Raw genomic sequence first — 41,541 nt, forward strand, 5'->3', positions numbered from 1 at the left:
CCTGTCCGTGCCGATGACCTTGGTGCTGTGCCGATTAAAGCGCTCATGCAGCGTAACCCGAATGTAGATTGGGAACAGGTCGATGATGTGATTTATGGCTGTGCCAACCAAGCCGGTGAAGATAACCGTAATGTCGGCCGTATGTCAGCTCTACTTGCAGGTTTACCGTATCAGGTGCCAGCAACCACCATTAACCGTTTGTGTGGTTCATCACTCGATGCCATTGCCATTGCTGCCCGTGCCATTAAGGCTGGTGAAGCGAACTTGGTGATTGCAGGTGGTGTAGAAAGTATGAGCCGTGCACCTTATGTGATGGGTAAGTCAGACAGTGCCTTTGGCCGTAGCCAGAAGATTGAAGACACTACCATGGGGTGGCGCTTCATTAACCCAAAACTTAAAGAATTGTATGGTGTAGACACCATGCCCCAGACTGCCGAAAACGTGGCTGAACAGTTCAACGTTAATCGTGCAGATCAGGACCAGTTTGCCTTGGTGAGCCAACAACGCACCGCAAGCGCGCAAGCCAAAGGCTTTTTTTCTAAAGAAATCGTGGCAGTTGAAATCCCTCAGCGTAAGGGTGATGCTGTTGTGATTGATACCGATGAACATCCTCGTGCATCGACCACACTTGAAGGCTTAAGCAAACTTAAACCTGTAGTTAAAGCAGATGGCACAGTCACTGCGGGTAATGCTTCAGGCATTAACGATGGTGCAGCAGCTCTACTGATTGCATCTGACGAAGCAGTTCAGGCTTATAACCTCAAACCACGTGCCAAGATCATTGCTTCAACAGCAGTGGGTGTAGAACCACGCATTATGGGCTTTGCTCCAGCACCAGCCATTAAAAAATTACTTAAACAAGCCAACCTGACTTTAGAGCAAATGGATGTAATTGAGCTCAATGAAGCCTTTGCTGCACAAGCTTTGGCTGTGACCCGTGATTTAGGTTTGCCAGATGATTCTCACAAGGTGAATCCAAATGGTGGTGCCATTGCTTTGGGCCATCCACTTGGTGCATCAGGTGCACGCCTCGTGACTACAGCCTTGAACCAGCTTGAACAGACAGGTGGTCGTTATGCCTTGTGTTCAATGTGTATTGGTGTGGGTCAAGGCATCGCATTGATTATTGAACGTGTTGAAGCACTTTAAGGAGAAACAAATGCCATCTTTTCAATCTGCCGATGCACAAATTAACTATCAAACTTTTGGTGAGCCATCTTCCCCTGCTCTGGTGTTTTCCAATTCTTTAGGCACTAACTACGGTATGTGGCAAAAACAGTTTAATGAATTAAAAGATCAATTTTTTGTGATCTGTTATGACACACGTGGCCACGGTTCATCGTCTACGCCTGACGGCCCATATACTGTAGAGCAATTAGGTGAAGATGTTGTCCGTTTACTGGATCATCTGAATATTAGTAAAGCTGCTTTTTGTGGAATTTCTATGGGTGGTTTAACCGGTCAATGGCTGGCGATTCACTACCCTGACCGTTTTAGTCATGTGGTTGTGGCAAATACTGCCGCTAAAATTGGACAAGAACAAGCATGGCTTGACCGTGCAAAACTAGTACGTGAGCAAGGTTTACAACCAATCGCCGCTACAGCAGCTTCGCGATGGTTTACAGATCCCTTTATCCAAAGTCATCCTTCTATTGTCAACAACCTATGTAACGACTTAAATGCTGGCAGCGCAATGGGTTATGCCAATTGTTGTGAGGCTTTGGCTAAAGCGGATGTCCGTGAGCAATTAAAAGATATCAAAATTTCTGTATTGGTGGTTGCTGGAACTCAAGACCCTGTAACGACAGTTGCAGATGGCGAGTTTATGCAGCAACGTATTCCGCAATCACAACTTGCAGAAATAGATGCCTCTCATATTTCTAATGTCGAGCAACCAGAAGCTTTTAATAAAATCCTAAAGGATTTTTTATTAGGTTAATTTAATGATTCAAAAAAATGGCCTATAGGGGCCATTTTTTATATCTGCATTTAGTTTTTAAAATTAATACCGAATCATGACTGATTTTAATTCAGTGTAATCTTCGATAAATGCATCTGAAAACTCTCTGCCAATTCCCGAAGCTTTTACCCCACCAAATGGAACAGATGGATCTAAGAACGTATGCATATTGACCCATAAGGTCCCTGCTTCAATCTTAGGAATTAAACGTAAGGCTTTAGATAAATCATTTGTCCAAATACTTGCAGTTAGACCAAAACGCGACTGATTCATAAGTTGAATAAGTTCTTCATCAGTTTCGAATGGCATTACTCCGACCACTGGTCCAAAAGTTTCTTCCGAAAATAAAGGATCATCCGTATTTTTGAAGGAAATTAAAGTCGGCTGTACAAAATATCCTGATCGATCTAGAGCCTCACCACCCGCAATAATCTGGTTGTTGGCTTTAGCCATATCTAAATAATGTTTTACTTTATGAAAGTGTGGCTGATTCGAGAGTGGACCAAACATACTTCCCTCATCCATAGCCGATCCAATTTTGAAACCAGAGAGTGCTTTCGAGAGCTTCTCGACTAGTTCATCATGTTTTGTATGGTGTACAAAAAAACGCTCTGGGGATGCGCAAACTTGACCTTGATGTACAAAAGTTGCTTGTAATAAAGTCGGTAAAATCTCATCAATATTTGCATCAGCCAAAACAGCTATGGCATTTTTACCGCCTAACTCTAGACTTACACGGGTTAAATCGCTGCTCATCGCGAGCTTACCAATCGCAATGCCTGTTGGTACTGAACCTGTAAATGAGACTTTCTTAACGAGTGGTGACTCAATTAAATATTGTCCTGTATCGCCCTTACCCGTAACCACATTAATCACACCTGCCGGAATACCTGCCTCGATGGCAAGTTCGGCTAAACGTAATAAAGATAAGCTGGCAAACTCACTTGGTTTAAGCACAATGGTACAGCCAGTTGTTAAAGCTGAACCGATTTTCCAAACACCAATCATCAGTGAAAAATTCCAAGGCACAATCCCTGCAACCACGCCAATAGGCTGTCTTAAAGTAAAGGCCGTATATTTTTCACCTTGCATAGAAGGAATAGAAGGTTGCATGGTTTGACCATTAATTTTGGTTGCCCAGCCTGCAAAATATCTTAAGAAAATAACAGATTGTGCGACTTCAAGATGCCTTGAAATATTGATAAGTTTTCCTGTAGACAACGTCTCGAGCTGAGCAAGTTCTTCACCATTTTGCTCAATTAAATCTGCTAACTTATTTAGTCTAACGCCACGTTCATACGGCGTAGTTTCAGCCCAAGCATTCTGAAAAGCATGTTCAGCGCTTTTCACGGCGCTTTCGACATCTTGTTGACTACCCATACTAATTTGAGCAACCACTTGTTCAGTCGATGGATTCAAAATATCCACTTTATCTAAATGCTCGGCAGCAACTAGTTTTCCATCAATAAAATGTCCATGTTGACGTGCCATAAATTGCTGCACGCTTTGTAAAATCTTAACTTCACTCATTTTTTATTTCTCTCAATTCATTTAAAAGGATCTATTAATAGATGTATTGCAAAATTAACTGCGCATAGACATTGGTTTTGTAATCATAGTTTTGTGTACCACCACTATGAATATCGTGTTTCGGTTTATAGAGCCCAACTAAAGGAATAACATTGAATTTTTTATTGACCGACCAGACTGAAAAGACATCCAGCTCATGTCCATCTACATTAGTTAAAGACTTATTTACTGTTTTGAACTTATAGGCCAAAGCACCCAACATAAAATTTTCTTTTAGATTCATACTGTAAGAAATTTGATGAATATCGGCATTTTTATTGAATGGACCAGCATAGTTTCCGGCAACTTCACCTTGAAACCACGTGCCGAACCCGACCGTATTTCCATAAAACATCGGATCGTATTGGTCTGAAAAATGGCTAAAACGATAACCTAATGAGGGCGTATATTTTGAAGATAAAAAGTTATAGTTCAGCGCTAAGTAGCCAGCATTTTCGTGGCTATCTTTTTTATCTTGAACTACAAACTCAGTCTTAACTTGCAGCTCTGGCAAAGGTTGATAATTCAAGCGTAAAGCATAATTTTTAAGGTCTTGTCGTCCTGAAACCTGTTCAGCATCTTTAAGGTCTAATACGTTTAAATAGGTAAACCCAACGCCCTTATCTTTAAGCTGATACATCAGATCAGTCACAAAGAGTTCTGGGGAAAATTGTGCTTTATTGTCGGACTTTAAATAAGCCAGCTTTAACGTTGTATTCTCTTGCGGTTTATATTGAAGCAAACTTGTAAAATCAAAGCTTCGACGAGCTGCCAGATAATATGCGCCGCCCCGATCGAGTGCACCATCCGCAGGCGTTTTACCAAGATTTAACGCATCACCCGCAATAAAGAACCCATCACCAATCATGATATTTTGTCGACCGATACTTAAATCATAAGTCGTCAACTCATCTTTATTGGTGCCATCTTTAAAGCCAATGACCCATTCATTTATATCTGTTTTACGTTCTTTGCCATTACTATTTTGGCCTGCGTCGCCATCACCAAATGTTGCCGAGCTAATACCGCTCAAGCTTGCATAGAGTTGATTGTTTTTAAAGGTATATTGCCCTTTAGCACCATATTTAAGATGGCCTTCTTGCCAATTGATTCTTTCATCATCTAAGTTTTCGCCGTTATAGCTTTTACCACTACTAAAAGCCCCAAAAGTTGCTTCAAAAGTTGGGTTAATTTCAAGCTCACCAGCATGCACAGTTGAAAAAAATGAGACAAAGAAAGTCCCTCTCATAACCTGAGAAAATAAATTTTTCATTGAGAAATTCCTTTTTGCGAACGGCCTAACCGTGCTCAGATATGGGTAATTTATTCGTTACCCATCCTCGTCATGTTGGTCTTTAGTGATGGTCGTGCTGTGTGCTTTGCTCTTCTTCACCCAAATTTAAAGTCGGGGTGTTGTCAAAGAAGTTCCAAGGTTTGATTAGGGTATAAACCCATTCTGTTGGCATGATTGGCCACTCTTCAGCACGTGCCACATGGGTTGTACCTGTTGTCATCCAGACCACAAGGTCTTTATTTTCAATATTTTCATTGTTGCCAATGAACTGCCCTAAGCCTGTGTCATGAGTTGAACGGTTTGAATATTTCCCTTCAGGATAGCGTTCGTCTGGATTGTACTGAGTCACCCAAATTTGCTTATCCATAAAGTTCAAACGTTTAAATAACCATTCATCTTTAGAGAAATTGGCTCCTTTTGCCACAGGGTGTGTTCCACCTGCAAACGGAATTAATTGGTAAGAAACCGGATTGCCTAATTTATTTTCCTTATTGAAATTCGTAAGTAAGCGAATGGTAGACGGATCAAATTTTTCAGCCGCATTTTGCTCATTCGTAATGACTTTACTATCAATTTGCATTGAGCTTGTACGAACACCACCTTTGTCATTGGCTTTCACCACAGGGTCCATATGCATAAAGCTGTTGTTTTCCCCATCTACATCCATGTCTAAGCGGAAGTTATAGATATGTTGGTGCGTTGTACCGACAATATTATGGTCAATTAAAGTTCCATATTTGGTGTCTTCTTTTGCGGTACTGTCATGCATGGTGCGTGATTTAACGCCTTTAACAGCTTCAATACCCGTTGCACCCGCATTAATCCCAATTACACCATTTTGGGCAAATACCCAGTCAAACATGTAATCGTAGTTTCCAACCGTACTAATCCAGCGCACAACAAGTTCACGGCGGGCTTCACTGGCATCTTGATTACCAAAAATTTCGTGATGTTTATATTCAGGCCCAGCATAACGTTCAAACACAGCAATGGCATTTGGAATCACTTGTGGCTGGCCTTTATAATCTGCAATCACAGCATCAAGTAAAACAGCGTTGTCGGGTGCATCAGTTCCCGGAAGAATAGATGAGGTAAGTGTTCCCATACCATATTCGCCAGAGTCCAAATAAGATTTGAAGTACCAACCAATATCAGGGTCACCATATGGAACTACCATTCCACCCAAGTTCCCTTCATACATGACTTTACGCTTAACGCCTTTATCTTTATAGGTCACGGTTGAAAGCTGTAAGCCAACACGAGAATCTAACGCCACATGCAAACACCAGTTGCCCCAATGTATGGTTTGACCTGTAATGCTAAAGTTCTTACCGTCAGGTTCAGAAATATTGAGTGGTTTTAGCTTACTTGCTACGGGCTTATTCGACATATAAGGTCGATTTGCCATCGGCACAGGAATGATCGCACCTTCTTCAATCTTAATAATTTTTTCTTTATCTAAATCGACTACAGCAACTAAATTTTCAATTGGATGCGCCCAATAATTACCATCGCCTACATCGAGGTAAGCGACGACTTTTAATATATTGAGTTGTTTATCCAAACCATCTTTACCGCCAAAATATCCAACAGTTAGCGGTGTAGCAATCACTTTCTTCACATCGGTAATACCGCGTTTCCGTAAAGCTTCCTGATATTCTTTACTTGTCTCAATTACACGTTGTACAGCTTCAAAATTATCGAGTAACACCATTCCATGAGTGTCTTTCAGTACATTCCATTTTGTGACTTGTTGAGTGTTAAGATTAACTTCACCTTCAATCGCTTGACTCCCCTTTAACAAAATAAATGAGGCAATACGATCTTCTTTAAATTCTTTGTGATTAATAAAGTAATCCCAAACTTTTGCTTTTTCAGGCTCTTTAAGCTTTAACTCGGCAAAACGCATATTTTTATAGGCGTATTTCGAGCGGTTAATCACATCAAAGGTCTTTTTAATTTCATCAGAATTTAAGCTATTGAGCGGGTGAAACGTATTTTCAATTTTAAAAGTTTGGTCTAAACCAGACTGGAATACTTCATTAAAAAAATCTTTTCCAATAACAGGTTTACCATCTTTAATTAATAAAGGCACACTGAGTTTGAAAGGTTTGCCGTTCACCAAAACCTGATCTGAATTAGGTTTAGCTCGAACCACCATAGAGCCTTTGGTAATCATATAAGTATTAGTAAAATCGTCTTTGACAACTTTAGCGCCTTGCTCACTCATGTTTTGATAAAGTGAGACCATGTCGGCCTTTCCACCATGTGCAAACGCTTGAGTATTGAGTCCCCAAAAGCTTGCAGCGATTGATAAGTTAAGTGCCAGTATTTTTTGTATGTCATTCAATAATCGTTGTTTACGCATTGGTTTCATCCTTTACATCTATCCCTGAACTATCTGAATCAGATAGTTAAAATGCACTTCCTGTGAGTGAAATTCATTAGACCAACTTAATAGTTTTATGGTTATTAAGCTTATCTAACCTGCTCTAATGAATTTAATTTCAACACAGTTACATAGGGCTAGCTTGTTCAAGAATGACGTCGAATTTGTCTAAAAATGACATTGAGAGATGAAAGAATTAAACCGACATACCCTCTCTAAATTCTTTAGGAGAAATACCATAAGTCTTTTTAAAGATTTTTGAAAAATGAGCACCGTCCCAAAAACCCCATTTCAAGGCAACTTGGGTAATTGAGCTTTGTTTATTTCTTTTATCGAGCAAATCTGCTTTGACTTTTTCTAGGCGTTTGAGCTGTATGTATTTGTTAATAGATAAATTTTCTTGAAGGAACAAACGGTAGAGATGTCGTAGTGATACCCCAATATGCTCTGCAATTAATTTAGGTGTTAAATCTGGTTTTGCTAAGTTTTCTATAATATATCGCTCGGCTTTTTCCATCAGATTATTGGAGCTATGAACATTTTTATAATTGATTGTGGGTTTGATTAAAGCAATCAGCGCATCTTCAAAAGCATTACCGTCTTCGGTTGCGTACCAAAGCTTAATGTTTTCAGCAGACATATTTTTCAAAATATTCTTGAGTAAAAAACCACTCATATTTTGAGTAATCAGTTTTCCAAAATATTCAGTACTAATATTTTCTTTCAGTAATTTTTCACGCGACAGGTGCACTGAAATCTGGCTTACCAAACCTTGCGGGTACATCGAAATTGTTTCGACTGGGTCGACCAACACAATATCGCCTTCATTTAGGCTTAAGGTTTCATTTTTATATTCGAGCAGCATTTTTCCCGAATACTGCAAAATCAAAAAACAAAAACGATTATTCACTCGATCGATTTCATCGGCTTTTCGGACAATTTTATTGGCATTGTTTTTAATAAAAGCAATTTCAGTATCGCCCAATAAAAAGCACTGAACTTCACCAATGAATAAATTACGGGTTCCGTCAAAATCGGTTTCAAAATTGCCGCACACACTTTTAATATGGTGCGTCCATGTGAGTAATGCATCGCTTACATATTGGTTCATCCCTTACCTCTCTATACATGTGCCACCGCTCAAAATTTTGCGTTTGTGGTGGTGCACTGTCTTGGCGTATTTGCAATCTTGTTTTATTGATAAACAAATTGTGTGCCAAAAATTCCTTATCCTTGGAATTGTTTTGCTGATAGTCAGCTAGATGTAAAGAAGCTGATAAATCCATTCAATTTATCAGCTTAATGGGACTTATGCTACTCCTGCAAAATCTCGCAGCATGGTAATAAAAATATCCTTTTGTTCCTCAGAATACTTTTTAAATACCTCATTTTGATGGCTATCGGCAATATCAAACAAATACTGCGCCGTTTGTTTACATTTCTCGGTTAGTGCATACAAATTATCGTGATCAACCAATAAGCCTTCAAATTTTAGAATTTCAGCTGATCTTTCAACTTCTTGCATTGGCATAGCAATATCACGCGGTAAATCTTCCTTACTTGAAGCAGTACCACTGGCCAAAACGAGCAACAGCCGTGATTCACTGGTCCGGAAACCAGAAGCCATTTGCTTAGGAATATAGTCGGTTTGATAAGCTTTAAAAGCACGGCTCATCAAATAGCAGACATTGTTATATAAGTGCCCATAATGTGTTTGGTCTACGCCGTTCTCTTCAGTTTGCTTAACTTGAAGGCTTGGATGCGGCATGACACAAGAATATGCACCTTGATGGTAAACCAGCGGGCTTCGACCTTGGTCATGGAAACGAACCACTTTACCAACAATAATCCAGTGGTCACCACCTTCAATCACTTGATAGCGTTCGCACTCAAACACCGCAGAACAATTTTCTAAAATGGGTGCACGTCCTGCGCCAAGTTGAAAATTTGTGTCGGCAAATTTATCAATATTGCGTCTCGAAAACTTATTAGATAGCTCAATTTGCGTACCCGATAAAATATTGACTGCAAAATGTGTCGCTTCTTCAAACACTGAAAAGCTTGAAGACTTTTTATCAATGCTCCACAAAATAAGTGGTGGATCGAGTGACACCGAGTTAAAACTATTTGCGGTTACACCAACTTTCTCACCTTGTGCATTTTGTGCAGTAACAATGGTAACGCCTGTTGCAAAATTTCCTAATGCTCGTCGGAACTGTAGTGGATCGACCGTAAACTCATCTATTTGTTGTAATACATTCATCATCTTTCTCCTAAACCTTCTCTTACATCCATATAAATCGCGAGAGCATTAGATATCTAAAACTAGTCTCGGTGTTTTAGAGCGTGAACAGCACACTAATATTTGCTCATTGCTGGATTTTTCTTCATCAGTAAAATAAACATCTCGATGATCAGGTTCGCCTTCAATTACATCGCACATACAGGTTCCGCATACGCCTTGCTCACAAGACATTTCAATGTCGATGCCTTCTTTAGCCAAAGCCTGCAAAATGGTTTCACCAGCTTCAACCATAATGATTTTTCCGCTCCGCTCAGCCACCACCTCAAATGAATCTCCCGAGGTGTCAGTTTCAACTTGGAAATATTCTTTGTGGATTTGCTGCTCAGGAAAATCGTGAGTCGTGGCAAGGTTAATCACCCAGTCCATGAAACCGACTGGACCACAGGTGTAAATATGGCTCTCTAGGTCAATATCTTTAATAGCAGATTCAAAAAATGCTCGGTGGCTTGCACCTTCCGATTTAAAATGAAAAGTTGTGTGTTTTGCTAACTCACCATTTTTAATTTCATCAACGAAAGCACAGTTTTCTGGGCTAGCGCCGCAGTAGTGAAGCTCAAATGATTCACCTTCATGTGCAAGTTGATATGCCATCGTGATTAATGGCGTAATCCCGATTCCACCGCCAATCAAAACACTGTGTTTGGCTTTTAAAAGTGGAAATAAATTTTTTGGCTCACTGACCTGAATTTGCATGCCATCTTTAATTTCATCAAAAGCGGATATTGAACCACCACGTGATTCAGGGTCACGTAAAATTCCAAGGCGAAACTTTCCTTCGTCATTTGGATTTTGGCAAAGCGAATATTGGCGCACCATGCCATTTGGTAAATGCACATCAATATGTGCACCGGGTTCAACCTTTGGTAATGCAGCAGAAGTTGCAGATTCAAACTCCATAACTGCAATATTTCCACCTTCCACATGGCGATTTTTAACGACAACATCATAAAGTGTAGTCATGATTCAACTCCCTTTTCATGCGTAAGCTCGTGGCTTAGCGCATGAATAAACCACCGTTAATATCCCATGTCGCACCAGTCACAAACCCTGCATTTGGACTCGCAAGCAACCCACAAGTTTCAGCAATAAAGTGCATACTTCCTAAGGATTTAACCGGAATATTCTGGATGAACTGTTCCATTTTTTCGTCTGGCACCACACTATGAACAATTGGTGATTCCATTGGTCCCGGAGCAACTGCATTGACCGTAACGCCTTTTGCCGCAAACTCTTTAGCAAAGATTTTGGTTAACGTCACAATCGCACCTTTGGTTGCCGCATAGTGTGCACCTGTTGCAGTACCGCCATTTTGTCCTGCTAGAGACGCCATATTTATGATGCGTCCATAACCCTTTTTAGCCATATATTGACCAATAATTTGGCAAGCTTGGAAGGTACCGCGTTGGTTGACTTGGGTCACCCAATCAAAATCGGCTGCGGTAATTTCTAATACTGGCGTTGCTTTGGTGACGGTGGCATTGTTAATTAACACATCAAGTTTAGAAAATTTCTCTTCAATCCATTGCACGGCAGCATGAAAATCTGCTTCGACAGAAATATCTAATTTCAAGGGAAACATATTTTGTGCATATTGACTTTGTGCCTTGGCATTTTCGGCTTTTTCAAGCGTACTTGCCGACAAAATCACTTGATGGCCTTGGCTCGCAAAATATTCAGCAATCACATTACCGAGTCCAGAAGCAGCACCTGTCACTAAAACAACCTGTTTCATGTTACCGCTCCTAAAGAATGTAGCTAATACCAGCTAAGGTATCGGTTGAGTTAACCAAGTTAATGATTTTACGGTTAATCTTGAAACCAGTATCAGCATCACGAGTTAGATGGTAGGTAATATCAGCTGTGTAATGCTTGAGGTTTTCTTTACGGAATTCACGTAAGTTTTGAGCACAGCGTAAAACGATTTCATCATCTTGGTCTTGAATGACTCGTACTCGCGAAATACTGCGTACCGTATTCGCCTTTGGTGCCGTAGAAATTGCCTCACCATTTTCAAGACGCTGTACACGTAAAGTACGCATATGATTATCGTCATAGGCATAATTTAAGTTGTTTTCGTAGTCTGTGAGGTTCGGGTCAATTGGAATGATATAAACCCCTTTTTCATTCCATAAATTAAGCCATTCACGGTACTCGCTGTGGTCTAACATATCTGCTTCAGCCCAGATGAAAGCAGTGACTTCATTTAATAATTGCAGATTCATATTCATTGCTCTCTCCTTAAGCCGTCATCATCTTTTTCCACTGCTGGTATGCTGCGCGCATACCTGTTTCAGCACTGACATCACTTTTTAAGCCGTCTTCAGTTTTGACTTCGCCCGGCAAACCGCGGTTCAACATGATCCATAAATCATTACCCGCATTGGCACCGTGTTGTACGCGCTCCCAAGCTTCTGAGTCATCTGGCGTACCAAAACCAAATGGACCTTGGAAATGTTCATGCAAACGTAAGCGATATTGGTTGGCAATTTGTGGGCCACCATCCATCGTAATTACCGAGTGATGAATTTCTGTTTCAGCAACTGAAATTGGCTGTAACACACGGAAGAACGCCATCGAACATGCAATATTCGGGAATAAGTTTAAGTTAAAGCCAGAACCACCGACTGCACGAACAATACGGCGTACTTCTAACTCTTCATGGCCTTCGTCACGCAAAGCTTGAGCCAAGTCTTCAAAGCGCTCTTGAATTGGTCGCTCCATAAGCTCTTCGTCTAGATCAACCAGTTCAGGAATCATCACCATAACACTGTGACCATTACCTAAGTCTTCAACAAAACCCGGTTGGTTTTCGAAGTTAAAGAGTTCTTCTGTTTTTTCATCGACAGAACTTAAGAATGACTTATGTACCAACGGGAAGTGATATGCATCGGTGGTATTTTCAAGCTGGATTTTCCAGTTACCCGGGAAACGGAAACGGTGTTCACCCAACACTTTAATTGGATAACCCGCGCCCTGTTTCATAAATAGGTCAATCCATTTTTTTGCAGGCCCAAGGAACTCTTCAAGCGGTTGAATGTCTTCTTTAAATGAAGCGAAGATCATCCCGTTATATTCTTCTACCCGTAGACTCACCAGTGGCAATTCTGATTTATCTAAACAATCGCCGTAGCTTTCCGGAGATGGTACACCACGTAAACTACCGTCAAGTGCATAACTCCAACCGTGGTACGGACATACAAAACTATTAGTTTTTCCTTTTTTATGTTCGCATACGGTTGCTGCACGGTGACGACAACGGTTTAAAAGTACATGGACTTTCTTTTTACGGTCACGTACCGCCACAACAGGCTGTTTACCGATGTTAATCGTTTTATAGCTTCCGCCTTCTGGAATTTCGCTGGCATGTGCAACCCAGACCCAAGTGCTATAAAAGATTTTTTCCATTTCTTCATCAAAGATACGTTCATCTTTATAAAGAGAAGTATGAGCACGGTCACTTTGAACCAAAGCATCGTAATCAATGCCAATGTTATGCGTTGGGATAATACTGTTCATATCAATAGTCCTTTTAAATATGTCCTGGGTCATTCCTGGGAAGGTACCGGCAATTCAGCTTCACTGTGCCAATGCGATACCGGACGACTGAAAATATTCTGTGTTTGGAAATGTTTAATTTTCCATGTTCCATCTGCTTGCTTTTGAAACTTCACATTGAGCTTTGCTGCATTCAGATGACTACGGCCATCTTTAAAGGTTGAAGTTTGCAACATGAGCCAAGAAGCATTTGCATCATTCTGATTTACATAAATTTGTTCTGAATTTACAAAGTGTGCATTCATAACAAAGTGAGATTCTTTTTGGGTATAGCTTTTAAACATGTCGTAAATCGACTGCCAAGAATCATAACGGCCAAAGGATTTGGCATATTTCTCACCAATACCTTCCCAAATACAGTCTTGATCAAAAAGATTCATTAGCTCATCAAGGTCTGTATTTGCATTAAGCTCGTCGCAGATTTCCATATAACGGTTCAGGCAGTTACGAATCGCGTTGTGCGCTTCTAACTGTTCTAGTCGCTCTAAGATTTCTGCAATATTCACTTTGTCAGTCATTGCGTTCGCCTTAACGTTGGATAATCAATTCACGCCCAACACGAGCTTCAACTTTGCAATATTTCCAAAGTTTGTATGGCCCTTCACCCACCACGGTCGTTCTAAACAAGTTACAAGCGGCATGTACGGTTTCAATATCCGGAACATCTGCAAGCAAGTATGTTGTCCATGGCCAGCCAGCACTTGGGCCAACCATGCTTTGGTCATCATCAAGATTTCCAAAAACATGTACGCCCGGTAAATCATGAATGCCATTCCACATTTCACCAAATGCTGCCCAAACTGCTTTTGCTTCAGCTGGCTCTGCGTCAAAAAAGTTTTGGTTAATACCCATGCAGAACAAAACGCGTAATGATTTTTTAGCTTCCATTTCAATATCCTTTTTAAAAAATTAAAACTTATAAATAACCTGGGGTTGGTTTTAACCCGAAACTGATTGAGCCTGCATTTTGTAAAGTTGCATCACCCATAAAGGCATGCTGAGTCACCACGTTGGTGTCATTCACAAAACGGCTAAATGGATTGTTGGTATAAATCGCTGTCATGCCCGCAAGCATTTGCATTTTTCGGGTGACTTTGGCGGAAACTCGCGCTGCATGGGTACATGCCAGACGAATATCGCTAATTTGTTCAGCAGTTGCTTCACGACCAGCAATAATTTCATTCCAGACAATATCCATGGTTTGATAAAACCAAGATTTTGCAGCCTGAAATTCTGCATCTGCCTGAGCAAACTCATATTGAGTCACTGGGCGGTTGGCAATTTCTGAACCGCCTGTAATGGATGCTTTACCCGGCGCCAGTTTTTCAAATTCTTCTAATGCGGCAGCTGCAACCCCAATACCCACCACGGTTAATACTTGAGTCGCTAAAGAAAGCGACGGATATTTAAAAAATGGTTCGCTTAGTTTTGAAGGTTCACCACGTACAAAGGTCCATTTCTTTTCAACTAATACGTCTTCAACGACTAAATCATGGCTTCCCGTACCTTTTAGGCCAACGGTGTCCCAAGTCATTTCGATTTTGGCTTTTTTCGCAGGCATCACTGCCATGCGAGGTAAGCCTTGCATTTCATTGTTTTTAAGCGGTGAAATCCCCACACCAACAATGTCAGCTCCCATGCAACCGCTGGAAAATTTCCAACGTCCACGAACTACTACACCTTCATCGGTAATTTCAGCAGGTTGTGGCGGGAAAATACCTCCGGCAAACACCACATCTGGTCCGTTTTGGTATAATTCTTTCAGTGTATCTTCAGGCAAACTTCCTAAATACGCAGGGCTCATACCGAAACTTGCCACCCAACCGACTGAACCATCAGCTTTAGATAATGTCTCGATCAATTCACAAAACTGCCGTGGAGACCATTCTTCACCACCAAAACGCTTAGGAACTAATGCACGGTAAACGCCAATCTGTTTAAGTTTTTCGATAATGTCTTGGCTCACATATGCCTGATTATCAAATTCACCTGTACAGGCACGCTCACGAATTTCTTGACACAAAGCGTCTAAGTCAACTGCTTTGTCTTGAGAAGCAAACTCCATTTTAGACAACTTATTCATCATCTAACTCCTTGTAATTTATTGCATTGCATCAACACAAAATTTAGCTATAGCGCATAATTGCTCATCTTTTTGATGCTTTGATACGATCTGTAAGCCCACTGGTAAACCTTCACTGGTTTCAAGTGGCACTGAAATGGCTGGATGACCTGATAAATTAAATGGTCGAACTAAAGCTGTAAGATTCAAAAAAGCGACAGTGTTTTCAGCTTCAGAAACTTTCGGTGGAATTTGCGGAAGTGTCGGTAGAACCAATGCATCATATTTTTCTAATAAAGCATCGAGTTCTTGGGTCAGCTGCGCTCTCACAACTTCTGCTTGTTTCACTTGCTCTAGAGTTGTTGCGGCAGCTTTTAATAAACGACCATTTACATCAGAACCAATTAAGCCCGTTTGAGTTAATTCACCAAAAGCTTGCCAATTTTCATAATTAATAATCTGCATGCCTGCATCATAAGCCGCTTCAAAATGTTCAACTTTTTCTAAAACGGTCTCTAAATTCGCTTTTTGAAATGCTTGATAAATACAATTCCAAATAATCTCATCTGCTTTTACATCTAAAACAGCAATTTTTGGTGCACTAGTAAATTCAGTAGATTTAAAAGTTGGATCAATAATTTGCATGGCCTTTTCAATCATCTCGACTGAATTTGCAAAAGGACCAACGCAATCCAGAGAACTTGACGGCGGATATACGCCTTTTCTGCTAACACGGCCAAAAGTCGGTTTTAAACCAAAAACTCCGCAGCACGCAGCGGGCATACGAATAGAGCCGCCAGTGTCTGTGCCTAGAGTAAAGTCAGCTTGTTTAGCAGCAACTGCCGCAGCCGAACCACTCGAAGAGCCACCTGGAATAAGTTCAGGATATTTAGGGTTAATAGGTGTACCAAAAGCATGGTTAATGCCTGTAATACCGAAAGCCAATTCCTGCAAATTTGTCTTGCCAATAATTTCGCAGTCAGCTTTCAAGATGTTTTTAACAACCTCAGCATCATCTTGAGCAGGTTCAACATTTAATAAAGCTCGACTGCCAGCAATGGTTTTTAGGCCTTGAATATCAATTGTGTCCTTGACCATGACCTTGAGCTTGCCACGTCCTTTGTGCACGCTTTGGCTAACAATATTCATTCACTTTTCCATGTATTTTTATTCATTAATTAAAATATCGGAAAATTTAATGGAATTGTCAAGTATTTTTTATAATTTGTTCTCAAGGAAATATGCAAAATTTTGTTTATAATAGGATTACCCTTTTTTCACTAAGTTATTGCTTAGCTATGCTTGATCATTTAGAACAATTTCTTCCTAATAAAGAACCGTCGAGTATTCAAAATTTCCCTTTTTTTTGGGTTTCCCAAGTGAATGGAAAGTATTCACAACTGATTGAAAAATCAATAAAAAAGCTAGGTATTGATAATACACGCCGTAAAATTATTTTAAGCACTAATGCCCTTGGGGAAGCCAGTATTACCGACATTGCCAATCTTTCTACTTTAAAATTAACGACGGCAACAAAAGCTGTATATCGCTTGGTAGAAGATGGAATTGTCGAGGTCTACTCTTCTACTTCTGATGAACGGATCTCGATGGTGAAATTAACGGCCAAAGGTATTGAACTGGTTGAACAGATTAATCAAATTAGTGTGGTCACCTTGGCAGGCATCCTGAATGCTTTTTCAGAAGACGAGCTGCATACTTTAAATAACCAGTTAAAGAAATTATTTGACCTGATGCCATCCAGCTAAATATTTCTCATCATGATAAATTAGCTCTTTTAGAGCAGTTAAAATTTCTTTTTCTTTAGCTGCTCTTTTGTTAAAACAATAAAAATTAATAAAATCAAATTTTTATATAACAAATTTATCTATATATAATTACTTAACATACTTTTTAGGTATTCTAACATACTCAATAAGTAATGGAATTTTACATATAAAAAGAAAATAATAATTCCATGATCTTAAAAATCCCATTAACTCCTAATTGGGTTTAGACGCACTCTTCCGGTCTGTACGAGACCAAATTACTCATTTCTAGCCTATTTATTATTCTTATCTAAAAGGGGGAAATATCGAAAACTTTAGAGGAATAATAAAAGTTAGATATCAATTTCTTTAAGCGTTTTATACATAAGGATTAAGTGTATGAACCAAAGTAATATCGCTGTTGAAAGGACACAGAAGAAAAGCAATGCATATGCATGGTATGTGGTCATACTTTGTATGTTGGCATATATATTTTCATTTATTGACCGCCAAATTCTGGCGCTGATGATTGAACCCATCAAAGCAGATCTCCAACTTTCAGATACTCAATTTAGCTTATTACATGGCCTCGCCTTCTCACTGTTTTATGCGGTTATGGGTTTACCCTTAGCCTATATTGCCGATCGTTTTTCACGACCAAAATTAATTTCAATCGGGATTATTGTTTGGAGTCTGGCAACAGCAACTTGCGGTTTAAGTAAAAACTTTATTCAACTGTTCTTAAGCCGTATGGCGGTAGGTGTCGGTGAAGCGGCTTTATCTCCAGCGGCTTATTCAATGTTTAGCGACATGTTTAGTAAGGACAAACTGGGGCGTGCTGTCGGGATCTATTCAATTGGTGCTTTTTTAGGTGGAGGTATTGCCTTCTTAGTTGGCGGTTATGTCATTAACCTGCTTAAAGGAGTGACACTCATTGGGGTTCCTTTATTGGGTGCGCTTAAAGCATGGCAAATTGCCTTTTTAGTAGTGGGTTTACCCGGCATCATTATTGGTTTGCTGTTTATTTTGACCGTTAAAGACCCTGCACGTAAAGGCCAACAGCTCAACCAAAATGGACAAGTTGACCAAGTTAAATTCACTCAATGTCTTCAGTTTATTAAAAAACATTCGAAAACATTTGCTTGTCATTATTTAGGTTTTACCTTTTATGCAATGGCACTCTATAGCCTAACTAGCTGGACACCTGCATTTTATATTCGTAAGTTTCAACTGGCGCCGACTGAAACAGGCTATATGCTTGGTACCATTCTGTTAGTCGCAAATACATTAGGCGTATTTTGTGCAGGCTGGCTAAATGACTGGTTTATTAAAAAAGGTCGCCAAGATGCGCCGATGTTCACGGGTGTAATTGGTATTGTTGGCCTGATTATTCCAATCGCATTTTTTACCCAAACAGATCAGCTTTGGCTTTCAGTTAGCTTACTGATTCCTGCAATGTTCTTTGCATCTTTCCCTCTAGTGATTTCAGCAACTGCTTTGCAAATGTTAGCCCCAAACCAGTTTAGAGCACGCCTTTCTGCCCTCTTCCTTTTGGTGAGTAACTTAATTGGACTCGGTATTGGCACAACACTGGTAGCCATTATTACAGATAAAGTTTTTGGTAGCCCATTAATGGTGGGTTCTTCTTTATCTATTGTGGGTGGTTTGTCTTGTGTACTGGCTTTAATTCTACTTTTTAAAGGCTGCAAATTCTTTAGTGAAAGCATGAAGCTTGAAAAATTAAATTAATAGGTCTCACCAATTGCAAAAATGTACTCTCTAACTAAACGCTTAGAGAGTACCGAAATATTCAAAATTACGTAGTGCCGAGGACTGGCTTACACTTGGGAAATGGATTATGGAATTATTTCACCGCTTTAAACCACACACTTTAGCTGTTGCCACTTTATTACTGATGTACAGCAACTCATGGGCTGCAAATCCAAATCAGCAAACTGAAGATGAATGGAAATTCACTTTAAAAAATGCCTACATTAACCGTGATTTTGATAATGATGCACTCAAAGACACTGGTAGTTGGTCTCAGGCAGCGTCATTATTTTATAAATCGAAAATGCATGACACTCCGTTAGTTATAGCAAACAAACCAATTACGATTGGGGCTGATGCTTCCGTTCAATACGCCGTGCGCTTAAGTTCAGACAAACATGTTGCGGATACAGTTTTGCCTTTTAATAAAGAAACGCAATCTCAAGCTTCAGATTATTTAAAATATGGTGCAACTTTAAAACTGGGTTATGACAAAACTCTTTTGAGTGTCGGTGAACTTTGGCTAGATTTACCTGTAACTGCCGTAGATGCTAGTCGTCAGTTACTCACTTCGTATTGGGGAACCAACTTAAAGTCACAACTTTCAGATCAGCTTTATGCCGAAATTGGCCGAGTTGAAAAAGTATCTCCCCGAAATGAAGAAGACTTTAAAAAGTTTTCTTTCACATCAAATGGGGTTACTAAAGAATCTGATGGGTTAAATTATATTGACCTGCGCTATCAATTTACACCGTCTTTAAAAGGCGAATACTACTTTGGTAATTTAGAAGATCTGTATAACAAACACTATATAGGACTTGAACATACGTGGAAACAGCCAACTTTTGCCCTCACCTCTAAGTTTAAATACTTCAATGCAAAAGATGATGGCAATACCTTTGATATTGATGCGCAGAACATTGGATTACTTGAAACGATTAAAGTAAAAAACCATACCTTTGGTTTAGGTTACCAACAGATTATTGGTGAATCGGCTTACCCATTACCAGATGGTTTTTTACCAGAGACGTATTTCATTAACTGGAACGCTACAGGCTTTTTTAAAGAGGATGAAAAGTCTTACCACGTCATGTATGGCTACGATTTTAAAGATTATGTACCGGGCCTAAATGCGATGGTGAAATATGTTTACGGACATGACTTTAAAGCTGCCAATGGCAAGAAAAACCATGAAACCGAGTCTAATGTGATTTTAAACTATGCATTTCAGCAGCCTTTCTTAAAAGGCGTTGCTCTGCAATACATTCGTATTGATTACAACGTAAAACACGGCAATGACTTTGGCGAAGACCGTTTATTCGTCAATTACACTAAAAAATTCTAAATAAAAAATACCCCCTAAACTTTAGGGGGTATTTTTTATCCTAATTTATTGACCAACTTTAATGGTAAAACCTTCATAGCAATACTCATTGGTAACCACGGCCACTGTGGCACATAAGCTTTTACAGGTTGTTTTTCGATAGCTTTTACTAAAGCTTTACATCCTGTTTTGGCATCTACTTCAAAAGGTAAATGTTTAGCACCTTCATTCATTTCGGTACGGATATAACCCGGGAAAATGGTAGAGACTTTAATTGGGGTATCCAGTAATTCAGCACGAATACCCTCGGCCAAGTGAGCAACTGCAGCTTTACTTGCTGCATAAGTCGATAAATGTTTTGGTAATCCACGCATCGCACTCATGGATGACATCACCACCAAATGACCGGCATTTTGCTCTCTAAAAATTTCAGTTGCTGCTTCACACTGCGCTAAAGCAGAAATAAAGTTTGTTTCAGCTGTGGCTCTGTTAATTTCAAAATTACCTTTACCAATACGACGACCATTTCCGACTCCCGCATTTACAATAATTCGATCTAAATAGCCAAATTCTTGTTTAAAGGCGCGAAATACTTCAAAAACCTGATCGTAATGAGTTACATCCAGACTTTTTGCAATGACTTTAATACCGTACTGATTTTCAAGTTCCGTTTTTAAATCTTCCAATCTGTCTAAACGGCGTGCACAAATCGCTAAGTTATAGCTTTTGGCTGCAAATTCATGCGCCATACCCGCGCCCAATCCAGAACTTGCACCTGTAATTAAAATTGTCTTTGCCATGCTTTTATCCTTATTTTTAAATCCATGTCAGTAAATCTGGACGTTCAGCTTTTATAAAATGATGTTCATTTAAACTTAACACCTGAGCTTCATTTCCAACCAAACGCAAAGTGGTGAGGCTTGTATTCGCAATTGCCCAATTCAACGCAAAAGTTCGATTAGGGCTAAGTTCAAGCAATTTTCCGATTGCTACAGAAATCACACCACCAGAGGTAAAAACCACTGCATAGCGAGGTTTAGTTTTTGCTAACTCATCACAAAGTTGCTGCAATGCTGTTTCGACTCTTTCTTTAAAGTGTGGCCAAGACTCATCATATTCATGATGAAAATCGCCATCGGTCCATCGTCCAATAGCGCCTTCAAATATTTTGGCGAGATAAGCGCGAGGATTCTGTTCTTGCGCGACGTCAGCTTTTAATAGTTCAGGCTGTTCAAAACGTGGTTCATAGCGTGCAAAAACTTGTTGATGGTTAAACTCATTCCATAAATTATTATGATGAATCACCGCATCTGGAAAGCATTCATTAAGTGCGAGCTTTGCAGTTTGCTCGTGGCGCTGCATGGTTCCTGCAACCACATAAGGTTGTTCTTTCAATATTTGCTTAAAATATTGGCCTAATAAAGTCGCTTGAGCCTCACCATTTTCAGACAGTTCATCATAATTACTTTTACCAAACGATGCCTGTCCGTGTCTTACCAGATAAATTGTGGTCATTTTCTTAAAATACCCTGTATTTTCTGTAGCGATTGCTGAGCAAATTCAGATTCTTGCAATTTTTGTTGCGCGATAAGTTTTAAAGCTCGAATATGTAGCGCATGAATGACAATCCAGAAATCTTTAAAAGCAGGATTTCGGGTTTGCTTGTGGTAATAACGATAATAGATTTGCTGGGCAATCACGGCTAAACGGAATACACCGAAGACTTCATAAAAAGCCCAGTTTTGAGGCTCCAGACCTGTTTTTTGCAAATAATAGTCAACGACTTCTTTGCGAGAGAACATTCCCTTTAGATGAGTAGGCTGACGTCGTGTTGATCTAAAAATCATATTATCCGTAGGCTCGACCCAATAGGCCAAAGCGCTACCCAAATCCATTAATGGATCACCCAAAGTCGCCATTTCCCAATCCAATACACCAATCACTTCTGTTGGATGCTCTGGATCTAAAATCACATTATCAAAACGCCAATCATTGTGAATAATACAAGTCGTAGAGTCTTGAGGGATATTATCGTTTAGCCATTTTCGGACATATTTAAATGAAGGAACATTGAGTGTGCGGACTTTTTCATAGCGCTTATCCCAACCTTCAACTTGTCTACGGCAATATCCCGCACCTTTGCCTAGTTCAGCTAAAGGCGTGTTTTCATAAGGAACTTGATGTAGCTCAATCAGCTTATCAATAACATTTACACAAAGCTCATGAACATCTTCTTCATTAAAGCCAAGTTCAGGCGGTAATTTTGCACGAGGAATAATGCCTTCAATGCGTTCCATGACATAAAAATCACAGCCAATGACCGATTCATCCTGACAAAGTGCCACCATTTTAGGAAGCACCGGATAATAAGGTGCAAGATTTTTCTGCACCATATATTCACGGGCCATATCATGGGCCGATTTCGCTTTTGTTCCTTTTGGAGGACGGCGCAAAATTAAATCGGTATTTTCATACTTTAAACTATAAGTCCAATTCGACGCCCCGCCCGTATATTGAGTAACGACTGCTGGGCCAACCAACTCAACACCTTGTTTTTTTAACCAGTTTTCAACTGCCCCAATATCAAGCTCTTCACCTTCACGTACTTCACCGCCTACATCAATTACCGACATCTTCACTTCCTTTAAACTTATACTTTCTTATGACGACCATAACCACGTTTGGCCAACTCTAATTTGGCAATCATGCCTTTATGTACTTCATCTGGACCATCAGCTAAACGTAAACTGCGTGCTTGGGCAAAGAAACCTGTTAATGGCGTATCTCTTGAAACACCTGCACCGCCATGTAGCTGAATCGCCATGTCGACTACTTTTTCTAAAACACTCGGAGCGACCACTTTAATTGCAGATATTTCTGTTAAAGCGGCCATATTTCCTAAAGTATCCATTTTATAAGCAGCATACAAGGTTAAAAGTCTGGCTTGATCTATGGCTACTCGCGCATCGGCTACGCGTTCGAGGTTTCCACCAAGTTTTAAAATTTCTTTGCCAAACGCCGTTCTAGACATGCCTCTATCAATCATGAGTTCTAGCGCTTTTTCAGCAGCGCCAATACAACGCATGCAATGGTGAATACGTCCTGGCCCTAAACGCCCTTGTGCAATTTCAAAACCTTGCCCCGCTCCACCAATAAAGTTTTCGAGAGGCACTCGAACATTATTAAAATGAACCTCACCGTGTCCATGCGGTGCATCATAGTCGCCAAACACAGGTAACATCCGTTGAATTTCAACACCTGCGGTATCAATTGGTACTAAAACCATAGAGTGTTGATGATGACGGTCTTTGGTTTCATCTGGGGTATGCGCCATAAAAATAATGACTTTGGCATTTGGATCACCTAAACCAGAAGACCACCACTTTTTGCCATTTAAAACAATTTCATTACCTTCGATTAAGGCAGTCGCTTGCATATTTGTTGCATCACTTGAAGCAACCTCGGGTTCCGTCATGCAAAAAACCGAACGGATTTTGCCATCCAATAACGGCTGTAACCATTGCTGTTTTTGCTGCTCACTGCCATAGCGCCATAACACCTCCATATTTCCTGTATCTGGTGCATTACAGTTAAAAACGGTAGGTGCCAATAAGCTGCGGCCAGTCAATTCAGCAATATGCGCATATTCTTGAACTGATAACCCTGCACCCAGCTTTTCATCGGGTAAAAACATATTCCAAAGACCAGCTTGTTTAGCTTTAGTTTTCAGAGTTTCTAACAGTTCAGGCCACTGCCATTTTTTCCAGTTCCCATCTGGATTTAGCTCATGAACCTCTTCCCAAAATTTTGCTTCGACAGGTTCTATTTCTTCTAAAATAAATTTTCTTGTTCGCTCAGCAAAATCTTGAGCTTTCTTGGAGAGTTCAAACATTCTTTTTCCTTTACATCATTATCTGGTCTTTACATCAACATAACTTGAAACTTAATATGAATGAAATGATTTTATTAAATAATGCATCATGAATAATATTCATAACCTACATGGTTTAGACCTAAGTTTTTTTCACCGAATCGATATCAATTTATATCCGCTATTTATTGCGATTTATGAGCAAAAAAGTATTTCGAATGCCGCAAGTAGCCTTAATATTACGCAGTCAGCAGCAAGTCATGCTTTGCAGCGTTTACGTCAGCAACTTGAAGATGATGTATTTATACGAGTAGGCAATAAAATGTCTGCCACTCCTTTTGCCGAGCAGATTTACCCAACGGTGAAACAAGCACTTTTAACCATCCAAAATATTAGCCAGCAGAAACATGTGTTCGATCCAACAAGCTTAAAAAACTTAAAAATCGCCGTGCATGATGAAATTGAGCCGATTATTCTTCCAAGGCTTGCTCAACATTTTCAAAATCTTAATTTAGATTTGCAGTTTGTCAGTATGAAGCTAGATCGAAAACATATTATGGCGGACTTGGCGACCCAGCAGCTCGATTTCGTGATTGACCTAGAACAATACTTATCTCCAAAAATTACCTTTGATCATTTGGTAACAGATGAGTTCGTCATTTGCAGTCAACTTAAAGAAGTCGATTTATCTCGTTATATTAATGGACGACACATTGGTGTTTCATCACGCCGTACAGGTGCCTTACTTGAAGATATTTATTTAAACCAACATCAAAAAATTTCAAGAAATGTATTTATGCGCTGTCAAAACTATTCAACGGCGTTACAAGTTTTGGGAGCTCAAGCCGACGCAATACTCACCATGCCTCGAATGATTTTACAGCATTTGTCTTATAGTCATGAAATTTGCTTACATTCTCTGCCTTTTGAGATAACCAATATTAAAATGGGTATGTTTTGGCACGAAGATTTAAGGGATAATTTAAGACATCAATTTCTGCGACATGAAATTATTAAACTTTTTCAGTAAAGCAAATTGATCTACTAAGCTTCTATCGTACAAGGATCAGTAATGAGTAAAGATGAACGGATAATCCAGAATCAGGACAACAAAAAAACGATTCGTCATGAAGATTACATTGCTGGTATTGGTAAAGGCATGGCGATTTTAGATAGCTTTAGTAGTAATCAACATCGTTTAAATATTTCTATGGCTGCCGAAAAAACTGGGCTTACCCGAGCGGCAGCAAGACGTCATTTATTAACTTTAGAATATTTAGGTTATCTTGAGTCAGATGGCCACTATTACTATTTAACTCCGAAAGTTCTTAAATTTTCAGGAGCTTATTTAGGTGCAGCTCAGCTTCCAAAAGTGTCCCAGCCTTTATTAAACCTTCTAACTAACCAGACTTCCCTTATTTATTCAGTGATGGTACTTGATGGTTATGAAGCCATTACCATTGCCCGTAGTGCTGCCCACCAACAAACTGACCGGGTAAATCCATATGGTTTGCACTTGGGTAACCGGTTACCTGCTCATGCTACCTCGGCAGGTAAAATTTTATTGGCACATTTAAGCCAAGAAGAACAATTGGACTGGCTCCAAAAATATCCACTTCAGCGTTTAACTAAATATACGCATGTCGAAAATGATAAATTTCTAGAGTTACTACAAGAGATTCGAGAACAAGATTGGTGTTATTCGCGTGAAGAACACGAATTAGGAGTTCATGCGCTCGCCGTACCGATTTATGGGCAAGACTTTAAAGTGGTTGCAGCTTTAAATATTGTTTCTCCAACGATGAAAACAACTGAAGAATATTTAATTCAACATATTCTGCCGTTATTGCAAGAGACTTCGCGGGATTTGAGACAAGTTCTTTAAATATTGCTTAGGCTATTTTACAGGGTTAATTTTATTTTTGCTTAGGCTATTTGGATAGATTGAACGATCCCGAATAAATGCTTAGGCTATTTCTAAAAGTAATTGAAAGGAATTTTCAAATAACGGATCCCATTCGCTTCAGGTTCCGGACAATTTCCACCATTCATATTAATTTGAATTGAAGGCAAAATTAATTTTGGCATTGCCAAAGTAGCATCTCTTTCTTGACGCATTTTGATGAATGATTCTTTAGAAATTTGTCGATTTAAATGAATATTGCTTTGCTTTTGAGTTTTTATATCTGTTTGACAGATATATTCATCACGGCCTTCGGGCTTATAGTCATGGCATAAGAACATACGCATGTCGTCGGGAAGTGTATAAAGTTTTTGTACCGAATCATAAAGCTCAGCAGCACTTCCTTTAGGAAAGTCACATCTGGCCGAACCATAATCAGGCATAAATAAAGTATCCCCGACAAAAACAGCATCAGCGATCACATAGCTTAAGCAAGCTGGCGTATGCCCTGGTGTAGGAATATTATAGGCTTCTATCTCCCCTATTTTGAAATGTTCATAATCTTCAAACAAATAATCAAAGGGCTGATTTTCATTAAATTTCTTAAAATCAAAATTATAGATAGCCGAAAATGTTTCTTGTACTACCGAGATTTTTTGACTAATCGCAATTGTACCGCCCAATTTAGATTTTAAATATTGAGCCGCAGTCATATGGTCCGCATGTACATGGGTTTCTAAAATCCATTGTACTTTGAAGTTTTGCGCCAAGACATAATCGACGATCAGATCAGCATTGGATGTTTTTGTAGTGGCCGATGCGGCATCGTAATCAAGCACGCTATCAATAATAGCGCATTGAAGAGTCACTAAATCCGCAACAACATAGCTAAAAGTATTGGTGTTTTCATCAAAAAAATCTTTTACTAGAGGTTGTTGCATAGGCTTAATTTCCTTTATTTAAAATTCGGTAAATAAACATTCCTAATAACATTGCGACAATAAAATAAAGCGCTTCAAAATGTCCTAATCCGATCAAAGTTAAAGCGGGCGCTGGACATATACCTGCTATTCCCCAGCCTATACCGAAAATAAAAGCACCCACAATTAACCTTTGGTCAATCTGTGTATTTGTTGGTAATTGAATTTGTTCATTAAAGAGTGTTTTAGGAGTTTTTATAGCCTTTTGAAATGGAATAAATGCCACAGCAATAGCACCTAACATTACAAACATTAAGCTAATATCCCACTGCCCAAAAATATCTAAAAAACCTAATACCTTTTCTGGATTAGACATGCCAGAGATCATCAAACCTAATGAAAATAAGCTACCAAATAAAAAAGCAAAAATGTTTTTCATAGGGTTACCCCATCACATGACGAATGATATAAACCGTTAACATGCCAGCAAACATAAAAACTGCTGTCGCTATCATCGAGCGTTTTGATAACCTGCTCATACCACAAATACCATGACCGCTTGTACAACCCGACCCTAACCGTGTTCCAAAGCCTACAAGTACACCTGCTAGAATAAGTGCAAATGTATTAGCTTTAATTTCAATTTCAGGCTGATAAAAATAACCATATATGAAAGGTGTAATCACGAGTCCCGCAATAAACCAGAATGCCGAACTCTTAAAGGTGTCTTTAGTAGGATTGATGACTTGAGCAAGCAAACCACTGATTCCGGCTATACGGCCATTTATATATAAATACCCAACTGTTGCGATGCCTAGTAATGAACCACCAAAAAAGGCATAAACAATATTTGACATATAACCACTCTTAACAATATATGTTTTTATAATCTGTATTATACGCTGATTCTTTTAGAAATACTTAATATAAAACTTTTGAGTTTATAATTCTTCTTAACAAGAAAAAGCCCCAAGATTTTGGGGCTTTTGTCATTAAATTAGATCTTTAATGCCTAATTGTTCAGGTAACTTTTCCATAACCTTATTCAATCTATTATTTGCTGGAGAGATACAACCTGTGTAATGGCTTAATTTAGTTTCTGTGCCATTAGGTTGAATCCAAGTAATGTAATAGCTAGACATGTCGGTCGCTGTTTGCTGGCAACCCGCAGTTTTTGATTGTGTACCTGTTTCAGGGCGATAAGTTTTTAGATCATCTGCAAGTTTTTTATAATCTTTAACGCTACCTTGAATTTCTTTAACACCTATAGCTTTAGTGTATTGTTTACCTTCAAAGCGAATTAAACCTGTAGGTGTTACTTCTACAGAATAAATCGGACATGCGCCAAAACATGGGCTAGAAGCATAGCGAATTGTCTCTTGTGTATTCGGTGCTTGCTGAACAGAAGCACAACCCATCAAAGCTAAACCAGATAAAGTTGCAAGAACCAAAAATCTCATTACATCACCTATTATTATCAAGTGGCTTTAATTTATCAAATCATACACTTCTTGTCATTAAAGACTATTTTTTGTGATTTTATTCATTATTTAACTTTTAATTTTGCTTAGGCTATTGAGCAAGATAAAAAAATTTTCTTTCATCCATAAAAAAAGGCCCATCTTTCGATGAGCCTTAAGCCATAAAAGCTTAAATTCCTGAAATACAAATTATTACTGGATAGTAATAATCTGCGTCGACCATTCTAGCGCAACCCAATAAATTATATAAATATAATATAAGTATATATTTAAGCTCGTTTTTCCAACAAAAAACACCGTATTTTTAAGGTTTAAAACTTAATAATGTTTATTTTTAATTAAAATTCACAATGTTAAGTTAAACAAAACTTAATAAAAGTTAAGGTTTTATTTATAGGTAAAACATCCTAAGGAACTGGTCAATAGTTAAGCTACATCTAGCGTTCAGGCTGAATTGACCATAAGACTATTTCAAGTTTAGCAACAACATCAAGCACTTTTTTACTATTTGGTAAAGCTATCTAGTTAAAAATATAGAATTTACTTTTACTCTTTTATATAAAAAATATATTAAAGAGAAAGGCAAAAGAGAAATACTCTCTTTTGCCTTTCTTAATTATTGTTCTAAGCTATAAGCGATCACATAATCACCATGATCAGGTGATTGACGTGCTCCACCTGCGGTAACAACCACATACTGTTTACCTGTTTTAGGTGAAACATAGCTTATTGGTGTTCCTTGGCTACCTACTGGCATGCGTGATTTCCACAGTTCTTTACCTGTAGATGAATCAAATGCACGTAAGTAGTAATCTTGTGTAGCAGCAAAGAAAACTAAGCCACCTTGAGTTGCCATAGGCCCACCAATTGTTGGCATACCGATCGGTGCTTTTAAGCCCATCTTGATACCCATCGGCCCAGTATCTTCAACTGTACCTAATGGTACTTGCCATGCAACTTGACGAGTTTTCATGTCAATTGCAGTCATGGTGCCAAACGGTGGTTTTTGACAAGGAATGCTTAGAGCCGACATAAAGCGGTTTTTATTCACTTTATATGGTGTACCTTTCATTGGTACAGCTCCCATACCTGTGTTTACTTTCTCTCCACCATTCGCCTGAATCTTAATATCTTCAGGAGTTTGCTCCATCAATTGAATCCACAAACCAAGGCGCATATCGTTCACGAACATATAACGATGAGTCGGGTCAAAAGCGATGCTACCCCAGTTCATACCACCCAACGAACCTGGGAAGCTTAAAGAAACATCAGTGCCCGGTGCAGTAAATAGGCCTTCGTAACGCATTGACTTGAAGTTAATACGACACATCAGTTGATCGAACGGCGTTGCGCCCCACATATCTGATTCAGTTAAAGTCTGATTACCAATTTGAGGCATTTCAACTGAACGAGGTTGAGTTAAGCTGTATTGTTCACCCGGAATATTGGCAGGTTTAACTGGTTGTTCAATCACTTTAGTCAGTGGTTTACCCGTTACACGGTCAAGAACAAAGAATTGGCCTGATTTGGTTCCAATAACAACAGCTGGTTTAGTCGTACCATCTTTTAATGGGAAGTCGACTAGACTCGGTTGCATTGGTAAGTCAAAGTCCCATAAATCGTTATGAACAGTTTGATATACCCACTTCTCTTTACCTGTTGTCGCATCAAGTGCTAACACAGAAGTATTGTATTTGTGATCTAATGGATTACGGTTACCACCCCAAATGTCGACAGATGAACTGCCCATAGGTAAGAATACCGTATTCATTTGTGGATCATATGACATTGCAGCCCATGAGTTTGCTGAACTACGTTTATAGGTCTCACCCGGTTTAAGAACATAGTTAGGGTTTGGATTACGCGGGTCAAATGCCCAGCGAAGTTTACCCGTAATTACGTCATAACCACGAATAACACCACCCGGCATATCTGCGGCCACGTTGTCGGCAATACGGCTACCCACCACAATAGTTGTTCCAGCAATAGTCGGTGCAGAAGTCACTTCAAAACGCGGAGCTTTTGTTCCAGCGCCAAGACCTTCTAGCAAATCAACCGTTCCATTTACACCAAAATCAGCACAGCGCTGGCCGTTATCTGCATTCACTGCAATTAAACGACCATCAGGTGTATTGGTATATACACGGCGTGGACATTGTGTATTGGTTGCAACCGCAGTTACTGCATTTGCACCCGCTAAAGTTGGTTGTACAAGCGGTTTTGTTGAATCAAAGTATGCAACACCACGGCAACGTTCCCAAGCATCAGCTGTAGAGTTCACCTCAGCTTTCCAGAGTTGTTTGCCTGAGTCGGCATCTATGGCAAAAATGTTGTTATGTGGTGTACATAAAAACACTTTATTTCCAACTTGTAGTGGGGTCATTTGGTCTTCAGCACCATTACCGCTACCTGTTGTAAAGTCGCCCGTTCTAAAGCGCCAAGCTTCTTTTAATTTATGAACGTTATCTCGGTTAATTTGATCGAGAGCAACAAAGCGGCTACCACCTGCATCATTACCATAATTTTCCCAATTTACCTGTTTTTTTGCAGGATCAACTGGTACTAAAGGTAGTTTTTCACCTGAACTTGCTACTGTTGGATGCGGTTGAAACATTTGATAGAGCGCAATCAACATCCCCACAACAACTAGTCCACCTACCGCATAGGCTGAAGATGCCAAACTAGTTTGAAATTGGTAACGTCGAATTGAAGGTAAGGTAAATAACAACGCAGCAAAAAGACCAGCAGGAAACATTAAGCGCGAAAATAACGGCCAAAATTCCCATCCCGCATCAACAAATGACCAAATTACGGTACCAACAAAAACAGCCGCAAAAATCCAGACACCCAGCGCTTTTTTTCGGAAAATACTAATTGCTGAAATGGTTATAAACAGTCCTGAGATAAGGAAATACCAAGAACCGCCGAGTGATACTAGTTTTCCACCACCTACGATGTAAAAAACACCAGTAGCCAATAAAACTAGACCTAATATAAAACACCATATTTTGAATAAGATATGAAACTTAGAATCTGACTCAGACATAGATCCTACTCCACATATACTGAACCCGAATAGTTCAAGCATTTGGGCCAGTTAAACTATGTCTAACCAGCCATCAATATTGTTAAAAATTGACTTTCACACTAAGACCAGCCACCCAAGCATCATCAACCTCTTTTACACCAGCAGGTTGATGAATATATTGAATGTTTGGACGTAACATGACGGCCGGAGACCATTGATAGGTATAGTTCAACTCGACATTTAGCTCGTCGTCTTGTATTGGAATATAGTCAGATGCAATCGGATCATAGCTGTAATATCCACGACTTTCATTTGTTGCGATCTGTTTATCTTTAGCACGGTCATTAACTACATAATTGGCTATACCAAAACCAATCGAATCATTTGGACGGCTATTAAATGGCCCCTTATACCAAAGAGCAAGTTGTTGAGTACTTTGAACAAAAGTCGTTGCCTTATCATTTACAACGCCATTAAAACTTACATATAAACCGCGTTTCGGATCTTCGCCTTTATTCGTCAGTTGTTGTTGTGCATTAAGCCAAAAGCTTTGTTTTCCGTCATGCACTTTACCCGCAGACTTAACATCATTCGCTTCTGCGGTTGAATACAGTGCACCTACTTTATATTCACCCGGCAAGCCATTAAAAGCAGCAAGTTTTGGTTTCCATGCAAGTTCAACTGGTATGGTGGCACCCTTCACATTGTTCATATCCAGATTAAAACCATCACTATTTGATTCGGTTTTAATATTGTCTGGATTAACTTCATACACACCTAATCCCAAAGTCCACTCAGGTGCAAACTGATATTTAACGTTTGTCGCCCAAACACCTACTGGTGAGTTATACCAAATTGAACCGATTGATTTTCCTAACTGCCCACCGCAAAGCAATAAGTTCTGAAATTCACATTGAGAACTATTAAAGTCCTCTGACATTCCCATACGACCAAATTTGACCTGTACAGTATTATCAACAAAGCCCTTCTTCACCCATGCTTGAGACAGACGCCAGATTTTACCGCGACCATAAATTTCTTGAGCATTGCCCAATTGGCTAGAACGTGGGTCTTTAATACGCTCCAAAGTAAGCGCATTTCCGTCACGTTTGGTCACGACTAGGCTCGCTGTTGTATCTTTCCATCCAGCAATTTTTTCTAAATCTAGGTTTGCACCTAAAGAAAGTTGTGCAGCATTTTCAAAAGTATTGCTGTCGTTGTAACCACCATCTAAATTTGTAGCACTTTGGCTCATAATAGAAGCTGTAAATTTATAGCCCTGCTGCTCTAATTGCTGGCGTTTTCCATTCCAGTCACCTAGCAACCATTGACGGTCTTGTGACCAAGGCTCATTCGCGAGCGCAAATTGGCTACCTAATACAGCGAGCGTTAAAACACTCAATTTCATTAAATTTGGCATTTCAAGTCCCTTTTATCATTTCTATATTTCTATGCTGCGCCTCGGTTTGAGGCGCTTCCCTTATTGTTATTTAACACTTGTAAAACCAAGCTCAGAAGTTGCGCCAAAACGATCAGTAATATTCGCTGTAATTGAGGCAACTTTTACAGTCGGCTTCCAATTCGCTTTTGCGATCCCTTGTGCATCTGTAGCAACAGTTATTGCTCCTAAATATTGCTCAGCTTCTTTTGATGACGCATTTTGATTACCAAAAAATTCAACTTGATAGCGTTGATTTGGCAAGCCATTGACTTCTACAGCAACTGAACCTTTATTTGCAGTTAATTTAGGAGCTTTAATACCCTGATTAGGTTGAGCATTACAGCCTTGTTCATTTGGCTGAGTACATGTTTTTTGTTGTTTAGATGGGTCAACAACCACACCACCACCACGAGAACCTACAAATCCGGCATGCTCAAGTGCAGGCACAGCAAATACAATTGCACCCAAACGCTGATCTGGTACACATGAACCGCCAGCTTCGCAACGTTTAATATCTTTACCATTGTCCCAAATCAGGTTTTTAGTCAATGTAATTTTTGCATTTGCATCTTTTTCAGAACGGATGGCTACACCAATACGGTTACCATGTACTTTATTGCTATCAAGAATATTGCCATCACCCGTCATGTTAAAACCAATCGAGTTATTGGTCATTTCGTTGTAAGCGATATAGTTACGCTTACCCCAGTTGATCTGTAAGCCATCTGAATAGTTTTCAAACTTATTACCAACTACAGCATTGTCATTACCCCACAAAATTTCAATACCCTGTGATGGTTCAGGATTTGCTTTAGTTGAAACAAAATGGTTATTCGCAATTAAGTTAAATGCTGCACCACGTGTCAGTTCTAAGCCATCACCATTGTCTTGGAAAATGTTGTCTAAAACTTTGTTGTTATTGGTGGTGGTTGCGGTTGGGTTACCTTGACCATCATCACCAGTAAGCATAACCCCTGCACCACCGTAGTTATTACTAATACGGTTGTGTTGAATCAGGTTATTACTCGAGCGGTTAATCAATACCCCAATACAGAAGCGATGAATGTCTAAACCTTTTAAAGTGACATTGTTGACGTCACGCAGTACCAATCCCGGTAAAGTCATCGTACGTACATTGGTGCCATACTGTTCAGGGTTTGCACCAGGACAAGCTTTTGCACCTTCGCCTTTAATATAATTTGAACCATCAATTGCGATGTATTCGCCAGTTTTATCCCACTCTGTACCAATGATTTTGACAGGTGCTTTAATTTCAGGAAGTGCACTATTTAATTTAATCGCATAAGGCGCTTTACCTACTGCTTCAATCAAAATGTCGCTAGCTTCGCTTGGGTTTGCATTGGCTTGTTCAATTGCCCAGCGTAAAGAGCCTTTATTGCTATCGTCTTGATAACGGTCAACCACATAAGTTTGAGCCGCAGCTATGCCTGAAACCATCAAACCTAATGCAAGAGTAGTTAAACGTAATGTATTCATTTCATCATATCCTTATGATTTATGGGTTTGTTGGTTGAACTGTTTGTAAAATTTGTTTGAGCTTGGTCACATCAATTTGACCCGGTGCAGAAGCCTGACCAATCATGCCAAAGCTATAACTTCCGCCCATGTTGGCAGTCGCAACACGCGAAATCGTACCAAGTTGCCCCATCGACATCGTTAACAATGGTTTAGTGGTTTGCTGACTTACTTTTAAAGTTGCGTTCATTAAAGTGAAAACGTCTTGTTTAGATTTTGGCATAACGGCAATTTTTAGAATATCTGCACCCATCTGGTCTTGTTTTAACAAGCGTTTTTCAATTTCATCTTGGCTTGGTGTTTTTTGGAAGTCGTGATTAGACATGACAATCAGCACTTTCTTTTGATGTGCTTTTTGAACAATTTCTGAAACTACTTTCTGATCACGGAACATTTCAATATCTAACCAGTCCATGAATGGATTTTTTAAGTAAGCCTGATAAGTCTTACCATAATCCACATCACTAATTTCAAGCTGGCCACCTTCATTTTTGGTACGAATAGTGGCAATCATTGGCTTATTGCCTAAAATCTTTTTCAACTCATGACCCAAAGCAATCACTTGTTTTGTATCACTCGCAAAACTAAGTAAATCGATACGAAACTCTGCCAAATCAGCATCTGCTGTATTTGCAATGACTTGAGCTTGTGCCAAAGCTTGTTCTTTGGTTTTTGCGGTAATCGGAACAATCGTTTTAACGGCTGTATTAGCAGGTTGTGTTTGAGCAGCTAAAGCAACAGGTTCAGCATTCACCTGTGCAGTAAAAAATGGGAGTGCAAGCAAACTTAGGCTTAATAATGTTTTCATGTTCATATCGTTCATCCTTAAAAAGGCTACACGTATCCTTGAATAATCAGGTGTAGCCTTAGGTGTTTCTTAAATATCAAAAAATACAGTTTCGTCATCGCCTTGAATGCGAATATCAAAGCGGTAAACAACTTCACCATTTTCTTCAAAACGTTTTGCAATAAGTGTTTGGCGACGTGGTGCCCATTCAATGCTATTTAGAATTGGGTCGTTAGCATTTGCTTCAGCTTCATCTTCAAAATAAACACGTGTATGAAGACCTAAGTTAATACCGCGAGCGAAAATGACTAATGCAATATGAGGTGCTTGAGTTGAACCTTTACGGCCTGCTGTCGCGCCCGGTTTAATCGTATTGAAACTCCAAACGCCTGTTTCAAAATCGGCACCTGTACGGCCCCAACCTTGAAATGCTGGGTCAGCTTTTTGCTCACGCGTATCTGCCTGACTTGGATAAATACCGTTCGCATCAGCCTGCCAAATTTCAATCAGCACGTCGCGTAGCGGTAAACCCAGCCCGTCAAACACTTGACCTTCAAGACGAATACGCTCGCCTTTAGTTTGGTCTTGTACTAACTGGTTATTAAAGTTGTTTTCAAATACTTCAATATTTGCTTGTTGTGGCAATAAACCAATGTGAACGTAAGGACCACCTGTTTGAGATGGAGTTTCTTTTAGTTCCTGAAAATTCCAGTTATTCATGCTCATGCTCCCGATTAAGTCAATTCGTTTTCGAAGTAAGTCGCTCGACGTCCACGTAAAGTGATGTCAAAACGGTAACAACGGCTATCTGCTTCGATAAAGTTGTTTTTATCTTCTAGTGCAATCAAGGCACGACGTTGATCTTCAGAAGGAATCGTTTTTAAGATCGGGCAAGTGTCAATGAGCGTATCGCCTTCAAAATAAAACTGCGAAATTAGGCGCTGAGCCCAACCATCAGCAATTAAAGAGAAATGAATATGTGCAGGACGCCATTCATTAATACGGTTACGCCATGGGTACGGACCCGGTTTAATGGTACGGAAAATATAAAAACCGTTTTCATCAGTTAAGGTACGACCACAACCACCAAAGTTAGGATCCATTGCACCAATAAACTTGTCGTTTGGATGACGGTAACGACCAGAAGCATTGGCTTGCCATACTTCTAGAAGTGCATTTTTTACAGGACGACCAAATTGGTCACGAACATAGCCATGAACAATAACACGCTCACCAATTGGCAAACCATCTTTGGCATAGTTCAAAATCAAATCGTTATCTTTTGGGCCAAACAGATTTGAAGAAAAATGCGGTGCAGTAACTTCAGTTAAAGTCTCATTAATTGAGATCAATGCATTTTTTGGCGAACGTAATACACTTGTTTTATAACCTGGCGTATACGCTGGTGGATGGTCATCTGTATTACGTTGGGCGTAAGCACCCCAGCTATGTTGTGACATCTTTATCTCCTTAATCCTGTTCTTTCGCTGCAATTGGGTTTACCTCTATCCCCAACTCTTTAAAGACTTCTTCAGCCATATGCATTGCAGCATTTGCAGCAGGTAAACCTGCATAGAGTGAACTATGTAAGATCAGCTCTTTTAAATCTTCTTTAGTTACGCCATTGTTAAAGCAAGCACGTAAATGCATGCGTAGTTCATCTTCACGTCCAAGCGCCAATAAAATTGCGATAGTGACTAAACTACGTGTATGACGTGGAAGGCCTGGACGAGACCACACCTCACCCCATGCGTAACGGCTAATAAAATTTTGAAAATCTTGGTTAAAGTCATTTAAGTTCTGCAAAGACCGACCAACATGCTTTTCGCCCAGAACTTCAGTCCGCACCTCAATGCCTTGTTTATAGCGTTGTTCATCATTCATTGTGATAGACCTCTATTAAGTTGCATCGGTATGCGCAACAATTGATTTAACAAATACAGCAACAGCCGCAGCAGTCGCTGGAATTAGTAATAAACTAAGAATGGCGGTAAACGACCAATCATTGCCGAGTAACACAGCCCCAATCCAAGCACCAAATACCGCACCGAAACGTCCAATCCCCGTCATCCAAGACACGCCAGTTGCACGGCACTGCGTTGGATAGAAACGAGCGCTTAACGCAGGCATTGAAGATTGCGCACCGTTAATTGCGATACCCGCACAAAGCACCAATACTGCAAGTAATGTTGAGTTTCCTAAGCTTTGACCAACAGCAATCGCAAATAGACCTGCAGCAAAGTAGAAAATAGCAATCACTCGGTTAGGGTTGAATTTGTCCATCGCCCAACCAATAAATAAGGCACTAACCACACCACCGAACTGGAACAATCCACCGATAAATGCAGCACGCTCCATTGAGGCACCTGTTTCACGCATAAGCGTTGGCAACCAGCTTGTAAGCAAGTAAACAACCACGAGCCCCATGAAATAGGTCAACCAAAGTAAAAGTGTTCCTTTCGCATATGGTTTAGAAAACATAATTCCAAAGACATTTTTCTTTTGAGCTGTTTCAGTTTTCTCTTCAGGTACGTGGAATGCGGTCGCATTTTGAACTTGAGCTGGCGCGATATGATTTAAGATTTTGCGTACTTTCTCTGGGTTCTTACCTTTAACAATTAAAAAGCGGTAAGACTCAGGTAAAACCAAAATCACTAAAATCATTAAGATCAAAGGTGACCAGCCGCCAAGTAAAAATAGACTGTGCCAACCATAAGTCGGGATAAGCCAGCTACTAATAAAACCACCTGTTGCCATACCCAAGTTGTAACCACAGAACATACAGGTCACGAGTAATGAACGAATGCGTGTTGGACAATATTCAGAAAATAATGTAGTGGCATTTGGCATAGCTGCACCCAAACCAATACCTGTCAAAAAGCGTAAAACGACAAGGCTATCTAAGTTGGTTGCATACGCAGATGCTAAAGTAAAACCACCAAACACAAGCATCGAAAAAGCTAAAACGATTTTTCGACCAAAACGGTCAGCTGTTGGGCCAGAAACCAAAGCTCCAATAATCATTCCACCAAGTGCAGCACTCATCACTGGGCCTAACTGAGAGCGATCAACACCCCAGTCTTGAGCCAAAGCTGGAGCGATAAAACCCATTGCAGCAGTATCGATACCATCAGTAAAAATAATTAAGAAACAGATGATTGCAATCATCCATTGATACTTACTGAGTGGAGCATCATTAATCAATGCTTGAGCATCGATACTTTTATTTGGTGCAGCGTAATCCTGAGACGCCATATTTGCCTCCTTAAGGCCAATTCCTTTTAAACTATTAAGCTATTAGATTTGCTGAATAAACCTAGTCAATTCCTGTGTAAATCTTTGTGGTTGCTCAATATTAGAAAGATGAGATGCTTCTAATTTAGCAATTTGACTGTTCTTAATAGCATTCTGCATAAACTCAGCATCTGCTACTGTGGTCACTGGATCTGCCGTTCCTGCAATGAGCAATACTGGAACTTGGATTTGTGTAATTTCATCTCTTAAATCAGCATCTGCTAAAGCACGACATGCATTGGCATAACCTTGTGCTGGTGTGTTTGCCAGACTTTGAATCGTCGTTTGTGCAACCACATTATGTTGATAGTCGAATTTTTCGCTAAACCAACGTGTGTGCGTGGTTTTAACCAATTCAGCCAGTCCATTTTGTTCTACTGATTCTGCGCGACTCAACCACGCCTCAGCCTGTCCAATTTTTGCCGCTGAATTTGCGACAGTAATGCTTAGAAAGCGCTCTGGGTAATGGATAGCTAACCAAAGCCCCGTAATTCCGCCCATTGAAATGCCACAAAAATGAGCTTTTTCAATACTTAAGGCATCTAAAATATCAGCAACATCTTCACCTAAATTTTGTAAAGATGATTCAGCGATCACATCACTTTCGCCATGACCACGTGTGTCGTATGTAATGACATTAAAATGACTTTTAAGCTCATCTACTTGCGGCTGCCACATTCCATGATCTGTTCCTAAGGAGTTAGATAACACAAGTGCTGGAGCATCTTTTAATCCGTCGGTATATATAGCGAGCTGTTTACCTTGTCGATTGGTTATAAACTGTTTCACTTTATGTCTCCTCCTTGTGCTTCTTGCAGAACAGCATCAATTTGAGCTTGAATGTTGCCCAAATAGTTTTCTGCTTTAAATATTTCCAAAATTTCTGTTTGACTAAAATGTTCTTTTACTTCATCTAACTGACTAACAACTTCAGATAAATGCTGCTTCTGAGCCACGGCTGTTTTACAAGCTGCTTCAACAACATGATGAGCATTTAAACGTCCAATTTTTGGAGCAAGTGCCATCATCACAGCTTCTGCCATAATTAACCCGTTGGTACACTCAAGGTTCTGTTGCATATGTTCAGCATTCACTTCAAAACCTTGTAAAACTTCACCAGTACAAGTTAATGCTCCAGCACAAAGCTGAAAGATTTCTGGAACTGCTAACCATTCTGCATGCCACGCGCCTAAGCTACGCTCATGTTCCTGTACCATGCTTTGATAAATGCTAGACATAAGTGCTGGTACACGATTCGCCGCGGCTAATACGGATGCTGCCGCAACTGGATTACGCTTATGAGGCATGGTTGATGAACCACCACGACCCTTCGCATTTGGCTCAAACAACTCTGCAATTTCAGTTTGCATCATCAGTGACCAATCACGTGCCATCTTGCCCGTATTCCCGACAATCATGCCAAGCACGCTTGCAATTTCCACAATACGGTCACGCTCACCATGCCATGTGCTTGTCGGTGCAGTTAGATTCAGTTGCTGAGCAAATGCACTGACCACAAGCGAACCTTGATCTTGCAAAGAAGCTAATGAACCCACAGCACCACCTAACTGAGCAGTAAGTACACGTGACTTCATTGCTTGTATACGCTCTAAATCACGTTTAAAAGCCGAGGCCCAACGAGCAAGTTTATGCCCCAAGGTAATTGGTAAAGCTTGCTGTAACCATGTACGCCCAATCATGACTTGATGGCGATATTGCTTAGCTTGTTGTAATGCAGTCGCATAGCATTGTTGAAGTTGATCTTCCACAAGGTCCAACGCATCACGGCATTGCAAAATACAAGCTGTGTCTAAAATATCCTGACTTGTTGCGCCCCAATGCACATAACGCGAAGCATCTTCATCAACATCTTTAACAATTGCCGTAAGCTGTTTTACAAATGGAATTGCGATATTTCCAGCTAAGCCTGTTGCTACAGCCAAAGCTGAAAAGTCAAACTTTTCTAATGCCTGCTCAGCTACTTGGGCAATGGTATTAGCCGCATTTTGAGGAATCACACCAACTTGTGCCTGTGCTTGAGCTAAGGCAACTTCAACTTGAATCATGTATTTGATTAAAGATGAGTCACTAAAGATGTCAGTGACGTCTTTTTGATAAAACAAGCTGGCATATAACTGGCTCATGATTAGACTCTCTCAATAATCAAAGCAATGCCTTGGCCCACACCAATACACATTGAACACAAGGCATAACGACCACCTGTTTGTTCAAGCTGGTTCAAGGCTGTTGTCACTAAGCGCGCACCTGATGCACCAAGTGGATGGCCCAAAGCAATTGCACCACCATTTGGATTTACTTTGTTGCTATCGTCTGGCAAACCTAAATCACGGGTCACTGCCAAAGCCTGTGCAGCAAAGGCTTCATTCAGCTCAATTACATCCATCTGATCTAAAGTCAGGTTAGCTTGTTTAAGTAATTTTTTAATGGTTGGTGCTGGAGCAAAGCCCATAATGCGTGGTTCTATACCCCCCGCTGTTGAAGCAATAATCTTGGCGCGGGGTTTTAGGTTGTATGCCTGAACCGCTTCGTCAGAAGCAATCAGTAGAGCTGCTGCACCATCATTAATGCCTGAAGCATTACCCGCAGTAACTGTGCCATCTGCTTTTACAACAGGTTTAAGTTTGCTTAAACCTTCAAGTGTGGTCGATGCACGTGGATGTTCGTCGGTATCAATCACAACAGCATCACCCTTACGCTGAGGGATTTCAACTGCCACGATTTCTTTAGAAAAAAAGCCTTTGGCTTGCGCGCTTGCGGTGCGTTGTTGGCTCACCAAGGCAAACTGGTCCTGATCTGCACGATTAACGTTGAACTGTTCAGCCACGTTTTCGGCAGTCTGGGGCATGGTGTCTACACCATACAATTCTTTAAGTTTTGGGTTAATGAAGCGCCACCCCATGGTAGTGTCTTCAATCTTCTGGCTACGGCCAAAGGCACTGTCTGACTTACCCATCACATAAGGTGCACGGCTCATACTTTCTACACCACCTGCAATCACCAAGTTCGCTTCACCAGCCTTAATGGCACGGGCAGCAATGGCAATGGCATCGAGTGATGAACCACACAAACGGTTAATGGTGGTTGCTGGCACCTGATACGGTAAACCTGCAAGTAGAGCTGACATACGGCCGACATTACGGTTATCTTCACCGGCTTGGTTGGCACAGCCATAAATCACATCATCGACCTGTTCCCAATCTACATTCGGGTTACGCTGCATGAGCGCTTTAATCGGCACAGCACCAAGGTCATCGGCACGGACAGG

Annotated in this window: 39 protein-coding genes; 7 read left to right on the plus strand and 32 right to left on the minus strand. The window is 40.0% G+C overall.

Features of this window, described 5'->3' with window-relative positions; translation table 11 throughout:
- The coding region (gene pcaF / locus MKL33_RS17370) for a 3-oxoadipyl-CoA thiolase (protein ID WP_270907428.1) at positions 1 to 1,149 on the plus strand (1,149 nt) is incomplete at its 5' end.
- 10 nt (positions 1,150 to 1,159) lie between these two features.
- A complete protein-coding gene (gene pcaD / locus MKL33_RS17375; RefSeq protein ID WP_057086181.1) occupies positions 1,160 to 1,939 on the plus strand; it encodes a 3-oxoadipate enol-lactonase in 780 nt (259 codons plus the stop codon).
- Positions 1,940 to 2,002: 63 nt separating this feature from the next.
- Here the strand turns inward: pcaD (MKL33_RS17375) and MKL33_RS17380 are convergent, their stop codons facing one another.
- The 13 genes from MKL33_RS17380 to MKL33_RS17440 form a co-directional block, all read right to left on the minus strand.
- Entirely contained in the window at positions 2,003 to 3,490 is a 1,488-nt protein-coding gene (locus MKL33_RS17380; RefSeq protein ID WP_270907429.1) for an NAD-dependent phenylacetaldehyde dehydrogenase, read from the minus strand.
- 34 nt (positions 3,491 to 3,524) lie between these two features.
- Positions 3,525 to 4,742, minus strand: a complete 1,218-nt coding sequence (locus MKL33_RS17385) for a hypothetical protein (RefSeq protein WP_270907445.1) — start codon at positions 4,740 to 4,742, stop codon at positions 3,525 to 3,527.
- A 142-nt stretch (positions 4,743 to 4,884) separates the two neighbouring features.
- Positions 4,885 to 7,200, minus strand: coding sequence for a primary-amine oxidase (gene tynA, locus MKL33_RS17390; protein WP_270907430.1), 2,316 nt, complete (start codon positions 7,198 to 7,200; stop codon positions 4,885 to 4,887).
- A gap of 208 nt (positions 7,201 to 7,408) precedes the next feature.
- Positions 7,409 to 8,323, minus strand: a complete 915-nt coding sequence (gene feaR, locus MKL33_RS17395) for a transcriptional regulator FeaR (RefSeq protein WP_078224332.1) — start codon at positions 8,321 to 8,323, stop codon at positions 7,409 to 7,411.
- A 198-nt stretch (positions 8,324 to 8,521) separates the two neighbouring features.
- The gene (locus MKL33_RS17400) at positions 8,522 to 9,478 is read right to left on the minus strand and encodes a p-hydroxyphenylacetate 3-hydroxylase reductase component (RefSeq protein WP_270907431.1); all 957 of its coding nucleotides are present in this window, start codon (positions 9,476 to 9,478) and stop codon (positions 8,522 to 8,524) included.
- 45 nt (positions 9,479 to 9,523) lie between these two features.
- The gene (locus tag MKL33_RS17405; protein WP_270907432.1) at positions 9,524 to 10,477 is read right to left on the minus strand and encodes a PDR/VanB family oxidoreductase; all 954 of its coding nucleotides are present in this window, start codon (positions 10,475 to 10,477) and stop codon (positions 9,524 to 9,526) included.
- A gap of 34 nt (positions 10,478 to 10,511) precedes the next feature.
- Complete coding sequence (locus MKL33_RS17410) at positions 10,512 to 11,249, minus strand: SDR family NAD(P)-dependent oxidoreductase (protein ID WP_005069114.1); 738 nt, start codon at positions 11,247 to 11,249, stop codon at positions 10,512 to 10,514.
- 10 nt (positions 11,250 to 11,259) lie between these two features.
- Positions 11,260 to 11,745, minus strand: coding sequence for an aromatic-ring-hydroxylating dioxygenase subunit beta (locus tag MKL33_RS17415; RefSeq protein ID WP_001056940.1), 486 nt, complete (start codon positions 11,743 to 11,745; stop codon positions 11,260 to 11,262).
- A 10-nt stretch (positions 11,746 to 11,755) separates the two neighbouring features.
- Positions 11,756 to 13,033 carry an aromatic ring-hydroxylating oxygenase subunit alpha gene (locus tag MKL33_RS17420; protein ID WP_005074154.1) on the minus strand — a complete coding sequence of 426 codons (1,278 nt, stop codon included), beginning with the start codon at positions 13,031 to 13,033 and terminating at the stop codon, positions 11,756 to 11,758.
- 29 nt (positions 13,034 to 13,062) lie between these two features.
- On the minus strand, positions 13,063 to 13,590 hold the full coding sequence (locus MKL33_RS17425) for a nuclear transport factor 2 family protein (RefSeq protein ID WP_270907433.1): 528 nt from the start codon (positions 13,588 to 13,590) through the stop codon (positions 13,063 to 13,065).
- Between the two features lie 10 nt (positions 13,591 to 13,600).
- The gene (locus tag MKL33_RS17430; protein ID WP_000387554.1) at positions 13,601 to 13,960 is read right to left on the minus strand and encodes a hypothetical protein; all 360 of its coding nucleotides are present in this window, start codon (positions 13,958 to 13,960) and stop codon (positions 13,601 to 13,603) included.
- Positions 13,961 to 13,988: 28 nt separating this feature from the next.
- Positions 13,989 to 15,137, minus strand: coding sequence for an acyl-CoA dehydrogenase family protein (locus tag MKL33_RS17435; protein ID WP_270907446.1), 1,149 nt, complete (start codon positions 15,135 to 15,137; stop codon positions 13,989 to 13,991).
- A gap of 36 nt (positions 15,138 to 15,173) precedes the next feature.
- Positions 15,174 to 16,283 carry an amidase gene (locus MKL33_RS17440; protein WP_270907434.1) on the minus strand — a complete coding sequence of 370 codons (1,110 nt, stop codon included), beginning with the start codon at positions 16,281 to 16,283 and terminating at the stop codon, positions 15,174 to 15,176.
- A 149-nt stretch (positions 16,284 to 16,432) separates the two neighbouring features.
- Here MKL33_RS17440 and MKL33_RS17445 point away from each other — a divergent pair, with 149 nt between their 5' ends.
- From MKL33_RS17445 to MKL33_RS17455, 3 genes are all read left to right on the plus strand, one after another.
- Positions 16,433 to 16,900: a MarR family winged helix-turn-helix transcriptional regulator gene (locus MKL33_RS17445; protein ID WP_044100134.1), complete on the plus strand. Its 468-nt coding sequence runs from the start codon at positions 16,433 to 16,435 to the stop codon at positions 16,898 to 16,900.
- 399 nt (positions 16,901 to 17,299) lie between these two features.
- Positions 17,300 to 18,649 (plus strand): spinster family MFS transporter, encoded by a 1,350-nt coding sequence (locus MKL33_RS17450; protein ID WP_270907435.1) that lies wholly within the window; start codon positions 17,300 to 17,302, stop codon positions 18,647 to 18,649.
- A 109-nt stretch (positions 18,650 to 18,758) separates the two neighbouring features.
- A complete protein-coding gene (locus MKL33_RS17455) occupies positions 18,759 to 20,015 on the plus strand; it encodes an OprD family outer membrane porin (protein WP_270907436.1) in 1,257 nt (418 codons plus the stop codon).
- A 35-nt stretch (positions 20,016 to 20,050) separates the two neighbouring features.
- On the opposite strand, the gene MKL33_RS17460 is transcribed toward MKL33_RS17455, so the two are convergent.
- The 4 genes from MKL33_RS17460 to MKL33_RS17475 are packed head-to-tail and all read right to left on the minus strand — an operon-like array spanning position 20,051 to position 23,886.
- Positions 20,051 to 20,794, minus strand: a complete 744-nt coding sequence (locus MKL33_RS17460; protein ID WP_270907437.1) for an SDR family oxidoreductase — start codon at positions 20,792 to 20,794, stop codon at positions 20,051 to 20,053.
- A gap of 16 nt (positions 20,795 to 20,810) precedes the next feature.
- Positions 20,811 to 21,509: a histidine phosphatase family protein gene (locus tag MKL33_RS17465; RefSeq protein ID WP_013197682.1), complete on the minus strand. Its 699-nt coding sequence runs from the start codon at positions 21,507 to 21,509 to the stop codon at positions 20,811 to 20,813.
- A complete protein-coding gene (locus MKL33_RS17470; protein WP_270907438.1) occupies positions 21,506 to 22,627 on the minus strand; it encodes a phosphotransferase family protein in 1,122 nt (373 codons plus the stop codon). Before MKL33_RS17470 ends, MKL33_RS17465 begins: the two co-directional genes overlap by 4 nt.
- A 17-nt stretch (positions 22,628 to 22,644) precedes the next feature.
- Positions 22,645 to 23,886 carry an acyl-CoA dehydrogenase family protein gene (locus MKL33_RS17475; protein ID WP_130625743.1) on the minus strand — a complete coding sequence of 414 codons (1,242 nt, stop codon included), beginning with the start codon at positions 23,884 to 23,886 and terminating at the stop codon, positions 22,645 to 22,647.
- An 88-nt stretch (positions 23,887 to 23,974) separates the two neighbouring features.
- Here MKL33_RS17475 and MKL33_RS17480 point away from each other — a divergent pair, with 88 nt between their 5' ends.
- Positions 23,975 to 24,895 (plus strand): LysR family transcriptional regulator, encoded by a 921-nt coding sequence (locus MKL33_RS17480; protein WP_069031459.1) that lies wholly within the window; start codon positions 23,975 to 23,977, stop codon positions 24,893 to 24,895.
- 42 nt (positions 24,896 to 24,937) lie between these two features.
- Complete coding sequence (gene pcaU, locus MKL33_RS17485; protein ID WP_002120879.1) at positions 24,938 to 25,750, plus strand: IclR family transcriptional regulator PcaU; 813 nt, start codon at positions 24,938 to 24,940, stop codon at positions 25,748 to 25,750.
- Positions 25,751 to 25,842: 92 nt separating this feature from the next.
- Here pcaU and MKL33_RS17490 read toward each other — a convergent pair whose 3' ends face one another.
- The 15 genes from MKL33_RS17490 to pcaF (MKL33_RS17560) all read right to left on the minus strand — a co-directional run.
- Complete coding sequence (locus MKL33_RS17490) at positions 25,843 to 26,709, minus strand: MBL fold metallo-hydrolase (protein ID WP_270907439.1); 867 nt, start codon at positions 26,707 to 26,709, stop codon at positions 25,843 to 25,845.
- A gap of 4 nt (positions 26,710 to 26,713) precedes the next feature.
- The gene (locus tag MKL33_RS17495) at positions 26,714 to 27,127 is read right to left on the minus strand and encodes a DUF6691 family protein (RefSeq protein ID WP_017481010.1); all 414 of its coding nucleotides are present in this window, start codon (positions 27,125 to 27,127) and stop codon (positions 26,714 to 26,716) included.
- Between the two features lie 4 nt (positions 27,128 to 27,131).
- Entirely contained in the window at positions 27,132 to 27,545 is a 414-nt protein-coding gene (locus MKL33_RS17500) for a YeeE/YedE family protein (protein ID WP_270907440.1), read from the minus strand.
- A gap of 135 nt (positions 27,546 to 27,680) precedes the next feature.
- A complete protein-coding gene (locus MKL33_RS17505; protein ID WP_014206923.1) occupies positions 27,681 to 28,139 on the minus strand; it encodes a DUF6438 domain-containing protein in 459 nt (152 codons plus the stop codon).
- 646 nt (positions 28,140 to 28,785) lie between these two features.
- Positions 28,786 to 31,215, minus strand: a complete 2,430-nt coding sequence (locus MKL33_RS17510; protein ID WP_206258375.1) for a glucose/quinate/shikimate family membrane-bound PQQ-dependent dehydrogenase — start codon at positions 31,213 to 31,215, stop codon at positions 28,786 to 28,788.
- A gap of 82 nt (positions 31,216 to 31,297) precedes the next feature.
- Positions 31,298 to 32,617: a carbohydrate porin gene (locus MKL33_RS17515; RefSeq protein ID WP_206258372.1), complete on the minus strand. Its 1,320-nt coding sequence runs from the start codon at positions 32,615 to 32,617 to the stop codon at positions 31,298 to 31,300.
- Positions 32,618 to 32,683: 66 nt separating this feature from the next.
- The gene (locus MKL33_RS17520) at positions 32,684 to 34,135 is read right to left on the minus strand and encodes a right-handed parallel beta-helix repeat-containing protein (RefSeq protein ID WP_270907441.1); all 1,452 of its coding nucleotides are present in this window, start codon (positions 34,133 to 34,135) and stop codon (positions 32,684 to 32,686) included.
- 19 nt (positions 34,136 to 34,154) lie between these two features.
- Positions 34,155 to 34,982: a type I 3-dehydroquinate dehydratase gene (aroD, locus tag MKL33_RS17525; protein ID WP_218661032.1), complete on the minus strand. Its 828-nt coding sequence runs from the start codon at positions 34,980 to 34,982 to the stop codon at positions 34,155 to 34,157.
- Between the two features lie 69 nt (positions 34,983 to 35,051).
- On the minus strand, positions 35,052 to 35,687 hold the full coding sequence (gene pcaG / locus MKL33_RS17530; protein WP_216146681.1) for a protocatechuate 3,4-dioxygenase subunit alpha: 636 nt from the start codon (positions 35,685 to 35,687) through the stop codon (positions 35,052 to 35,054).
- An 8-nt stretch (positions 35,688 to 35,695) separates the two neighbouring features.
- Positions 35,696 to 36,421 carry a protocatechuate 3,4-dioxygenase subunit beta gene (pcaH, locus tag MKL33_RS17535; RefSeq protein ID WP_000077913.1) on the minus strand — a complete coding sequence of 242 codons (726 nt, stop codon included), beginning with the start codon at positions 36,419 to 36,421 and terminating at the stop codon, positions 35,696 to 35,698.
- 10 nt (positions 36,422 to 36,431) lie between these two features.
- Positions 36,432 to 36,845 carry a 4-carboxymuconolactone decarboxylase gene (gene pcaC, locus MKL33_RS17540; protein WP_000997505.1) on the minus strand — a complete coding sequence of 138 codons (414 nt, stop codon included), beginning with the start codon at positions 36,843 to 36,845 and terminating at the stop codon, positions 36,432 to 36,434.
- 15 nt (positions 36,846 to 36,860) lie between these two features.
- A complete protein-coding gene (locus MKL33_RS17545) occupies positions 36,861 to 38,216 on the minus strand; it encodes an MFS transporter (protein ID WP_044100156.1) in 1,356 nt (451 codons plus the stop codon).
- Between the two features lie 42 nt (positions 38,217 to 38,258).
- Positions 38,259 to 39,044: a 3-oxoadipate enol-lactonase gene (gene pcaD / locus MKL33_RS17550; RefSeq protein ID WP_270907442.1), complete on the minus strand. Its 786-nt coding sequence runs from the start codon at positions 39,042 to 39,044 to the stop codon at positions 38,259 to 38,261.
- Positions 39,041 to 40,399 carry a 3-carboxy-cis,cis-muconate cycloisomerase gene (pcaB, locus tag MKL33_RS17555; RefSeq protein WP_270907443.1) on the minus strand — a complete coding sequence of 453 codons (1,359 nt, stop codon included), beginning with the start codon at positions 40,397 to 40,399 and terminating at the stop codon, positions 39,041 to 39,043. The genes pcaD (MKL33_RS17550) and pcaB overlap by 4 nt, the downstream gene beginning before the upstream one ends.
- A 2-nt stretch (positions 40,400 to 40,401) precedes the next feature.
- On the minus strand, positions 40,402 to 41,541 hold a 1,140-nt coding region (gene pcaF / locus MKL33_RS17560), incomplete at its 5' end, for a 3-oxoadipyl-CoA thiolase (RefSeq protein WP_270907444.1).

The sequence above is a fragment of the Acinetobacter sp. AOR43_HL genome (assembly GCF_027854635.1).
Lineage (GTDB): Bacteria > Pseudomonadota > Gammaproteobacteria > Pseudomonadales > Moraxellaceae > Acinetobacter > Acinetobacter pittii.

What these genes read in the sequence shown, in the direction of transcription:
- pcaD (WP_057086181.1), top strand. Translation starts at nt 1,160, where the DNA reads ATGCCATCTTTTCAATCTGCCGATGCACAAATTAACTATCAAACTTTT.
- MKL33_RS17380 (WP_270907429.1), bottom strand. Translation starts at nt 3,490, where the DNA reads ATGAGTGAAGTTAAGATTTTACAAAGCGTGCAGCAATTTATGGCACGT.
- tynA (WP_270907430.1), bottom strand. Translation starts at nt 7,200, where the DNA reads ATGAAACCAATGCGTAAACAACGATTATTGAATGACATACAAAAAATA.
- feaR (WP_078224332.1), bottom strand. Translation starts at nt 8,323, where the DNA reads ATGAACCAATATGTAAGCGATGCATTACTCACATGGACGCACCATATT.
- MKL33_RS17400 (WP_270907431.1), bottom strand. Translation starts at nt 9,478, where the DNA reads ATGATGAATGTATTACAACAAATAGATGAGTTTACGGTCGATCCACTA.
- MKL33_RS17405 (WP_270907432.1), bottom strand. Translation starts at nt 10,477, where the DNA reads ATGACTACACTTTATGATGTTGTCGTTAAAAATCGCCATGTGGAAGGT.
- MKL33_RS17410 (WP_005069114.1), bottom strand. Translation starts at nt 11,249, where the DNA reads ATGAAACAGGTTGTTTTAGTGACAGGTGCTGCTTCTGGACTCGGTAAT.
- MKL33_RS17415 (WP_001056940.1), bottom strand. Translation starts at nt 11,745, where the DNA reads ATGAATATGAATCTGCAATTATTAAATGAAGTCACTGCTTTCATCTGG.
- MKL33_RS17420 (WP_005074154.1), bottom strand. Translation starts at nt 13,033, where the DNA reads ATGAACAGTATTATCCCAACGCATAACATTGGCATTGATTACGATGCT.
- MKL33_RS17425 (WP_270907433.1), bottom strand. Translation starts at nt 13,590, where the DNA reads ATGACTGACAAAGTGAATATTGCAGAAATCTTAGAGCGACTAGAACAG.
- MKL33_RS17430 (WP_000387554.1), bottom strand. Translation starts at nt 13,960, where the DNA reads ATGGAAGCTAAAAAATCATTACGCGTTTTGTTCTGCATGGGTATTAAC.
- MKL33_RS17435 (WP_270907446.1), bottom strand. Translation starts at nt 15,137, where the DNA reads ATGGAGTTTGCTTCTCAAGACAAAGCAGTTGACTTAGACGCTTTGTGT.
- MKL33_RS17440 (WP_270907434.1), bottom strand. Translation starts at nt 16,283, where the DNA reads ATGAATATTGTTAGCCAAAGCGTGCACAAAGGACGTGGCAAGCTCAAG.
- MKL33_RS17445 (WP_044100134.1), top strand. Translation starts at nt 16,433, where the DNA reads ATGCTTGATCATTTAGAACAATTTCTTCCTAATAAAGAACCGTCGAGT.
- MKL33_RS17450 (WP_270907435.1), top strand. Translation starts at nt 17,300, where the DNA reads ATGAACCAAAGTAATATCGCTGTTGAAAGGACACAGAAGAAAAGCAAT.
- MKL33_RS17455 (WP_270907436.1), top strand. Translation starts at nt 18,759, where the DNA reads ATGGAATTATTTCACCGCTTTAAACCACACACTTTAGCTGTTGCCACT.
- MKL33_RS17460 (WP_270907437.1), bottom strand. Translation starts at nt 20,794, where the DNA reads ATGGCAAAGACAATTTTAATTACAGGTGCAAGTTCTGGATTGGGCGCG.
- MKL33_RS17465 (WP_013197682.1), bottom strand. Translation starts at nt 21,509, where the DNA reads ATGACCACAATTTATCTGGTAAGACACGGACAGGCATCGTTTGGTAAA.
- MKL33_RS17470 (WP_270907438.1), bottom strand. Translation starts at nt 22,627, where the DNA reads ATGTCGGTAATTGATGTAGGCGGTGAAGTACGTGAAGGTGAAGAGCTT.
- MKL33_RS17475 (WP_130625743.1), bottom strand. Translation starts at nt 23,886, where the DNA reads ATGTTTGAACTCTCCAAGAAAGCTCAAGATTTTGCTGAGCGAACAAGA.
- MKL33_RS17480 (WP_069031459.1), top strand. Translation starts at nt 23,975, where the DNA reads ATGAATAATATTCATAACCTACATGGTTTAGACCTAAGTTTTTTTCAC.
- pcaU (WP_002120879.1), top strand. Translation starts at nt 24,938, where the DNA reads ATGAGTAAAGATGAACGGATAATCCAGAATCAGGACAACAAAAAAACG.
- MKL33_RS17490 (WP_270907439.1), bottom strand. Translation starts at nt 26,709, where the DNA reads ATGCAACAACCTCTAGTAAAAGATTTTTTTGATGAAAACACCAATACT.
- MKL33_RS17495 (WP_017481010.1), bottom strand. Translation starts at nt 27,127, where the DNA reads ATGAAAAACATTTTTGCTTTTTTATTTGGTAGCTTATTTTCATTAGGT.
- MKL33_RS17500 (WP_270907440.1), bottom strand. Translation starts at nt 27,545, where the DNA reads ATGTCAAATATTGTTTATGCCTTTTTTGGTGGTTCATTACTAGGCATC.
- MKL33_RS17510 (WP_206258375.1), bottom strand. Translation starts at nt 31,215, where the DNA reads ATGTCTGAGTCAGATTCTAAGTTTCATATCTTATTCAAAATATGGTGT.
- MKL33_RS17515 (WP_206258372.1), bottom strand. Translation starts at nt 32,617, where the DNA reads ATGCCAAATTTAATGAAATTGAGTGTTTTAACGCTCGCTGTATTAGGT.
- MKL33_RS17520 (WP_270907441.1), bottom strand. Translation starts at nt 34,135, where the DNA reads ATGAATACATTACGTTTAACTACTCTTGCATTAGGTTTGATGGTTTCA.
- aroD (WP_218661032.1), bottom strand. Translation starts at nt 34,982, where the DNA reads ATGAAAACATTATTAAGCCTAAGTTTGCTTGCACTCCCATTTTTTACT.
- pcaG (WP_216146681.1), bottom strand. Translation starts at nt 35,687, where the DNA reads ATGAGCATGAATAACTGGAATTTTCAGGAACTAAAAGAAACTCCATCT.
- pcaH (WP_000077913.1), bottom strand. Translation starts at nt 36,421, where the DNA reads ATGTCACAACATAGCTGGGGTGCTTACGCCCAACGTAATACAGATGAC.
- pcaC (WP_000997505.1), bottom strand. Translation starts at nt 36,845, where the DNA reads ATGAATGATGAACAACGCTATAAACAAGGCATTGAGGTGCGGACTGAA.
- MKL33_RS17545 (WP_044100156.1), bottom strand. Translation starts at nt 38,216, where the DNA reads ATGGCGTCTCAGGATTACGCTGCACCAAATAAAAGTATCGATGCTCAA.
- pcaB (WP_270907443.1), bottom strand. Translation starts at nt 40,399, where the DNA reads ATGAGCCAGTTATATGCCAGCTTGTTTTATCAAAAAGACGTCACTGAC.